This window comes from Thermococcus sp. (assembly GCF_015523185.1).
Taxonomy (GTDB): domain Archaea; phylum Methanobacteriota_B; class Thermococci; order Thermococcales; family Thermococcaceae; genus Thermococcus.
Genome location: NZ_WAKV01000065.1, coordinates 1 through 45,318, shown reverse-complemented (window position 1 = coordinate 45,318; position 45,318 = coordinate 1). Strand labels below are relative to the sequence as shown.

57 protein-coding genes, 3 pseudogenes and 1 riboswitch are annotated in these 45,318 nt (G+C 49.6%); of the genes and pseudogenes, 32 read left to right on the top strand and 28 right to left on the bottom strand.

Translation table 11 applies throughout. From position 1 onward, the window contains the following. Positions 1 to 644: pseudogene (locus F7B33_RS07675) on the bottom strand (S-methyl-5-thioribose-1-phosphate isomerase); the annotation flags it as partial. Between the two features lie 55 nt (positions 645 to 699). On the opposite strand from F7B33_RS07675, the gene F7B33_RS07670 reads away from it, so the two are divergent. Continuing rightward, positions 700 to 1,236: an NTPase gene (locus F7B33_RS07670; RefSeq protein ID WP_297074023.1), complete on the top strand. Its 537-nt coding sequence runs from the start codon at positions 700 to 702 to the stop codon at positions 1,234 to 1,236. On the opposite strand, the gene F7B33_RS07665 is transcribed toward F7B33_RS07670, so the two are convergent. From F7B33_RS07665 to albA, 3 genes are all read right to left on the bottom strand, one after another. Beyond that, entirely contained in the window at positions 1,226 to 1,750 is a 525-nt protein-coding gene (locus tag F7B33_RS07665) for a CBS domain-containing protein (RefSeq protein ID WP_297062300.1), read from the bottom strand. The two genes, F7B33_RS07670 and F7B33_RS07665, sit on opposite strands and share 11 nt — an antisense overlap. 37 nt (positions 1,751 to 1,787) lie before the next feature. After that, entirely contained in the window at positions 1,788 to 2,351 is a 564-nt protein-coding gene (locus F7B33_RS07660; protein WP_366927527.1) for a winged helix-turn-helix domain-containing protein, read from the bottom strand. A 69-nt stretch (positions 2,352 to 2,420) separates the two neighbouring features. Then, positions 2,421 to 2,696 carry a DNA-binding protein Alba gene (gene albA, locus F7B33_RS07655; RefSeq protein ID WP_013467275.1) on the bottom strand — a complete coding sequence of 92 codons (276 nt, stop codon included), beginning with the start codon at positions 2,694 to 2,696 and terminating at the stop codon, positions 2,421 to 2,423. Positions 2,697 to 2,891: 195 nt separating this feature from the next. On the opposite strand from albA, the gene purB reads away from it, so the two are divergent. Beyond that, on the top strand, positions 2,892 to 4,235 hold the full coding sequence (gene purB / locus F7B33_RS07650) for an adenylosuccinate lyase (protein WP_297074021.1): 1,344 nt from the start codon (positions 2,892 to 2,894) through the stop codon (positions 4,233 to 4,235). Positions 4,236 to 5,377: 1,142 nt separating this feature from the next. On the opposite strand, the gene F7B33_RS07645 is transcribed toward purB, so the two are convergent. Next, positions 5,378 to 5,728, bottom strand: coding sequence for a DUF134 domain-containing protein (locus F7B33_RS07645; RefSeq protein WP_297062214.1), 351 nt, complete (start codon positions 5,726 to 5,728; stop codon positions 5,378 to 5,380). Between the two features lie 75 nt (positions 5,729 to 5,803). Here F7B33_RS07645 and F7B33_RS07640 point away from each other — a divergent pair, with 75 nt between their 5' ends. Next, on the top strand, positions 5,804 to 6,259 hold the full coding sequence (locus F7B33_RS07640; protein ID WP_297074019.1) for a 6-carboxytetrahydropterin synthase: 456 nt from the start codon (positions 5,804 to 5,806) through the stop codon (positions 6,257 to 6,259). Between the two features lie 9 nt (positions 6,260 to 6,268). Here the strand turns inward: F7B33_RS07640 and F7B33_RS07635 are convergent, their stop codons facing one another. Next, complete coding sequence (locus tag F7B33_RS07635; RefSeq protein WP_297074018.1) at positions 6,269 to 6,781, bottom strand: hypothetical protein; 513 nt, start codon at positions 6,779 to 6,781, stop codon at positions 6,269 to 6,271. Between the two features lie 54 nt (positions 6,782 to 6,835). Here F7B33_RS07635 and F7B33_RS07630 point away from each other — a divergent pair, with 54 nt between their 5' ends. Next, positions 6,836 to 7,258: a PPC domain-containing DNA-binding protein gene (locus F7B33_RS07630; RefSeq protein WP_297074016.1), complete on the top strand. Its 423-nt coding sequence runs from the start codon at positions 6,836 to 6,838 to the stop codon at positions 7,256 to 7,258. A gap of 32 nt (positions 7,259 to 7,290) precedes the next feature. Then, entirely contained in the window at positions 7,291 to 7,488 is a 198-nt protein-coding gene (locus F7B33_RS07625; RefSeq protein ID WP_297074015.1) for a hypothetical protein, read from the top strand. Positions 7,489 to 7,519: 31 nt separating this feature from the next. Here the strand turns inward: F7B33_RS07625 and F7B33_RS10230 are convergent. Further along, positions 7,520 to 7,717: pseudogene (locus F7B33_RS10230) on the bottom strand (hypothetical protein); the annotation flags it as partial. A gap of 180 nt (positions 7,718 to 7,897) precedes the next feature. Continuing rightward, a complete protein-coding gene (locus F7B33_RS07620; protein WP_297074014.1) occupies positions 7,898 to 8,128 on the bottom strand; it encodes an antibiotic biosynthesis monooxygenase in 231 nt (76 codons plus the stop codon). Between the two features lie 417 nt (positions 8,129 to 8,545). On the opposite strand from F7B33_RS07620, the gene F7B33_RS07615 reads away from it, so the two are divergent. The 5 genes from F7B33_RS07615 (at position 8,546) to F7B33_RS07595 (ending at position 13,607) form a co-directional block, all read left to right on the top strand. Next, entirely contained in the window at positions 8,546 to 8,758 is a 213-nt protein-coding gene (locus F7B33_RS07615; protein ID WP_297074012.1) for a hypothetical protein, read from the top strand. A 97-nt stretch (positions 8,759 to 8,855) separates the two neighbouring features. Next, the gene (locus F7B33_RS07610; protein WP_297074011.1) at positions 8,856 to 9,005 is read left to right on the top strand and encodes a hypothetical protein; all 150 of its coding nucleotides are present in this window, start codon (positions 8,856 to 8,858) and stop codon (positions 9,003 to 9,005) included. A 292-nt stretch (positions 9,006 to 9,297) separates the two neighbouring features. After that, positions 9,298 to 11,067: a hypothetical protein gene (locus F7B33_RS07605; protein WP_297074009.1), complete on the top strand. Its 1,770-nt coding sequence runs from the start codon at positions 9,298 to 9,300 to the stop codon at positions 11,065 to 11,067. 28 nt (positions 11,068 to 11,095) lie between these two features. Beyond that, positions 11,096 to 12,247: a hypothetical protein gene (locus tag F7B33_RS07600; protein ID WP_297074008.1), complete on the top strand. Its 1,152-nt coding sequence runs from the start codon at positions 11,096 to 11,098 to the stop codon at positions 12,245 to 12,247. Continuing rightward, complete coding sequence (locus F7B33_RS07595) at positions 12,225 to 13,607, top strand: hypothetical protein (protein ID WP_297074007.1); 1,383 nt, start codon at positions 12,225 to 12,227, stop codon at positions 13,605 to 13,607. The genes F7B33_RS07600 and F7B33_RS07595 overlap by 23 nt, the downstream gene beginning before the upstream one ends. On the opposite strand, the gene F7B33_RS07590 is transcribed toward F7B33_RS07595, so the two are convergent. Beyond that, complete coding sequence (locus F7B33_RS07590; protein ID WP_297074020.1) at positions 13,591 to 14,382, bottom strand: SDR family oxidoreductase; 792 nt, start codon at positions 14,380 to 14,382, stop codon at positions 13,591 to 13,593. The two genes, F7B33_RS07595 and F7B33_RS07590, sit on opposite strands and share 17 nt — an antisense overlap. A 141-nt stretch (positions 14,383 to 14,523) precedes the next feature. Between F7B33_RS07590 and F7B33_RS07585 the strand changes: the two genes are divergently transcribed. Continuing rightward, positions 14,524 to 15,171 (top strand): phosphoribosyltransferase, encoded by a 648-nt coding sequence (locus tag F7B33_RS07585; RefSeq protein ID WP_297063837.1) that lies wholly within the window; start codon positions 14,524 to 14,526, stop codon positions 15,169 to 15,171. Between the two features lie 9 nt (positions 15,172 to 15,180). Continuing rightward, positions 15,181 to 15,495, top strand: a complete 315-nt coding sequence (locus F7B33_RS07580) for a hypothetical protein (RefSeq protein ID WP_297063839.1) — start codon at positions 15,181 to 15,183, stop codon at positions 15,493 to 15,495. Here F7B33_RS07580 and F7B33_RS07575 read toward each other — a convergent pair. The 4 genes from F7B33_RS07575 to F7B33_RS07560 form a co-directional block, all read right to left on the bottom strand. Then, the gene (locus F7B33_RS07575) at positions 15,477 to 15,647 is read right to left on the bottom strand and encodes a hypothetical protein (RefSeq protein WP_297063841.1); all 171 of its coding nucleotides are present in this window, start codon (positions 15,645 to 15,647) and stop codon (positions 15,477 to 15,479) included. The genes F7B33_RS07580 and F7B33_RS07575 overlap by 19 nt on opposite strands. 181 nt (positions 15,648 to 15,828) lie before the next feature. After that, on the bottom strand, positions 15,829 to 16,239 hold the full coding sequence (locus F7B33_RS07570) for a hypothetical protein (RefSeq protein WP_297074006.1): 411 nt from the start codon (positions 16,237 to 16,239) through the stop codon (positions 15,829 to 15,831). A gap of 66 nt (positions 16,240 to 16,305) precedes the next feature. Then, entirely contained in the window at positions 16,306 to 16,980 is a 675-nt protein-coding gene (locus tag F7B33_RS07565) for a hypothetical protein (protein ID WP_297074005.1), read from the bottom strand. Further along, positions 16,977 to 17,258: a hypothetical protein gene (locus tag F7B33_RS07560; RefSeq protein ID WP_297063845.1), complete on the bottom strand. Its 282-nt coding sequence runs from the start codon at positions 17,256 to 17,258 to the stop codon at positions 16,977 to 16,979. Before F7B33_RS07560 ends, F7B33_RS07565 begins: the two co-directional genes overlap by 4 nt. 109 nt (positions 17,259 to 17,367) lie before the next feature. Here F7B33_RS07560 and F7B33_RS07555 point away from each other — a divergent pair, with 109 nt between their 5' ends. Then, the gene (locus F7B33_RS07555; RefSeq protein ID WP_297074004.1) at positions 17,368 to 18,351 is read left to right on the top strand and encodes a zinc ABC transporter substrate-binding protein; all 984 of its coding nucleotides are present in this window, start codon (positions 17,368 to 17,370) and stop codon (positions 18,349 to 18,351) included. A 5-nt stretch (positions 18,352 to 18,356) separates the two neighbouring features. Here F7B33_RS07555 and F7B33_RS07550 read toward each other — a convergent pair whose 3' ends face one another. From F7B33_RS07550 to F7B33_RS07535, 4 genes are read right to left on the bottom strand one after another with little or no spacing between them, the layout of a single operon-like run. Then, complete coding sequence (locus tag F7B33_RS07550; protein WP_297063849.1) at positions 18,357 to 19,268, bottom strand: ABC transporter permease; 912 nt, start codon at positions 19,266 to 19,268, stop codon at positions 18,357 to 18,359. Continuing rightward, complete coding sequence (locus F7B33_RS07545) at positions 19,265 to 20,311, bottom strand: ABC transporter permease (RefSeq protein ID WP_297074002.1); 1,047 nt, start codon at positions 20,309 to 20,311, stop codon at positions 19,265 to 19,267. Before F7B33_RS07545 ends, F7B33_RS07550 begins: the two co-directional genes overlap by 4 nt. Next, complete coding sequence (locus tag F7B33_RS07540; protein ID WP_297074001.1) at positions 20,295 to 21,830, bottom strand: ABC transporter ATP-binding protein; 1,536 nt, start codon at positions 21,828 to 21,830, stop codon at positions 20,295 to 20,297. The genes F7B33_RS07545 and F7B33_RS07540 overlap by 17 nt, the downstream gene beginning before the upstream one ends. Before the next feature lie 48 nt (positions 21,831 to 21,878). Continuing rightward, positions 21,879 to 23,189, bottom strand: a complete 1,311-nt coding sequence (locus F7B33_RS07535) for a BMP family protein (protein WP_297063855.1) — start codon at positions 23,187 to 23,189, stop codon at positions 21,879 to 21,881. Between the two features lie 130 nt (positions 23,190 to 23,319). On the opposite strand from F7B33_RS07535, the gene F7B33_RS07530 reads away from it, so the two are divergent. Together F7B33_RS07530 and ftsY are read left to right on the top strand one after the other, a co-directional pair. Beyond that, entirely contained in the window at positions 23,320 to 23,799 is a 480-nt protein-coding gene (locus tag F7B33_RS07530; RefSeq protein ID WP_297074000.1) for a hypothetical protein, read from the top strand. 62 nt (positions 23,800 to 23,861) lie between these two features. Continuing rightward, on the top strand, positions 23,862 to 24,848 hold the full coding sequence (gene ftsY, locus F7B33_RS07525) for a signal recognition particle-docking protein FtsY (RefSeq protein ID WP_297073999.1): 987 nt from the start codon (positions 23,862 to 23,864) through the stop codon (positions 24,846 to 24,848). 75 nt (positions 24,849 to 24,923) lie between these two features. Here the strand turns inward: ftsY and surE are convergent, their stop codons facing one another. Then, entirely contained in the window at positions 24,924 to 25,700 is a 777-nt protein-coding gene (surE, locus tag F7B33_RS07520; RefSeq protein ID WP_297063859.1) for a 5'/3'-nucleotidase SurE, read from the bottom strand. Between the two features lie 224 nt (positions 25,701 to 25,924). Between surE and F7B33_RS07515 the strand changes: the two genes are divergently transcribed. From F7B33_RS07515 to F7B33_RS07480, 8 genes are all read left to right on the top strand, one after another. Next, positions 25,925 to 26,899 carry an archaeosine biosynthesis radical SAM protein RaSEA gene (locus tag F7B33_RS07515; RefSeq protein ID WP_297063861.1) on the top strand — a complete coding sequence of 325 codons (975 nt, stop codon included), beginning with the start codon at positions 25,925 to 25,927 and terminating at the stop codon, positions 26,897 to 26,899. 145 nt (positions 26,900 to 27,044) lie between these two features. Further along, a complete protein-coding gene (locus tag F7B33_RS07510; RefSeq protein WP_297063863.1) occupies positions 27,045 to 27,314 on the top strand; it encodes a 2-oxoglutarate ferredoxin oxidoreductase subunit delta in 270 nt (89 codons plus the stop codon). A gap of 3 nt (positions 27,315 to 27,317) precedes the next feature. Continuing rightward, positions 27,318 to 28,514: a 2-oxoacid:acceptor oxidoreductase subunit alpha gene (locus tag F7B33_RS07505; RefSeq protein ID WP_297073998.1), complete on the top strand. Its 1,197-nt coding sequence runs from the start codon at positions 27,318 to 27,320 to the stop codon at positions 28,512 to 28,514. Beyond that, positions 28,507 to 29,358: a 2-oxoacid:ferredoxin oxidoreductase subunit beta gene (locus F7B33_RS07500; protein ID WP_297063879.1), complete on the top strand. Its 852-nt coding sequence runs from the start codon at positions 28,507 to 28,509 to the stop codon at positions 29,356 to 29,358. Before F7B33_RS07505 ends, F7B33_RS07500 begins: the two co-directional genes overlap by 8 nt. A gap of 3 nt (positions 29,359 to 29,361) precedes the next feature. Continuing rightward, a complete protein-coding gene (locus F7B33_RS07495) occupies positions 29,362 to 29,874 on the top strand; it encodes a 2-oxoacid:ferredoxin oxidoreductase subunit gamma (protein ID WP_297073997.1) in 513 nt (170 codons plus the stop codon). Continuing rightward, positions 29,871 to 31,019 (top strand): 2-oxoacid:acceptor oxidoreductase subunit alpha, encoded by a 1,149-nt coding sequence (locus F7B33_RS07490; protein ID WP_297073996.1) that lies wholly within the window; start codon positions 29,871 to 29,873, stop codon positions 31,017 to 31,019. The genes F7B33_RS07495 and F7B33_RS07490 overlap by 4 nt, the downstream gene beginning before the upstream one ends. Further along, a complete protein-coding gene (locus tag F7B33_RS07485) occupies positions 31,019 to 31,864 on the top strand; it encodes a 2-oxoacid:ferredoxin oxidoreductase subunit beta (RefSeq protein WP_297063881.1) in 846 nt (281 codons plus the stop codon). The genes F7B33_RS07490 and F7B33_RS07485 overlap by 1 nt, the downstream gene beginning before the upstream one ends. Continuing rightward, a complete protein-coding gene (locus F7B33_RS07480) occupies positions 31,861 to 32,412 on the top strand; it encodes a 2-oxoacid:ferredoxin oxidoreductase subunit gamma (protein WP_297063870.1) in 552 nt (183 codons plus the stop codon). The genes F7B33_RS07485 and F7B33_RS07480 overlap by 4 nt, the downstream gene beginning before the upstream one ends. Here F7B33_RS07480 and F7B33_RS07475 read toward each other — a convergent pair. Beyond that, the gene (locus F7B33_RS07475) at positions 32,402 to 32,692 is read right to left on the bottom strand and encodes a prefoldin subunit (protein WP_297063872.1); all 291 of its coding nucleotides are present in this window, start codon (positions 32,690 to 32,692) and stop codon (positions 32,402 to 32,404) included. The two genes, F7B33_RS07480 and F7B33_RS07475, sit on opposite strands and share 11 nt — an antisense overlap. A gap of 43 nt (positions 32,693 to 32,735) precedes the next feature. After that, on the bottom strand, positions 32,736 to 33,170 hold the full coding sequence (pfdA, locus tag F7B33_RS07470; RefSeq protein WP_297063874.1) for a prefoldin subunit alpha: 435 nt from the start codon (positions 33,168 to 33,170) through the stop codon (positions 32,736 to 32,738). Positions 33,171 to 33,263: 93 nt separating this feature from the next. Between pfdA and F7B33_RS07465 the strand changes: the two genes are divergently transcribed. Beyond that, complete coding sequence (locus F7B33_RS07465; RefSeq protein WP_297064077.1) at positions 33,264 to 33,734, top strand: DUF192 domain-containing protein; 471 nt, start codon at positions 33,264 to 33,266, stop codon at positions 33,732 to 33,734. A 2-nt stretch (positions 33,735 to 33,736) separates the two neighbouring features. Here F7B33_RS07465 and F7B33_RS07460 read toward each other — a convergent pair whose 3' ends face one another. Beyond that, on the bottom strand, positions 33,737 to 34,084 hold the full coding sequence (locus F7B33_RS07460) for a 6-carboxytetrahydropterin synthase (protein ID WP_297064079.1): 348 nt from the start codon (positions 34,082 to 34,084) through the stop codon (positions 33,737 to 33,739). 110 nt (positions 34,085 to 34,194) lie between these two features. Between F7B33_RS07460 and F7B33_RS07455 the strand changes: the two genes are divergently transcribed. Then, on the top strand, positions 34,195 to 34,446 hold the full coding sequence (locus F7B33_RS07455; protein ID WP_297073995.1) for a CRISPR-associated endonuclease Cas2: 252 nt from the start codon (positions 34,195 to 34,197) through the stop codon (positions 34,444 to 34,446). On the opposite strand, the pseudogene F7B33_RS07450 reads toward F7B33_RS07455, so the two are convergent. From F7B33_RS07450 to F7B33_RS07430, 7 genes and pseudogenes are all read right to left on the bottom strand, one after another. Beyond that, positions 34,418 to 34,552: pseudogene (locus F7B33_RS07450) on the bottom strand (subtype I-B CRISPR-associated endonuclease Cas1); the annotation flags it as partial. The gene F7B33_RS07455 and the pseudogene F7B33_RS07450 overlap by 29 nt on opposite strands. A 219-nt stretch (positions 34,553 to 34,771) precedes the next feature. Then, positions 34,772 to 35,218 (bottom strand): CRISPR-associated endoribonuclease Cas6, encoded by a 447-nt coding sequence (locus F7B33_RS10225; RefSeq protein WP_366927526.1) that lies wholly within the window; start codon positions 35,216 to 35,218, stop codon positions 34,772 to 34,774. Then, positions 35,215 to 35,502, bottom strand: coding sequence for a hypothetical protein (locus F7B33_RS10220; RefSeq protein WP_366927525.1), 288 nt, complete (start codon positions 35,500 to 35,502; stop codon positions 35,215 to 35,217). The genes F7B33_RS10225 and F7B33_RS10220 overlap by 4 nt, the downstream gene beginning before the upstream one ends. 42 nt (positions 35,503 to 35,544) lie before the next feature. Then, the gene (locus tag F7B33_RS10215) at positions 35,545 to 35,700 is read right to left on the bottom strand and encodes a hypothetical protein (protein ID WP_366927524.1); all 156 of its coding nucleotides are present in this window, start codon (positions 35,698 to 35,700) and stop codon (positions 35,545 to 35,547) included. A 261-nt stretch (positions 35,701 to 35,961) separates the two neighbouring features. Further along, positions 35,962 to 36,408 carry a NifB/NifX family molybdenum-iron cluster-binding protein gene (locus F7B33_RS07440; RefSeq protein WP_297064082.1) on the bottom strand — a complete coding sequence of 149 codons (447 nt, stop codon included), beginning with the start codon at positions 36,406 to 36,408 and terminating at the stop codon, positions 35,962 to 35,964. A gap of 56 nt (positions 36,409 to 36,464) precedes the next feature. Then, positions 36,465 to 36,695 (bottom strand): hypothetical protein, encoded by a 231-nt coding sequence (locus tag F7B33_RS07435; RefSeq protein ID WP_297073994.1) that lies wholly within the window; start codon positions 36,693 to 36,695, stop codon positions 36,465 to 36,467. Between the two features lie 32 nt (positions 36,696 to 36,727). Beyond that, positions 36,728 to 37,321, bottom strand: coding sequence for a NifB/NifX family molybdenum-iron cluster-binding protein (locus tag F7B33_RS07430; protein WP_297073993.1), 594 nt, complete (start codon positions 37,319 to 37,321; stop codon positions 36,728 to 36,730). Between the two features lie 120 nt (positions 37,322 to 37,441). Between F7B33_RS07430 and F7B33_RS07425 the strand changes: the two genes are divergently transcribed. The 7 genes from F7B33_RS07425 to F7B33_RS07395 all read left to right on the top strand — a co-directional run bounded on the left by F7B33_RS07425 (position 37,442) and on the right by F7B33_RS07395 (position 45,169). Further along, positions 37,442 to 39,070, top strand: a complete 1,629-nt coding sequence (locus F7B33_RS07425) for a bifunctional aspartate transaminase/aspartate 4-decarboxylase (RefSeq protein ID WP_297073992.1) — start codon at positions 37,442 to 37,444, stop codon at positions 39,068 to 39,070. Continuing rightward, positions 39,057 to 39,686, top strand: coding sequence for a class I SAM-dependent methyltransferase (locus F7B33_RS07420; protein ID WP_297064093.1), 630 nt, complete (start codon positions 39,057 to 39,059; stop codon positions 39,684 to 39,686). Before F7B33_RS07425 ends, F7B33_RS07420 begins: the two co-directional genes overlap by 14 nt. A 117-nt stretch (positions 39,687 to 39,803) precedes the next feature. Next, positions 39,804 to 40,952 carry an MFS transporter gene (locus tag F7B33_RS07415; RefSeq protein ID WP_297073991.1) on the top strand — a complete coding sequence of 383 codons (1,149 nt, stop codon included), beginning with the start codon at positions 39,804 to 39,806 and terminating at the stop codon, positions 40,950 to 40,952. Positions 40,953 to 40,956: 4 nt separating this feature from the next. After that, entirely contained in the window at positions 40,957 to 43,623 is a 2,667-nt protein-coding gene (locus tag F7B33_RS07410) for a valine--tRNA ligase (protein ID WP_297073990.1), read from the top strand. Positions 43,624 to 43,671: 48 nt separating this feature from the next. Continuing rightward, on the top strand, positions 43,672 to 43,860 hold the full coding sequence (locus tag F7B33_RS07405) for a hypothetical protein (RefSeq protein ID WP_297073989.1): 189 nt from the start codon (positions 43,672 to 43,674) through the stop codon (positions 43,858 to 43,860). Continuing rightward, entirely contained in the window at positions 43,832 to 44,059 is a 228-nt protein-coding gene (locus F7B33_RS07400; RefSeq protein ID WP_297065125.1) for a hypothetical protein, read from the top strand. The genes F7B33_RS07405 and F7B33_RS07400 overlap by 29 nt, the downstream gene beginning before the upstream one ends. A gap of 64 nt (positions 44,060 to 44,123) precedes the next feature. Next, a riboswitch (Fluoride riboswitch) is annotated at positions 44,124 to 44,189 on the top strand. A gap of 20 nt (positions 44,190 to 44,209) precedes the next feature. Further along, complete coding sequence (locus F7B33_RS07395) at positions 44,210 to 45,169, top strand: NADH-quinone oxidoreductase subunit H (RefSeq protein WP_297065128.1); 960 nt, start codon at positions 44,210 to 44,212, stop codon at positions 45,167 to 45,169. Positions 45,170 to 45,318: the final 149 nt, after the last annotated feature.

The following is a 45,318-nucleotide window of genomic DNA, read 5'->3' as shown; positions in this document are numbered from 1 at the left end:
TACTCCCACGCGCTTAACCGGGCGCCCTGGAGAACGGGTCTCGTCTCGTCCACCCAGAGGAGCTTCAGCGTTTCGTCCTTGTGCATTACCCTCAGCACAGCGCCAACAGTCCCGAGCTGGACCGTTGCAAGGCTTCCGGCGTTGCAGTGGGTCAAAACGTTTCCCTCTGGCAAAACTTCGGCGCCGTAATGGCCCATCCTGAGGTTCGCCTCAACGTCCTCGTCGGCAATCTTTTGGGCCTCGCTCACGATGAGCCTCTTTATCTCCTCCAGAGGACTCTCAAGGTTCTCCTCTACAAGCTTCCTAATCCTGTTGAGCGCCCAGAAGAGATTCACCGCTGTGGGTCTCGTGTTCTTGAGCCTGTCGTAAGCGGAATAAAAGCCGTCCATGAATTCGTCCTTCGTTTTAGCCTTCGTCGTGTCTGCGTAGAGCACCAAACCAAAGGCGGCAGAGGCTCCAATCGCTGGTGCACCTCGGACCTTCATTGTAACGATGGCTTCGGCAACCTCCTCAACGGTTCTCAGCTCAATCGTCTTGAATTCCCTTGGCAAAAGAGTCTGGTCAATCATGATGACCTTTCCCCTCTCGTAGCGAACGCTTCTGGGGAGTTTCGTGAGTTCCTCCGGCTTATACCTTACCTCCACAGCGACCACCCCAAAGGGTTTAAGGCATCAACTTAAAGCTCCTTCGGTGATAAAAATGGTCAGGGTTTTCGTAACCGGCCCGGCAGGGGTTGGAAAGACAACGCTCGTCGAGAGGGTCGCAAGAGAAGTTGAGCGCTGGGGTTACATCGTCGGTGGCATGATAACGCGGGAAGTACGCAGGGGTGGAAAGCGCGTTGGGTTCAGAATCACCGCCCTCGACACCGGCGAAGAGGGAACCTTGGCGAGCCTCCGCGGAACATCCCATCTGCCCGGAGTTCCCTTTGGAAAATACATCATCCACCTTGATGAGCTTGAGCGGGTCGGTGTTTCGGCGATAAGGCGCGCGTTAGTTGAGGCCGACCTGATAATCATCGACGAAATTGGCCCGATGGAGTACAAGAGCGACGAGTTCATCAAGGCCGTTGGAGAGGTTTTGAAATCGGAAAAGCCCCTCTTAGCGGTTGTCCATAGGAAAATGACGGAGAAGTTTAGACCCCTTGGGAGACTCCACGTTCTGAGCTTCGAGAACAGAAACAGAGAGTTCGGAATAATCCTCGATGAAATTATGAGGGAACTAAAGGCTAGAGGTTAAGGCTGTCCTTACAACTTTCACAAATCCATCTTTCCTGTCCCTCGATGTAGACCTTGTATAGGGGTCCGTACTGACCGCAGAGCTCGCAGATTCCATAAACCTCTGTCTCTTCGACTTCTTCCTCCTCTTCCTCGCTGTTCATAGCGTTCAACGCCGCGAGAAGGTCTGCGGCTGTAACGAAGCCCAAGGGCTTTCCAAGCCTCGTGACGAGGAGCCTTCTTATTCCCTTCTCCATCATCTTGTCTATCGCATCGCTTATGTCGTAGTCGTCCTCTATGGTTATTGGGTTTCTGGTCATAACTTCGCGGACCTTGACGGTTTTAGGGTCGCGTCCCTTGGCGACGACCTTGTCGAGGATGTCCCTGTCGGTTATAACCCCAACGATTTCCTCGTTTTCCACAACAACGGCGCTTCCGACCTTATGCCTTGAGAGTATCTTTGCGACTCTCTCTATGGTGTCGTCCGGTTTAACAATCACTGCCTTTCTCTTGACCACCTGTCCCACGGTCATCATTGGTGCTCACCTCACAGCGGGGGTTGGTTTGAGTTTCTTAAAAACGTTTCTTAACGAACCACCCAAGGGAAACCACTAGGGCAAAGGTCACTATGGCCAAAATTATCGGGATGTGACTTCCAGAGGGATACGAGCGACTTGCGGTCTCATTTGAGAGTGAGAAAACTCTTATTGTTTCAGTTTGGGTCCTTGAGCCCGTGTAGTGTTCTCTGAAGAGCCAGTAAACGAGTAGCGAAAGTCCCGTTGCAATGGAGAGGGTTATTACCCTTAACCTATCAAAGGTTGAAGTTTTCTCCCGTTTGGTCGGTCTTGGTAGTAGAAGAATCGGTCGGCTTGATGCCCGGTAGAGCTTCACCTCCTGCAGTCTCTTCCCGTACTTCTTCCCGGAAACCTCCACAAGGCCAACACGGAGGAGCTTGTCAAGGTGATACGAAACCGTTGACATCGGCATTTTCAGTTCGTTTGAAATTTCACTTATCGAGAGCTCCCGCTCGTGGAGAAGCCTTAGAATCGTCATAGCTTTATCGTTTGCAAGAACCTGAGCCAGTTCCTTGACCCTTTCATCGGTAACGTCTAGCGTATCGTACTTCAAGGGAGCCACCAGAAGATTTAAGTATTAATGCTATTAAGCTTTGCCAATAAACCCGAAGGAAAAGGAAAGGAATCAAATTCACGGCTTCTCGAGGATAATCTCGATGGTCGAGGTGTTGGCAGTCCTACCGTCAGCGGTCGGAAGCTCCTCGGTGCCTATCTTGATTTCCTTGACCCTGACCTCGGGGAGGAACCTGTTTCTGACGATCTCGGCGACGTCAACGGCCCTGCTGATGGCCCTACCGCGAGCCTTGATGCTAACCTCCTTGGCACCCTCATTGAATTGGGTGATAACGGCCAGGACGTAGTTCATAACCGGCTTCTTTCCGATGTAGACGACGTGCTCCTCAGCCATTTCTGGCACCTCCGGAAGTTTTGTCGTTAGGCTATCGCCGGGATGGGGTTAAATACTTTTCGGTTCTTATTGCAATCTTCCTCCTTAATGGTCGAACCGGCCTCAAAATCGCCCATTCAAACTCCAAAAATTAACGTTAAAATGTTAAAAGAAAACGTTTTAACATCTAAAATAATCAGAAAAATGGTGATTAACGTGGCGGTTCATCCGATTGACTACCGGTACGGGAGCGAAGAGATGAGGCGCATCTGGGACGAGGAGAACAAGCTTCAGAAGCTCCTTGACGTTGAGGCGGCTCTGGCGAGGGCACACGCAAAACTCGGCAACATACCTGAGGAGAGCGCCCGCGTTATATCTGAGAGGGCCAACACGAAGTGGGTAAAGCTCGAGAGGGTGAAGGAGATAGAGGCCGAGATACAACACGATATAATGGCAGTTGTCAAAGCTTTAAGTGAGGTCTGCGGCGAGCATGGCAAGTACGTTCACATCGGAGCGACTTCTAACGACATAATAGACACCGCCAACGCGCTCCTTATAAAGGAGAGTCTTGGGTTGATTGAAGGATATTTGAAGGAGCTCCGCAACGTTTTGATGGGGCTCGCTGAAGAGCATAAATACACCGTCTGCATCGGTAGAACACACGGCCAGCACGCGGTTCCGACAACTTATGGCATGAAGTTCGCCCTCTGGCTCGATGAGGTTCAGAGGCACCTCGAAAGATTGGAGGAGATTAAAAAGCGGGTTCTCATAGGCAAGATGAGAGGGGCAGTTGGAACCGCCGCGTCCTTTGGAGAGAGAGCACTTGAGCTTGAGAGACTCGTCATGGAGGACCTTGGGTTAAAGCCAGCCCTGATTACGAACCAGCTCGTCTCGAGAGACCTCTACGCGGAGCTAGTGACGTTTCTGGCGTTGGTTGCGTCAACGCTCGACAAGATAGGCCTTGAGATTAGGAACCTCCAGAGGACGGAAATCCTCGAGGTGAGTGAACCCTTCGGCGAGAAGCAGGTTGGCTCGTCAACGATGCCCCACAAGAGGAATCCTGTAAGAACCGAGAAGGTGTGCGGTCTGGCAAGGGTTATCTACTCCAACGTTGTCCCCGCTTTGCTCAACAATCCTCTGTGGCACGAGAGGGATTTAACGAACTCTTCGGTTGAGAGGGTTATTCTCCCCGAGAGCTTTGTCCTGCTCGATGAGATGTTCAGGGTTACTATCGAGGTTCTTAAAGGGTTGGAGTTCTTCCCTGAGAATATAAAAAGGAATCTCTATCTTACGAGGAATCTCATAATGGCCGAACCGCTGATGCTCAAGCTTGCTGAGAAGGGTATGGGGAGACAGGAGGCACATGAGCTCGTTAGACAGCTTGCAATGAAGGCGTTTAGGGAAGGAAGGGACTTCCTTGAGGTCGTTAGAGAGAGTAAGGAAGTTAGAAGGTACTTAAGCGAGAAAGATTTGGCCTCCCTGAAGCCGGAGGATTATATTGGTGTCGCTCCTGAGATAGTGGACAACGTGCTTCGCTATGTCCGCGAGTGTTCTCTCTGATTTTTTCAGTTTTTATTACCAACTCTCTTGATTTTTGAGAGAGTATTTATTATTTATAGTATTAATTTATAAGCCTATTTTTCATAAAAATTATATTTCTAAATTTTAGTTTTTGTTAAACTAAGTCTAATTTTATATTTTATTTAATTTTTAAAACTAAACTAAAACTTTTTGTTATTTAAAATGTGCAATTATAAAAAATTTTATAAAACTCAAAAAATCTACTATCTTAAATAAGAATATTGGAGAGATTCGTGGAATGTTAGTAATATACCTCTGTGGGCCAAACTGACAAATATACCTAAATTAAGCCCATATAAATCTCGATTTTTTCTATTACAATTTATCGTAGTTAGTCGTGTGGAAAGTCACGTTTACAGGTAAATTTGTGGGGCATGCACTTAACGGCGCTAATATATATTGGCCGGACTTTTATTCCAAATCCCTAATAGCTTCAACTTAGTTTTAATAAGGCGCCTTATAATGAACAACTTTATACTTAAAAATTAGATATAATGTATCTTATATCTCAAATTAATGACTTAAAATGTGCATTAACAATTATGAGAAGTATGAGAACCTAATAAGAATAAAAACTTAACTTCCTGCTTGAGGTTTAGATTGGCCAGTTTTTAGTTGGTTTTTTCATTGATGCTAACTCTCCCTTGTGTTATCTGGGGACGTTTCATACGTGCATAGAGCGATAATTAGCCCCCGTTCGAATAATCATGAAAACAGTATTAACAGTGTGTTTCTATCCACAATAATCCCCTCAACTCACTTCATCACTGTTGCAACTCTCTAGGGGGTCTTAGTGGATGTTTGTACTCATTTTGACGAGGGTTTACTTTACAATCTAGTATATTTTTCAGAATTTTTACTTATTTATTTAGTATTTTTATTTTTATTTGTAATTTTGTTTTATTATTCATAAAAATTTATAAAACAAACTATATTTGAAGTTCAATTTTAACAATATCATATATTAAATTAACTATATCTTATACAAGTAAAAACTCACCCAAAAATCTGAGAGATAAATCCAGCACGGAATTAGGATAACCTAAAAATAAAACTTCAATTATATCCCTTTTAATCCCCAAGAAGACCCCCCTCTATTTAGAATTCCTGAATTCGAACAGTTATCTATCTTCTCCAGGTCCCCTTGGGACCTCATTTCCCTGAGGAAGGATTATCAGCTCCCTCCCCTCAACGAGCATCTGGGCAACCTTCTTTCGGGCCGAATTCAAAGCCCTCCAAACGGTGCCCCTAGAAACACCCATTCTTTTTCCTGCCTCCTCCTGGGTTAGGCCCTCGTAATCAACGAGCCTTAGGGCTTCAAACTCCTCATACGTCATAAATATCGGGGGTTTTGGCTGAGTAATCGGAGGGAGTGCAGGATAGAAGTGCCTGACCTGAGGAATGAAGCCAATCATTCTCATCTTTCGTCTCCTTCCCCTTCCGCGTCTCCATCCGGGTCCTCCCATAGGCATTTCCAGTCCTCCTTTTGCCCCAATTTGTCCAGTTAGGGTTATAACCTTAACGGGAAAACGGCAAAGGGTGAGAGTATGTTCAGGCTGGTGGAGAGGAAGATAGGCTGGCACAAAGACTTCGATAGTTCGCACTTTCTTGCCCTGCCATACGAGAGCAAATGCCTCAGGATACACGGCCACACCTACAACGTTGACGTGGAGATATGGGGTGAACTGAACGAGAACGGCATGATATTCGACTTCAACCACCTTAGCAACCTCGTGAAGCTCCTCGACCACCGGATTCTAGTCAGCGAGGGGTGGATTGTCCGGAAAAGCGGGGACAGGGTTATAGTCGAGAAGAACGGCAAGAAGATAGAGCTCCCCGAAGATGAAGTCGTAATCCTAGACAAGCCCAATGTGACAGCAGAATACATAGCAGAGTGGTTCGCGGAGAGGATAGTCGAGAAGGCAGGAGAAAACGTGAAAAAAATCCTGGTCAAAGTTTGGGAGGACCCGAGGAGCTACGCTGAGGTCATTCTTGAGCGTTAGTTTTTTCCATTATCTTTTTTTCAATTCGTTGACTCTCTCAAGGAGTTCGTAATAATAATCTTCATCAAACTTCTCTGAGGCTTCCCTTGTGAGGTTCTCCATAAGCTTTGTGTATGCGAGGGCTATGTCTTTGTCCTCGTGTTCGGCGATAAGGGGCAACATGCTAACGAGATAGCCAATGAAGGATCCCAAAACTCTGTTCCAGTCCTTTCCAAGGCCGTTCTCGATGAGCCAGCCCTTAAGTGTTAGGAAAACTTTTATCGTCGGCTTCACAACGCTGTAATCCTCAAAGCGGCGGTACCTGATTAGGAGATACTGAAGTAGTGAGAGGAGAACCCGTCCAACAGCATCTTTTCCCACGGTACTTTCGGCAAACCTTTCAAACTCAGGGAGACCTTTTTTCCCGCTCTCAAGGAATGCTTTCAGGAGGTTCGGATACGGTGGGGAGTATTGCTCGAAGTCAACCTCGCCGAGTTCCTCAAGCTCGGGAAGTATTGCCATAATCGCCCCTTTAACCTCCATCGAACCACCCAAAGCGTTAAATTGTTGCGCTCTTATTAGCTTTGGGGTGGAAACATGGAGTTTGAACCGGGTAGGGTCTTTCTTTTAAGAGCCCCTGAGGGGGTTGACCTGCTCGACTTTGTGAACGGTTTCGCCGAAAAGAACGGGATAAAAACCGCTATAGTTAAGGGCATTGGCTCACTCAGAAACCCGGTGGTTGGGTATTATTCCGAGGAGATTAAAGCCTACAAGAGAATCGAGCTCTTTGGGACGTTTGAACTGCTGACACTCCTAGGCAATGTCAGCATCAAGGATGGGAAACCCTTTGCACACCTGCACGTTACCCTTGGAAACGCGAACGGCAACGTCTTTGGCGGGCACCTCATGAAGGGGGAGGTCTTTGTTGCGGAGCTCTACGTCCAGGAGCTCGTTGGGGAGCCGCTGGTAAGGAAGGAGAGGGGGAACAACCTCAGTCTCTGGGACGAAGAACCTTTGTGAACCTTTTCCATATTAATGTGTAGTGCCATGCAATGATGCCGAAGACCCCTACGAACTCGGCGGGTGCAACCCCCTCAAAGTGGTTCCTTGCCCACGTTGCCATAATCCAGCCGGTGATGAAGAGCACGATGCTGAATACTGCCAAGTCTCTCTCCTCAGATAGACCCATTCCAATTCCGGCAATAAGAAATCCGACGCTTGAAACAACGAAGAAGCCCCAGCTGACGTAGTAGTGTGGTGAATTTCCTCCGGGAAGATGCCGATTAGCGCGAGGAAGCCAAGGCCAACGATGAAGATGACAACGCCTGCTCGCTCAACAGAATTCCGAATTTCTGCCAGAAGACCAATCGCGTAGTAAATCGCCAAAACCGTCGAGAGTGTAAGGCGGTATTGAGGACCCAGTTGGGATTGAGGCCAAGCCTTCTGAGGTCGCTTATCGCGTTTTCCGTGAGGTGCCATCAGGAGCGGTTCAGGAAAATCCCCGCTCCAATTTCCGCTAGCTGGCCCCTTTCTCATCGCTACCACTCGGGATAAAGCTGGAGGGATAGAAAAGAGTTGTGTCTATTCCTCGTAGAAGGTCTCGTAGTGCTGGACGTACTTCTCCTTTTCGAGGAGGAATTCATCGTCTTCGGGATAGTACTAGGCCAGCTCGGGGTTCTCGCCGGCGAACTTTTTGATGACCTCCCACGAGTCCCAGATGGTAACCAAGAGGAAGTGGATTTCGTTTTTCACGTCCCTTCTCGTGAAGTAGAGCTTTAAAAGTCCATCAACCGAGCTGTAGTCGGGAACGGCCTTCTCGATGAGAAATCTCTCATAGGCGTCGCCCTTCTCCCTCGGAACGCGACCGTGCCAGAGCCTCATAATCGGCATGATATCACCTCAGAGGGGTTTGTAACAGACTATAAAAGGTTGTCCTTTTAAGACCCTGACAATATTCCTCAGTGTTGAGGTGAACTCTGGAGCCTCAAGGCAAAGCTCGCCAGAAGGTTCGTCTACACGGTCTTTCTGGACGTGAGAAAAATTCGCAGACGTAAAGCCTGTTTTTGAGAACTCACCGGACTCTTCAGAGGGCCGGCTCGTGTCGGAGGTGGTCGCGTTATACGGGAAACACGGAGTTCACATCCTCAAGATGCTCATCGTCTTGACAGGGCCGTGCTCTTTGAAAACGCCATCGTGTTGATAGGCGAGATGAGGAAGAGCGAAATCTCAAAGCCCAGGCGTTAGGGCGGGTATAGAGGTGTGGAGAACCTATTATACCCTCACCAGAGGGGCCTACAAGATGGCGGGATGGCTGGGGGAGAGGGGTATAATGCTCAGCCGGACTTGGCAGTGGGAGAGAGCACGAATTTCCTCTTACTAGCCCAGAAAGCGGGTTTAGGACACATAGGAAAGCACGTACTTCTGATAACCCCCGAGCATGGACCGAGCGTGAGGATCACCGCGGTTTATACCGACCTTAAGTTCCCTTACACAGACGACGGGGCGAAAGAACACGGGTGAATCCCGGACTTCTCCGACCACTTCAACGTCTGTGTTAGGCCTGCCTGGCTCAGGCAATCTATCTAAAGCCTTAAAAATCCTTGAGAATTGGGCAGAGGTGCACGTGGACTACAAAAAGTGCGCCGTGACCTTCTCAAGAACCTTCGGCTGTTTGGTCTGTGTGAAGGAGTGCACGTTTACAAAAAGCGACTACGACAGAATAAAGCGGGCCTATGAAAAGATATTCCATACCCAAAAAAGAATTTAATGACAAGTTACCACAAGATTTATAACCACTTGGGTGAAATAGGGAAATGTTTAAGTTAGCCTGATAAATAAAAAGGAAAGTAAATTCCCATGGGGGATGATATATGGACGCTGTGATCTCGCTAATCTCTGTGCTCGTCTGGATCCCTATGGTAGTGTGGATCAACGATTGGATCCACGGCAAGATCAATAGTGGACTAGGTCGGAAAGAAGACATCAATCACGGCATGGTCATATTGAAATGATCCCAAGGAGGGACTTTTTTGGAATTTGTCATTATACTAGGTGGGTTAGTGTTGTTTATATTCATTGTTGTAGCTTATACAAAACTTGACATTCTTTTGCCAGTGATGTATGTATTTGTTGAGGTGGGGATTGGGTGGGCAAGTTTTATTAGCGTTTATTATTTGGAACATAACATAGTCTTCACAAATAATATATTCATAACTCTATATTCAATTGTCTGGGGTCTCTCTCTTTTTACAGTTTTTCTGATTAAATGGGTTAAGTACAAGCATCTCTTTGGTACTCCTATTTTAGAGCTACTCGAGATTTCTAAGGTTTATTTTCCCTACAATATATTGCTCTTTATCTTCTCTTCTCCGTTACTACTTATAGGTACTTTGCTCCTTTTTAAAATATCCTCTCGGGATCTTATAGTATCAACTTTCCTTTTTTCATTTGGCCTTTTGCTAGCTTTATTGGACAATACTCTAAAATCTATGGAGAGCTATCCTCTAGCCCATATAGAGAAGGTATTCCAGACGTTAATTCCTGAGATATTGACATTAAAAGATCACATTGTCATCGGAGGGTATGGAAATGTTGGTAAAAGTATTTCAGAGAGATTGCTCCATCTCTTGTATCTCTCAAAATCGGATGAGGAGATAAAAGAGGAACAAAAAAAGGTAAAATGGTTTTGGCTTTATGACGGGGAGAGGTTAAATCTTAGAAGATTTTTCCCTTACCTTATAATTGTTGACAAAGAGCATCATAAATGGGACTACAAGACCGAAAATCCCCAGTTAGGGACTGTCGGCCTTGAGGAAATCATCCCCATATGGGGTGAACGAATTTATGTGCCTATCCTGAGTTCGAACCTAAGAAGTGATAATGTTTGGAATCTACTGAATTTAGAAAAATCTAAGGCTATTATACAAACATTTGGGGATAAAGAAATTGAAAATTATCTACTTCAGAAACATTCATCTTCGTTTGTTGTTGTTCGAGCGTCAAATTCGACATCTTACTCTGAAGTTTCTCAAAGGGAACTTGAGGGAAAGGTTTTAAGATTTTATCCTCCATCAGAGCTTAGTAACCTTTTGATGAGGAGAATTTATGCAGCTATTGCCAATATTGCTCAAACGGAAAACAAATATGTTATCTTTTTTATAGGTAGTGGACCAGAATTATATTATTCATTGAAAGCATGGGACAAGCTACAACGAGAACCTTTGATTAGGTCTCTAATTGAGGATGACGATAATGAGTACTTACATAATGTTGTTGTTTTAACTCACGACCCATTTATTATTGAAAACTCTAATAAATTATCTTGTCTAAGAAAAAAACGAAGAAAACACCAAGATCCTGCATTAATAGTGCCTGATAACATACTATGCTCCCTAAGACAAGAAAGTGGTGATTCTTTTATCAGAGAAAGGTTGTATGAGTTCTATTTGCCAATTAGACATGAACAACACAATAGAGGAGAGTTTAAAAAGGTGCTTACAGTAAACGTCTCTCCTGAGCTTTTGTTTAGAACACTGACTCATCTTCTTAATAAACTAAAATCAGAAAATGAAGATATAGTTCCAATATTCGTAGTGATTGGCAAGGAGGGATCTACTGAAGCATCATGCATTGAGCTTTTTAAAGCATTGTCAGCATTGTATGGGAATTCAAATAATAAAAACTACTGGATTATTGCACCTTACTTCTTTCAGCACGAGTTTGAGAGATTGCTCGAAAGTGCAAAAGCCAATGATATTAACCTCATGAGGCTTCATCTTTTCCAGCCATATAAAACTATTAGAGAGGGGGTTTCAAACCTTGTCGGGTAAATATGTGAAGTTCCGCTTAGTTGCGTGCGTGAAAGACAAACCGGGAACTTTATACTCACTTCTTGATTATTTTGAGAATGGAATTAGTGTTGAAGATAACGAAAGAACTCGAAAATTAGGGGAGATATTAACAAAAGTTTTAAGTAATCATAAAGATAAAGAGGGCAGTCAGAAAATAAAATTTAAGTCCCAAGCAAATATAGATGATAAGTCACAGGTGTATCTAGATATAAAGTATATCACCGTTGAGACTTGTGAGCGGTTTGGATACTCAGAAGCTACAATATTTGATTCGCCAACAAATCGCTTAGTCTCTCTTCGTCCGAGGGCTAGATTCCACGCTATCATTGAGCTAAAAATAGAGAACAAAAAAGAAAAGAGTGTGGAAAGAACTAACGACCAAAAAACCGAAAGGACAGCAGATGAAAACTCCATAGAAAAAAAGAGTAAGGATGATGATAATATCCTCAGTGTCATGGAGATCACTGCATGCCTTGATAGGGAAAATACACTTAAAGCTATTATAGGGCTTATAAATCTTCTAAAAATCGAAAATGTGACAATACCATCTAATAAAAGGGGCTTTATAAATAGGTATCTGGCTGTGGCCTATGATGATGTAGAAAGGCCCGTCTCCTCAGCTCCGTATAAAATTGATAACTCTAGTGAAGTTAAGTGCCCTAAGATGGGAACATGCCCCTTATCACGATTGGAGAATTCACCTGAAATCAATCAAAGTAGCATAGATATGTTAACTGTTAAGGATATAATGTACATTAGAGATCACGGATGTTACACCACGGAAAATACCTTACTTGAACTGATTGGCATAGGAGAATATACAGGCACTCAAAATAAAAATGACTATGGTGACATTCCAATAAATGCGGTGGTAATTACTATTCATTATCATGATCTTAACAAAGCTGAGAAGTTTAAATTTAATCTCACTAGATATTTAAATAATATTATCGAGAATTGGAAACAAAAAAATAGGGAAAACGGCAGAACAGAAGCGCTTTATTATCTCTCCTCGGATCAAAATGGAGATAGTGTCAAAAGGCTATATTTATTAAAATGGACTCACACCTGCGAGTATTACCCATGTTACATCGTCCGCAGTTTCAAGCCAGTAGTAGAACTCTCAAGGGGCGGGGGTGCTCATAATGAAAATGAATAATAACTCATCATCTCAGTCATATGTAGAGAAAATGTTAGGGGGTATTACTAGGGACAGTGCTAAGATCCCACGCAATATTTTTTCAGTTTTAAATTTGTACGGGGCTATTGTGCCATATAGTTTCATTATTTTGCTTATATATCCAAAGTGTCAATCATTTATTAAGTCATTTGTTTCCAGTTTTTCCATTGCTCCATCTTTAATTTATCTGCCTTGTATTTTCTTGGGCTATTTTTTGTTCTCCAGATTATTTTTTATTCCAATAATTGGGCATACAAGGAAAATTGTTAAGTTTACCCTAGTGATAATGTTTGTAACCAGCATTCTTGCACTCTATAAAATTTTCTCGCTTTTTCTTCCACTGGTATTTATAACGATTATGAGCTATGCAATATTTCTTCTCGCATTTCTAATGTTCAAAGAAAGAGGAATTTTGGATTTTGGGAGTTTGATTATATTTTATAATGTCACACTGCCCATCTTTTCAAGAGAATTTCATAGATGGCTGCTATTTGAAGGGGGGATTATTTATCCTATAGTCAGTCTTTTGAAATACCTAGGCCTAATTAGGAATAACGACAAACCGATATCTAAATATTTATGGAGTATAATAGAATTTTTCGCAGTTACTATATTCTGGATAATTTCAATCTCGTACTTGTCAGAGACTACTTTAGTCGTTCTTGCAAATCTTGGAGAAAATATGTCGTTAATAGGATCAGTGGATATATCATATTCAGATATGATATCCTCGATAGCAGTAATAGTTGTTATGGAAATAGTTGTGTATTACCTTAGCATTAATAGGATTTTAAAGAAATCCCTAGAGATCATGAAAAACAATCTCTGGATTGATATATCTCTTGGGGAAAGCAAGTTACATAAGAAACTTAGTGAGTATTTAACGGGTGTCATTACTTCTCTGTATTCAATTGTACTACTGGGCAAGGGGAATGAAGAAAAAGACGATACCTCAGTGATTTTAGTATTTTTACACCTTCTTGGCACAACATATGAGGTAATATGTAGAAATGTCAAGTGTGTATGTGAAAATAAGAAGAATAAGGCAACAGAAGTAAGGGAAAGTAGAGTCTTTTTGTACGCATTTCATGAGTTTATAAAAATCCCTCTTATTATTGAGAAAGATAGTGACTGGAAAGATGAAATAAATATGATAGAAGGAATACTTAAAGACCAAAAAATGGAAAAAGCAGGTTATATCTCGTCTCTTAGAAAAGATATCTTGTATCCAGACTCAGTTAAATCGTGGATTGAAATAAAATATAAAATTTATTACAAGGAAGAACAAAATCCCGAAACAAAAGCAAAAGTTCGGCAAAACTTTAGAACACCGAGTTAAGCCTTCCACCGTCAACCGGAATCATGGCGCCGTTTATGTAGCTTCCCAGCTCGCTCGCGAGGAATGCCACGAGGTAGCCTATCTCCTCAGGCTCGCCAAGCCTCCCGAGGGGTATCGGCTTCGCGTAATCCTCAAGGGCTTTCTCAACGGTCTTCCCTTCCCTTTCGGCCCTGTCCTTGGCCAGCTGTATCATCCTGTCGGTTCTTATTATGCCCGGCATTATTCCGTTAACGGTTATCCCCTTTGGTCCGAGCTCCTTGGCGAGCGTTCTAACGAGGCCGGCCATCGAAATCCTGACGACGTTGCTGAGGGCTATGTTCGGAATAGGCTCCTTTATGGCCACGCTCGTGGAGTATATTATCCTGCCAAAGCCCTTTCTCTCCATGGCCGGAACGAGGGCCTTTGTCAGGTAGACCGCGGGGTAAAGGAGTAACTTAACAGCCCCTTCCCAGTCCTCCATGTCCATCTCCATGAAGTAACCGGGCTTTGGCCCGCCGGTGGAGAAGAAAAAGATATCCGGCTCACCTATGTTTTTGAGCTCTCTCACCGTTCTCTCAAGGTCTTTGCGCTTTGTAAGGTCGGCGACTATGTAGTGAACCTCAACGTCGCTCTCAGCCTTTATCTTCTCCCTCGCCTTTCTCAGGTTTTCCTCGTTCCTAGAGAGCAGAATTACGTCTGCACCAGCCTTTGCGAGAACCCTGGCTACGCCGAAGCCTATGCCCTTGCTTGATGCAGTTGTGAAGGCCAGCTTTCCAGAGAGGTCTATCCCAATCATCCGGGCCACCCTTAGTAATTCGGTCATGAAATAAAAAACCTTTGGGGCGGACGTTTGACATTGGGTTTAACAGGAGGAAGTCAAAATTCCCGCCAAAAACCTTAAATAAAAGGTCAGTTTTGCATATTCAAGGGAAATCCAATGAAGAAGTTTCCGGCGTATCTCGCTTCTTGGGTGGACATTGAAAGATGGGCTAAGGAAGGGGCCTGGAAGGTTCTGGAGGATGGATGGAGGCCGGACGTTATAGTCGGCCTCGCCCGCGGTGGATGGGTTCCGGCAAGGCTCTACTGCGACTATCTTGGCGTTAAGGACCTGGTGAGCCTCAAGGTCGAGCACTGGGGCGTTACTGCAACACCGGACGGCAAGGCCAGGCTTAAGTACGGTAGCAACTATAATCTGGAGGGCAAGAGGGTTCTCATTGTCGATGATATCAGCGACACCGGTGAAAGCCTAACCCTCGCGAAGAACTACGTGGAGAACCAAAAACCTGATGAGATAAGAACCGCGACGCTACTCACAATCAAGGGCTCGCGCTTTAAGCCGGACTACTTCGGTGAGGAGATAGACTGGGCTTGGATAGTCTTTCCCTGGAACTTCGTCGAGGACATGATTAACCTGGTAAACAACATCCTTGAGGAGAAGGAAGCGGTTTCTACCGACGAAATAGTCGAGCTCTTCAGGGAACTCCATGGTATGGACGTGCCAAAGGGAAAGCTCGAGGAGGCCCTCAGAATTGCGGAGAGGAGGAAAGTTTTTAAGTTCCGCGACGGGAAATGGCGCAAAGCCTGAGGTGTTTGAATGGACAGGAAAAAGAAAGTTCAGGAAATCAGGAACCACAGCGTCTATGCGCGGGAAATCTACGACATGCACAGCGAGAGTATAGACAACATCATCAACAACTACGAAAGTTTGAAAGAGGACTACCTCAATGACCACTCTCGGGCGAGAATCGTTCGAATAGTCTTCAACGAGGACAACGGCCTCCCTCTAGCGATAGAGTTCAACAGGAAGGACGACTCCTTCAAGGGCTTCACGATAGCCATCGGTAAGCCCCACATAAAGAGCGATAACCTCGGGGAAAGGAAAGGAAGAAGTCAGGAAGAAACCGGCTGAACGTAGAACCCCAGCTCTATCCCTTCTTTACTCCATATCTCGTAACTGCTGAGGTAGTAGGTCGGGTTCTCGAAGAGTGCCGTCAGGTTCCTGTTCTCGCCAGCAACCCAGACTAGGTAGTTGTCCTCGTTGTATGGATTCCTGATGGCCATTAAAACGCTCGTCCCGGAAACGTTCTTCAGGCTTCCAACGGCGACGGTAACGTTTCCGTAAGTTTTTTCAATGTGCTGTTCTCCCCAAGGAGGAGGAAGCTCGTGACGTTCCTAGCGTGGGTTAAAACCCACTCTCCATTGACCTTCTCAAATCGGAGAGGAAACTTTTCGTCGAGTTCATTTACAAGCCGGTTCGAGACCGGGCCACCGACGAGTACGATAACTCCCCGAGGTCGGACTCCGTAACGTTCACGTCCGGTTTCACAACGACATTTACCGGCGACGTCCACTGGGAGTAGAACTTCTCAAGGTTCTCCGCTATTCTTTTAGCAGTTTCTCTGTCCTTCTCTGTCCCGCTCGGGTCGGGATTGGCCGTTCCGTAGACGACCACAACCCTGCCGAGTTCAGCCCCCCTGTCGAAGGCCCTCAGGGGCGTAACCGGAACTTCCCTCGAATAAACCTCGCTGACGTTTTCTGGTGACGCAAATTTCCTCATCTCGTCGAGGATTTTCCAGACGTAGTCTGAGAAGGGCTTTCCAGTTTTCCTGCTCAGGCTTTGAATAGTAGGCCGTTCTGTTGAGGAGCCACTCAACCCAGAACTCACCCCAGGCCTTCTGCATGTTGATTGCCGGGAGGGTGTAGTTCTCGTTTACGTGACTTATCGCGTAGTTCTCCCAGGCGTCGGCAAGCCCTCGTAGAGCATTCCAGTTCTGCTCCAGAAGTGCATGTCATACCTGCTGAGGTAGGGCATGTCTTCCCTAATTGCGTCGACGAAGTAGGTAAGGCTGGTCAGGTTCGGGTACGAGTAGATTTCCGGGACAGTGACGTCATGTCCGAGCTCGTGGTAGACGAAGCCGAGGTAAAGGAGCTCGTTTAGGTTTTCGCCCACGACGTAGTCCCCGTTGAGGGGCAGGCCGAACATGGTGTCTCTCGCCGTTTTATAGCTCCAGAGGGTTCTCTGGGGAGTTCTCCTCACGAGGGGAAGCATCTCACCGGCACCCCAGATTTCCGTGCCGTTGATTTTAGGGCTGAAGCTGTGGCCGTGGACTGCGACGAGATATGGATGAAGGAGCTCGTAGGTAACGTCGTGAACCCCAGCGCTTCTGCCCATGAACTCATCGGGAGGAAGTGTTCTGAGGGCATTTTCATAAATCCTCAGGTCTCCAGCGTAGTAGTTCTCATGGGCCCTGTAAAAGGATGTGAAATTAGTTTCTCTCGCGAACTCCCTGAGGGCTGGGAGAAAAGTGTCCTCAAACCACGGGTAGTTGAGTTGCGTTAAGGGTTCAATCTCGGGGGGATTAGAGCAGAGCAAAAGGTAGTACTCAAGGTTCATAAGCAGTAGTCCCTTTCGGGAACGTTTCTCGCCTGAGACATGTATATCTTCAGGAGTAACACCGCCCTTGAGTCTCTGAACTTTTCGAAGTGCTCCTCGACATCGGCCAGATAGCTTTCCCTGTTTATGACGAAGGTGTCGTTTCCAAAGGCGAGGTAGTAGACTATTCCAAGCAGTTCGGCATTTGGGTTTATTTCAACGCTGACGTTGGGAGTTACCCTGAGTGCAGCCGTTCCGGGGGCTCCAAGTGACGTCGCAAAAATCGCCAGATTACCCATGCGAGGAATCTTTTTATGACTCTACCCAGTAGTAGTAAATGGAATGGGTTATAAGGGTTGCGGGGGAGGTTTAAAAGGCGAACATCGAGAAGAATTAGGGTGACCTAAGATGAGGAAGGTGTTGATAATAATTGCCCTGCTGATGCTTGGCCTCGTTCCAGCGAACGGCGTCTTGGCAGAAAAAAGCGTTACAGTTGTTACTACAATAGCCCCGATAGCCTCAATAGTTCAGGAGGCGTTCCCGGGCGTAAACGTCGAAGTTATAGTTCCTCCGGGTGTTGACCCCCATGACTATCAGCTGACCGCGAAGCAGGTCGAGTTGTTGTCCCGGGCAGAGGTTATAGTGACCACGGGCGGACACCTGCCGGTTGAGAAAAGGATTGCCGAGCTTGAAAAAGAAAGAACGATAACAGGGAAGGTCCTCTTCGTGGATGACTACATGAAATACGGCTTTCACTATGCAACGGAATACTGGTATCACAACAAGGACAACCCACACGGCGTCTGGCTCGACCCATACAACGCCATAGCCATAGCAGAAGCAACCGAAAAAGCGCTGATTGAAGTTGACCCGGCGAACGCGCAGACTTATCAAAGGGACTTCGAAAAGTTCAGGGAGAGGGTTCTGGCAATAGTTGAGGCCTACAAGTCCCTCGCACCAAAAAACGCCACCGCTGTAATTCAGATGCCTCCCGATGAGTACGCCCTTGATTGGCTCGGGATAAAGGCTATATCGTCCATAAAACCTGAGGAAGAGGTCCCGGCGATAGGAGTTGACCAGCTCGTCCCGACGGCAGAGAAGAGCTCGCTTATAGTCTACGGCTCCGACAGCCCGGAACAGCTTAAAAAAGCCTCTATTGAACTTGCCCAAAAGAGCGGAAAGCCCTTGGCGGAGATAACGGTCTTCTGGAACTCCGGAAACTACACTGAATGGCTGGTAAAGAACACCGCTTCGATACTCAGGGCAATATCGACCTCAAAGAATGTGGAAAAGCCGGAAAAAAGTGAAAATACTTCAGTTACCTACGCTCTTCTCGCCCTTGTTACGGGTGTTGTTCTGGGGACCGCCCTTGGGGTGATATTGAAAAAATGAAAGAATCACTCGCGCTTGTAGGGCCTTCCGTCCCACTTTGGTGGCCTGGCTCTCCCTATTATCCCCGCAACTACTATCAGCGTCACTACATATGGCAAGGTCGCTATGAACTGCCAGGGTATCGTTCCTGCAAGCCATGGGTTGTTCTGGATGTAGATGGCGAAGTTGTCGAAGAATCCAAAGAGGAACGCTCCTCCGAGGGCTATCAGTGGATTCCAGCCACTGAATACCATGTTAGCTAACGCTATGAAACCCCTTCCAGCGGCTATAGTCTTTGTCACAGTTCCCAGCCAGTCAACGCTGAGGTAAGCTCCTGCAACACCTGCCAACGCGCTTGCTATTAAAACTGCAGTGAAGCGGTAAAGCTCGACGTTTATTCCGAGGGCATCGGCCGCTTCGGGGTTCTCACCGACAGCCCTTATTCTCAGCCCGAATGGCGTCTTGAACAGTACCCACCAGGCTATTATCGCGACCACTATCGTTATTGGCACTAGGGGGCTCAGGGAGTTTCCGAAGGCGTCCATCCACAGCGGGCTAATCTGGGCGTTACTTGGAACTTGGTGCTGGCCGGCAGTTCCCCAGTAGGCCCTTATTCCAAAGGCCACCCCACCGTAGCCGAGGAGGTTAATACCTATACCGGGAATCACGTGGTCGCCCTTCAGGTAAACCGTCAAGACACCGTGGAGGACACCAAAGAGGAGCCCAATAAAGGCACCACCAAGAAGGCCAATCCAGCCGTTGCCGGCTAACTCTGCAAAGATTGCCCCGAAGAACGCTCCGAACATCAGAATTCCCTCGTAGCCTATGTTGACGACACCGGCCCTCTCGCTTATCACTGCCCCTATACTCGTCAGGGCTATCGGAACCATCGCCGCGAGTGACCCTAGGAGAAGGCTGATTACCATTGTCTCGTTCATGCCTTCCCCCTCCTGAAGAGCTTTGTGAATATGTCGAGCAGACCAGGAACAGCAACGGCTATGATTATGATACCCTCAATGACCTTGACCATCTCAAGGGGAACATGGGCGTACTGTTGCATTGCCGTCGCTCCCGCACTTAGCGCTCCGAAGAGTATCCCAGCAAAAATTATGCCGAGGGGATGATTCCTTCCGACGAGGGAAACACCTATTCCGTCGAAACCGTAGCCGTAGACGTTGGCCAGTCCCTGAGTTATGGCGTAGCTCGGGGGCGTGCCCATCACTATCCCCGCACCAGCTAATCCCGCAGTCATTCCTCCAATGACAAAGGACCAGATTGCTGAGCGCCTGGGATTTATTCCACCATATTCCGCCGCCCTTGGGTTCTGACCACTGGTTCTGAGTTCATAACCGAGTTTAGTGTGCCACATCACTATAAAGACAATCACCGCGGTTATTATCGCGATTATAAACGCCCACGAAAGGCTGGTGTTTTTTACGAGAAGCGGGAGTCTGGCTGAGGAAGGAACTGGAAGTGTACTGTTGGGGTCCTTTGGGTTGTAGTAAACGCTGACGGCCAGCCAGCTGACGAGGAAGAATGCAATCCAGTTGAACATTATCGTTGATATAACTTCGTGAACCCCACGGTAGACCTTAAGAACCGCCGCTGGAAGGGCCCACAGAGCCCCAATGAGAAGGCCCGCGAGGAGGCCCGCTATCGGGTTCTGAAGGTGCTGGGTAACGATTATCGCCGCTATCGCACCGAAGTAAACGGTTCCCTCGGCACCGATGTTGAAGAGTCCGGTTCTAGCCCCTATCGCGAAAGTTATCGCCGTTAGGATTAGCGGGGCCGATTTGCTCAGCGTTTCCGCAATGCCATCTATTGAGCCCAGTGAACCTTTTATAAGCCAGTAATAAGCGGAACCTGCACTATAGCCACTGAACCAGAGGACGAGGGCTCCAGCAAACGCGCCGATGAGTATGGCTAGAACGCTTTCAGCGACGGGCTTTGCGTATCCTCTGAGCTCATTTTTGAAGCTCAACTTTAACACCTCCCATCATGAGTCCAATCTGTTCTTCAGTAACTTCATTGGGTTTCACTATGCCCATGAACTGGCCTTCGTACATTATGGCCATTCTGTCACTGAGCTGGAGAACCTCATCGAGGTCCGCAGAGACAAGAAGAACTGCTTTGTCCTCGTTTCTCAGCTTAACTAAGTAGTTTCTTATGTACTCCGTCGAGGCAACGTCAACACCACGCGTTGGCTGTGCCGCTATTATGAACTCCGGCCTTTTGCTGACTTCCCTAGCGACGATGAGCTTCTGCTGGTTTCCGCCGCTCAGGCTTTTAACGGGTGCCTTGGTTCCCGGAGCGCTGACTTCAAACTCCTCAATTAGTCTTTTCGCGTGTTCTTCTGCCCTATTCCAGTCGAGTAGAAAACCTTTCGAGAACTCCTTCCTCCAGTGCATTCCAAGGATGGAGTTCTCAGTTACTGTCATTTCTAGAATTAATCCCATGTGGGTTCTATCCTCTGGAATGTGGGCCATTCCCATGTCGTAGAGCTCTCTGGGTTTTTTGCCGGTGATGTCAACGTCCTTGAGGTAAACCTTGCCTTTTTCTATCTTTCTCAATCCTGCTATGGCTTCTATCAGCTCGCTCTGACCGTTGCCCTCAACACCGGCTATACCAAAAATCTCTCCAGCGTGAACCTCAAAGGTAAGTCCCCTAACGGCTTCCTCGCCCCTGTCCCCTTTCACCCAGAGATTCTCAACTCTAAACACAACATCCCCCGGCTCTTTTGGGGGCTTTTCAATTCTAAGAACGACGTCCCTTCCCACCATCATCCTCGCGAGGAGTTGGGGTGTTGCCTCGCTAGTCTTGACGGTTCCGACGACTTCTCCTTTCCTTATGACCGTAACTCTGTCCGTTATCTCCATAACTTCGTTGAGCTTGTGACTGATGAAGATTATCGTCTTTCCCTGTTCTTTGAGCTTTTTCAAGACTGCAAAGAGTTCCCTGACCTCTATTGGGGTAAGAACCGCCGTAGGTTCGTCGAGAATCAGAATATTAACATCACGATATAGCATCTTTAAAATTTCAATTCTCTGCTGGATTCCGACGGGAAGGTTTTCAACTGGAACGTCCAGCGGAACCTGAAAGTTCAGCTCGCCCATGAGCTTCTGGAGCTTCTTTCTCGCACTTTCAACGTCAATCTTCGAGAGCAAGCCATGACCTTCCATTCCGAGAATGATGTTCTCAAGGGCGTTGAAGACCTCAACGAGGGTGAAATGCTGGTGTACCATTCCAATGCCATTCGCTATAGCATCGGCTGGACTCTTAAAGCGAACTTCCTTTCCCCTAAGAAAGATTTTGCCCTTTGTCGGTTTGAGCATTCCGAAGAGGATTTTCATGAGGGTTGTTTTTCCGGCACCGTTCTCGCCGAGAAGGCCGAGTATTTCGCCCTCGTAAACTTTGATGGTGACCCCTTTGAGGGCCTTTGTGCCGTCAGGATAAACCTTAACAATGTCTCTCATCTCGAGCACTGGAGTTTGCTCCTCCATTTTCAATCACCTCCAAAACTCAAAAGGAAAACAAAAGGAGAAGAAAAATCACTGCTTGTGGTTCTTGTAGTAGTCGAGGGCCCAGTAGGCACCGAAGCGATAGCCACCCTCAAACTTATAGAGAACCGGAATCTCCATACCGAGGACGATGCCTATTGTGTCCTTGTGGTCGTTGAGTGCTATAAGGGCCGCGAGAGCGCCTGCAAGGGCTGAACCCTCGTTCTCCTTGAAGAGGACCATCTGGACGTTGTGTGGCATGTTGGGGTCGTAACCGTCAATGAGGACGAACCTCTGCTTTGGATACTCCTTGGCGACCTGCTTGACAGCGTTGGTCATCATAAATCCGACGGCAATTATTATATCGTACTCCCCGGTCTTGGCGAGGCTCCTGAGGTTCGGGAGGTAGTCGTTCTCGCTGTTGCTCTGAATCTCGGTGAGCTGAAGGCCGAACTCCTTAACGGCCCTCTCGGCGCCCATGTAGGCCATGTCGTTGAAGCTCAGGTCACCCCTGCCGCCGACGTCGTAGACGATGGCTATCTTCTTGGTGTTCTTCCTCTCGTTGAGGGTCTTGTTGAAGTAGGTTTCTGGCTTTGGCTCCTTGGCGGCCCACTCCTTGGCGTACTGCTCCATAACAGTCCAGTTCTGGGCTTTCCTGAGGAGCTCAATCTGGTCCTTGGAGGTCGCCTTCGGGACGATTATCTGGCCGTTGATTATCTGCTTCTGGAGCTGGTCAACCGCCTGCCAAATCCAGTCCGGAACCTCCTTCCTGGTCTGCTCGAGGAACTGGATGAGCTGGTCCTCGTTCTCAAATCCGAGGTCTTTGAGCTTCTTCTCCCTTACATCGGGCGGGAGGGAGTCGAACATTGCTTTAACGTCCTCTATCGTTGAGAGCTTAACGCCGCCCTCCTTAAGGCCGAGCTCGACAACACCGCCTCTGAACTGATTCTCCTCAGCCTGCTTGACGGCGTTGTAAACACCGACGTCAACGCGCTTCATCATGCTCGCTATTATAACACCGGGCTTAATCCAGTCCTGGGCAGAGTCAACGCCTATTGCAAACGGTGGGCCCATCTTCTTGTTGTGAGCCTTCAAGTAGTCGCCGACAGCCTCGAAGACACCGAGACCAGTTCCGCCTGCGACCTGGTAGATGACCCAGGCACCCTGCTGAAGCTGGGCCTGCGCGGCCTGCTTACCCTTAGCGGGGTCACCGAAGGAACCGGTGTAGGTGTAGAGGATGTTTATCTTTGTGGGCACGTTGGTTGCAGTTCCTGTCGAAGTTCCACCACCGCTGATACAGCCGCTGGCCACGACGCTAAGGGCCATAAGGCCCACCAACAACAAACCGAATAGCTTTCGCATAGCCTAACACACCTCATGTTATTTTGTAAAGGTTTATTCATCAGGGCTCCGATAAATACTTTGCGGTGTCCACCTGTATCCAAACGGACGAAAATAATTTAACCCGGACACAAAAGTTAAAAGGAAGCGTATGCTGAGGGAGATACTCAACCTTGACTCAGGCATTGTGATGGTCTCAGGTGGGAGTAAGAAGATAGCTAGGATTTACCTCCAGTCGTGGGTAAAGCGGAAGGGGAAGGCCCTAGCTGAAGGGCTTCCTTTCTCAGTTGGGGGTGAAGTCTACGTTGGAAATCCCTTCCGGGCGGACTTTCCGGTTTATCTCATCGTAAATCCACTGGCCAGAAGAGGTGTCGAGCGGGAGAAGCTTCTCCACTGGCTTGGACTCAAACGCGAAGAGGGAAAGCTTGTCCTGCTCTACGAGGAGCGCTACGTTGGAGATTCGATAGTCAGGTACAGACTCAGGAACTACCTTGACTATCTCATAGCCTACAGGAGAGAAACTGTAGGGGTAGAGATTTTGAACGTTTATAAGCTCGAAAACGGTCGGGTTGTTGAGAGGAAGACCTACATAAGGCACCCGATGACGAGTGGCTTCGGGTCTGAGTGGTGATGACACCAGCTATCGCCGAGGGCTTTTTATATGCCTTCTCCCTCTCTTCTCCGGGTGAGAGCATGTTCGGAAAGCTCAGGGAAAAGCTCAGGAAGTTCACCAGACAGGTCGAAGAGAAGATTGAGAAAGAGGAGAAAGAGGTCGAGAAGAAAGTTGAAACTGAGAAAAAGCCGGGTATCATTGAGAGGCTTCTCCAAGTTGAGATTAAGGAGAAAGACGTTGAAGATGCCCTGGATGAGCTTGAGCTTGAACTCCTTGAGGCAGATGTTGCCCTTGAGACCGTTGAAGTACTCAGGGAGAAAATCAAAGAAAAGCTTGTTGGAAAGAAGGTTCGCATCGGCACTAACAAGGCCGAGCTTATAGAAAACGCCCTCAGGGAAGTGATACTTGAAATTCTAACTCCCGAGAAAAAGCTCGACCTCTTGGAGATGATTCGCTCTAAAGAGGAGAAGCCCTTTGTTATAGTCTTTGTCGGTTTCAACGGCTCGGGGAAGACAACGACAATAGCAAAGCTCGCCCACTGGCTGAAGAAGAACGGGTTAAGCGTTGTCGTAGCGGCAAGCGACACCTTCAGGGCTGGAGCCATAGAACAGCTGGAAGAGCACGCGAAGCGCGTCGGTGTTAAGGTCATCAAGCACGACTACGGGGCCGACCCGGCGGCGGTAGCCTACGATGCCATACAGCACGCGAAGGCGAGGGGCGTTGATGTGGTCCTCGTTGATACCGCCGGGAGGAACGAGCTCAACAGGAACCTCATGGACGAGATGAAGAAGATAGTCCGCGTCACGAAGCCTGACCTAGTTATCTTTGTTGGTGACAGTCTGAGCGGAAACGCGGTTGTTGAGCAGGCCAAGCAGTTCAATGAAGCTGTTAAGATAGACGGAGTGATTTTGACGAAGCTCGATGCAGACGCCAGAGGTGGGGCTGCCCTGAGCATAAGCCACGCCATCGGTGCGCCGATACTCTTCGTTGGCGTCGGACAGGGCTACGATGATTTGAAGCTCTTCGACGAGAAGTGGTTCGTGGAGAGGATTTTCGGGGAAGAGTGAGTTGTGTTCTTATTCTTCCTTCAGCTTTATCCGGGCCCAACGCTCGTTTTTAGCTCTTGTTTTTAGATTAGGCAATCACTGCCCTCCTAAGGTTTCCCTAACCAAGTCAAAATCCACCCTCGCCGTCATGTCTATGTTTATCGGTGTTACACTGACCTTTCTCTCCACTTTCAGGGCGTAGGCATCGGTTCCCGGCTCGAATTCAGTCTTTCTTCTCCCCACAATCCAGTAGTAAGGATGTCCCCTCGGGTCAATCCTCTCCTCTATGGTCGGGCAGTATCGCTTTCTTGCGAGCCTCGTTATGGCTATCTCGGTCCTCTCCGTTGCATCGCTCGGAACGTTAACGTTGAGCATGTCCACCCCGGAGGGAAGACCCCTCTCAAGTATCGCTTGGGCTATCCTCTTGAGAAAATGGGCCGAAACCGAGAAGTCTATTCCCTCCCCCTCGCTGAGGGTCTTCTTCCATTCAACTTCAAGGCTTATTGCTATACTCGGGATTCCGTGGGTAGAGGCTTCTATGGCGGCTGAAGCAGTCCCTGAGACCGTTATTTCTGTGCTCAGGTTTTCTCCGAGGTTTATCCCGCTGACAGCCAAGTTAAACTTCCCAAAGCGCGCTATAGCAAAGATAACGCAGTCTGTTGGAGTCCCGTCTATGCCGTAAGCTACCTTTGCCCCCGGAACGTTCACACGCTTTGCCCGTATCGGCCGGTGAAGGGTCATAGCCCTTCCGCTTGCACTCCTCTGGAAGAGTGGCGCAACGACATAAACCTCGCCGAGCTCGCTCAGGGCCTTTACAGCTGCGCGCAGGCCGTTGGAGTAGATGCCGTCGTCATTCGTTAGGAGGATTCTCATATTTACTTCTTCACCCTCTTTACTTTTAGGTATCTCCAAAACACTATATACTAACTTCACTCCGGATTGTAACTCCCCGCTCAACCCCCACCGCTCTTTCAGTTCTTTAAACGTCCGTTCTCTCACCATCTCCCACCATTTAGCTTTTGGTCACCAGATATAAATAGCTTCTCTAAGCACACATCTTTAAAAACCCTGTCCACAAGCGACCCTCAGGTGAGAAGATGACGTACTGGACAAGCGAGGACAACGTGGCCGGAAAGCCGGGAACGGCGCTCTTCATAATCCTGCCGACGATAGGATGCTACCGCTTTCGAATAGGGAAGGCCTGCTACATGTGTGCCTATCCGACCTCTGCACCTAAGACAAAATGGAGTCAAGATGCGATAGTGGACTACGTCCGCAAGGCCCTCAAAAAAATCGAGGGCAAGAAGGGGCCCTTCGCGGTCAGGATGTTCACCTCAGGTTCCTTCCTCGACAACGGCGAGCTTAAGCCAGAAACCCGAAGGAAAATATTTGAGATTCTCTCAAAGATGGAAAACGTCGAGGAAATCGTCATTGAGAGCAGGAGCGAACTCGTTAGGTACGATGCCGTTAAAGAGCTGGCCGAGATAGTTCCAGACAAGCACTTCGAGGTCGCTATCGGCCTTGAAACGGCGAACGACGATATCGCTGAGATTTCAATCAACAAGGGCAACACCTTTGAGGACTTCGTCAGGGCATCGGAGATAACTCGAAAGGCGGGGGCAAAGGTGAAAACCTACCTCCTGCTCAAGCCAATCTTCCTGAGCGAGAGAGATGGGATAAGGGACGCGAAGGAGAGTATACTCAAAGCTGAGCCCTATACGGATACTTTCTCAATAAACATCACCGACATCCAGAAGGGAACGCTCTACGAGAGACTCTGGGAGAAGAAGGAGTACCGTCCGCCGTGGCTCTGGAGTGCGGTTGAAGTTCTCATATGGGCCAAGAAGCGTTTTCCAGACAAGAGAATCCTCAGCGACCCCGTCGGAGCTGGCTCACCAAGGGGGCCCCATAACTGCCTGACCGACTATGACAGAACTATTGGCAGGGCTATAAAGAAGTTCTCGGCAACGCAGGACCTCAGTTACCTTAAAAACCTCGAACCGGAGTGCAGGGAGGAGTGGAGCTACATCGTCGAGAACGGCCTCCTCGACTGGCAACTTTTGACTTGGTAATCGTTTCGAATTTTTATTAGTTTTTTCTAAATTTCTATTCTGATGCACGGTCCTGTTCGAATGCATGTTTTCTGGACATCAATGTCCATCCGCGAAAGCTTTAAATGTTGACAAACGTAAACGGCCCTGTCGAGGGGTGATATTGATGGCGGAAAATGCGAACACCGTTGTCGAAAAGAACGGCTATCTTGTCGTCGGAAAGGCGGAAGGAATCGTTGAGATTGACATTGATACATTTCTATGTAAGGGTTGTGGAATTTGCGTCGAGATGTGCCCGAGAAAGGTCTTTGAGTGGAGCAAGGAGCTCAGTGAAAAGGGCGTTCACTATCCGATACCTGTTCACGCCGAGAAGTGCGTCAAGTGTAAGCTCTGTGAACTTCTCTGCCCGGACTTCGCCATCGCGGTAAGGTGGTGACTCATGATAATCCGCGGCGACGAGCCGGAGCAGATTAGGCTCATTAAAAAGCTCTACAAACCTGACAACTACTTCATGCAGGGGAATGAAGCGGTGGCTTACGGCGCAATCTTCGCGGGCTGTCGCTTCTACGCTGGTTATCCCATAACACCGTCGAGCGAAATAGCCGAGACGATGGCCAGGGAGCTTCCAAAGCTTGGAGGTTATTACCTCCAGATGGAGGATGAGATTGGAAGCATAGCGGCCATGGTAGGCGCCTCGTGGACTGGCCTCAAGGTGATGACCGCAACCTCTGGTCCGGGCTTTTCGCTCATGCAGGAGAACCTTGGTTATGCGGTAATGACTGAAACGCCACTTGTTCTTGTCGATGTGCAGAGGAGCGGGCCAAGCACTGGGCAGGCAACGAAAGGAGCGCAGGGAGACTTCTTCCAGGCCAGATGGGGAACACACGGTGACCATCCGATTATAGCGGTCTCACCGACCAGCGGGCAGGATGCGTTCTGGGAAACAATAAGGGCCTTTAATATAGCGGAGAGACTCAGGACACCTGTGGTTATGCTCTTCGACGGTGTTCTTGCTCACACGCGCGAACTCGTCAGGATTCCAGACGTTGAGGAAGTGGAAATTACCTATCGTAAGCTTCCTGCCAACGAGGAGGAAGCTAAACTCCCCTTCGGTGACCCTCACGGAGATGGAGTCCCACCTATGCCGCTCTTCGGTCACGGCTACTTCACCCACGTTACGGGCTCGACCCACAAGGAGAACGGTTTGAGGGACGTTTACACCCCAGAAGTCCACGACAGGCTAGTTAGGAGAATACACAGGAAGATAGAGAAGAACCGGGACGTTTATGAGAAATATGAGGAACACTTCATTGATGACGCTGAAATCCTCGTCGTCAGCTGGGGCGTAACCGCTCGTCCGGCTCTCGGAGCCGTTCTCAAGGCCAGAGAGGAAGGCATCAAAGTGGGTCTCTTCGTGCCGAAGACAGTCCACCCGTTCCCGGGTGAGAGAATGAGGGAACTAGGAAAGCGCGTTAGGGCTATACTAGTCCCCGAGATGAACCTCGGCCAGATGATTCTTGAAGTTCAGCGCTTCATCAACGACGACGTTCTTCTAAGGGGAATCAACAAGATAGGTGGGGTTCCTTTAACCGTTGGGGAAATCCTTCGCGAGATAAGGGGTGTTGCCCATGCCTGAAATCTACTCAAAATATCCGCTCATCAAGTACCTTAGGAAAGAAGCCCTCCCAACTGCCCTCTGCCCTGGGTGTGGGGGTGGAACGGTTCTCAACGCCTTTGCCAACGCGGTTGACCAGCTCAAGCTCGACCCTAAGAACTTGGTCGTTGTCAGCGGAATAGGTTGCTCTGCGTGGATAGCCTCACCCTACTTTTTGGCAGACACACTACACACAACCCATGGCAGGGCGATAGCCTTTGCCACCGGAGTTAAGGTCGGCCTTCCGGACAAGAAGGTCGTCGTCATAAGCGGAGACGGTGATTTGGCCAGTATAGGAGGAAACCACCTCCTGCATGCGGCAAGGAGGAACATAGACATAACGGTCATACTCGTCAACAACTTCATCTACGGAATGACCGGCGGTCAGGTGGCCCCTACAACGCCCTTCGGCGCCAAAACCACCACGACCCCCTACAGGAACATAGAGCATCCATTGAAGATTTCCGAAACCGTTGCCGCTGCCGGAGCGAGCTACGTGGCGAGATGGACCACCGCTCATGTCTACCAGCTCATCGAGAGCATCAAGAAAGCTTTGACCGTTAAGGGCTTCTCCCTCGTCGAGGTCATCTCCCAGTGCCCGGTGCAGTTCGGAAGGAGGAACAGTATGAAAGAGCCCGCTGAAATGCTCCGCTGGTTCCTGAAGAACAGCGTGCCGATAAGCAAGGCCAGAAAGATGAACGAGGAGGAGCTTGAGGGCAAGTTCGTAATCGGCGAGTTCGTCGACAGGCAGAGGCCCGAGTTCGTTACAGAACTCAACAAGCTCATCGACGATGTCCAGGAGCACTTCGGGCTTAAGGAGGTGTGAGGTATGCAGATTAGGTTCGCAGGTATCGGCGGTCAGGGCGTTGTCCTGGCCGGGGTCATACTCGGTGAGGCTGCCGCGATTGAAGGCCTCAACGTTCTTCAGACCCAAGACTACAGTTCAGCGAGTAGGGGCGGCCACTCCATAGCGGACGTTATAATCTCCAAAGAGCCGATTTACGACGTAATAGTCACGAAGGCCGACGTTCTCGTTGCCCTCCACCAGCTCGGCTACGACACTGTTAAGGACTCACTCAAGGAGGACGGCCTCCTAATCATTGAGACTGACCTCGTTAGGCCGGATAGGGACTACGTAGGTGCTCCCTTCACGAGGATAGCCGAGGAAACTACGGGGCTTGCCCTAACGGTTAACATGGTGGCTTTGGGTTATCTGGTCGCCAAGACTGGGGTCGTTAAGAAGGAGAGCGTTGAGGAAGCTATTAAGAGGCGCGTCCCAAAGGGGACTGAGGATATAAATATCAAGGCTTTTAGGGCCGGATTTGAGGAGGGATCCAAATGAGATATCCGTTTCCCGTTGGGAAGTCCGATTTCATACAGGGTGATGAGGCAATAGCGAGGGCGGCAATCTTGGCCGGCTGTCGCTTCTACGCTGGCTATCCAATAACGCCGGCCAGCGAGATATTCGAGGCAATGGCCCTCTACATGCCCCTCGTTGATGGAGTGAGCATACAGATGGAGGACGAGATAGGCAGCATAGCCGCGATAATCGGTGCTTCTTGGGCTGGGGCGAAGGCTATGACCGCAACCTCTGGTCCGGGTTTCAGCCTGATGCAGGAGAACCTTGGTTATGCGGTAATGACGGAGACGCCTATTGTTGTCGTTGACGTCCAGCGTGGTGGGCCCTCAACCGGCCAGCCAACTCTACCCGCCCAAGGAGACATAATGCAGTCAATCTGGGGAACACACGGCGATCACATGCTTATCGTTTTGAGCCCCTCAACGGTTCAGGAGGCATTCGACCTTACGATTAAGGCCTTCAACCTCGCGGAAAAATACAGAACTCCCGTTGTCCTGCTCACGGACGCGGAGATAGCCCACATGCGTGAGAGGGTTTACATTCCGAACCCCGATGAGATTGAAATCGTTAACAGGAAGCTTCCTGCCAACGAGGAGGAAGCTAAACTCCCCTTCGGTGACCCTCACGGAGATGGAGTCCCACCTATGCCGATATTCGGTAAGGGTTACCGCACCTACGTGACCGGTCTGACGCACGACGAGCGCGGAAGGCCAAAGACTGTCGACGCGGAAATTCATGAGATGCTCATACGGAGGATTTTCAGGAAGATACTAGACCACAAAGACGAAATCATAAGCTATGAAAAGTTCATGCTTGAGGACGCCGAGATAGCAATAATAAGCACTGGAATAGTCTCCCGCTCCGCGATAAGAGCCGTGAAGGTTCTCCGTGAGAGGGGTGTTAAAGCCGGTTTGCTCAAGCTCAACACGATATGGCCCTTCGACTTCGAGATGATTGAAGAGCTCGCCGAGCAGGTGAGAAAAATCTACGTTCCCGAGATGAACATGGGGCAGCTCTACCACCTCGTCAAGGAAGGTGCCAACGGAAAGGCCGAGGTGGAGCTAATAGCCAAGATAGGCGGTGAGGTTCACACTCCAATAGAGATAGTTGAGAAGGTGGTGGGATGATGTATTTGAAGTCCGCTTACGAGATTCGCGACAAATACCTCCGAAAGGACATGCTTCCGACGATATTCTGCCCTGGGTGTGGAATCGGGAGCGTTCTCCAGTTCACACTGAGGGCCATAGACGACCTCGGCCTCAACCAGGATGAGATAGTCTGGGTAAGCGGAATAGGCTGTTCATCCCGCGTTCCGGGGTTTGTTAACTTCGACGGCCTACATACCACTCATGGGAGAGCTTTGGCCTTCGCTACCGGGATAAAACTCACCAATCCAGACCTCAAGATAATCGCCTTCATGGGAGACGGCGACTCAGCTGCCATTGGAGGAAACCACCTAATCCACGCCATAAGGAGGAACCTCGATGTTACGGTTATTCTCATCAACAACTTCACCTACGGAATGACAGGTGGCCAAGTGGCTCCAACTACACTCAAGGGCCTGAAGGGAACCACAGCTCCCTACGGCCAGTTCGAGAACCCCTTCGACATCGCCCAGCTGGCGGTCTCGGCTGGGGCAAACTACGTCGCTAGATGGACGGTCTTCAACTACTTGCAAGGCATCAACAGCATAAAGAAGGCCCTGAGCAAGGAGGGCTTTACCCTAGTTGAGTTTCTCTCGCCATGTCCGATAAGCTTCGGAAGGAGGAACAGGATGAAGACCGCCCCGGAGCTAATCCGCTGGTACCAGAAGATAACAGTTCCCCTCGCCAAGGCGAAGAAGATGAGCGAGGAGGAGCTTGAGGGCAAGATTATCATTGGGGAGTTCGTTGACAGGGACAGGCCGGGCCTCGTTAGGGAGTATAGAGAGTACATAAAGCGCGCCAAGAGGATGATGGGGTGGGAGCAATGAGGAAGGAAGTTCTCTTCAGCGGTTTCGGCGGACAGGGCGTTATCCTGGCGAGCGTTATCCTTGGAAGGGCAGCAGCTGTTTACGAGAACCTCTACGCGGTGCAGACCCAGAGCTACGGGCCAGAGTCGAGGGGAGGAGCGAGCAGGGCGGAGGTTGTCATAAGCGATGAACCGATAGACTACCCGAAGACACTCCACCCGGATTACGCCGTGTTCTTCTCCCAGGAAGCCTACACCAAGTACCTTCACACTGTCAAGGAAGGGGCAACCATTATCGTCGAGAAGGACCTCGTTCCGCATAGGGACTTTGAGTTCGAGAAGAAGCTCAACGTCATAGCGCTCCCCCTTACGGAGATAGCAGAGGAAACAACGGGACTGAGCCTGACCATGAACATCTTAACCCTCGGAATACTGGTGGGCGTTACCGGAATAGTAAGCAGGGAAGCAATAGAAAAGGCAGTGAGAGACGCCGTCCCCCACGGGACGGAAGAGATAAACGTTAGAGCACTCAAGAAGGGGTTTGAGATAGCTGAAGGCCTCAAGAAGTGAGCCTTGAAAGCTCCTCCATTATCTTCTTCTCTTTCTCCTTGAGTTTTTCAAGTTCCCTCTTGTAGACAAGGCGCATTCTTTCGATGTGCTCGATAGCCTCGTCCTTGGTTATCTCAACTAGTAGGTCTGAGAACGCCCTGTAAAGTTTCCTCTCGGACTTGGAAGCGGTTATTATTCCTTCCGCGTACTCAAGCTCCTTCATCTTGAGCTCGATGGCATTTCTGAGTTCCCTAATCTGCCTGAGTTCGAGCTGGAGCTCGTAGGCCTTCACTGCCTCCATAAAACCACCCCCAAGGAATTAAAAAGGAATGGCCGAGGAAGAATCACTTCTTCTCCTCGGGGTTCATCTCCTGGAGCTCTTTAAGGAGCTCGTTGACCTTTCTCGTGTCTTCCTCAATCTTCCTCAGCAGGGCTAGGCGGAGGTTCATGAGGGCATTTATCCTCTTTTCGATGTTCTCTCTGGCCTCGTCAATTGTCGCTCCCACGAGAATTCCTGCTCCGACGTCCATTATAACATCCTCGGGGTCCTCAATCTTGCCCTTTATCGCGATTCCGCCACCGAGTGGAATGTATATTGCCTTTCCTTTGCCCTTGTCCTTTATGTAGGCCAGGGTTGCGTCAACGGTTCTGAGGTCGGTGATTGTTGCGTCTATCGCACCAACTTGGCTCCTGAGGTACTCAATTTCACCGAGGTAGCTCCTAATCTCGTCCTGAATCTGCTCAAGGGTTTTGACCTTCTTCTCCTCGGCCATTCCCATCACCTCCTTCCCGTTCTCATTTTTTAGTAACCTTTTGTTATTTAAAAGTTTTTCGCCGGCAGGCTTATTAATCTGAACCTCCAACCCGGAAGTATGATAATCAACGAGACAAAGAACAGGGTCTGGCATGGAGCGGTTAAGTTGGCTGATAACTTTCTCCGACGGTTTAGAGGATTAATGCTCGTTAGCAACGTTAACTATTCTCTCGTTTTCGTTCTGCCAGTTGAAAGCAGGCTTAACGCCTCGATTCACATGTTTTTCATGCTGAGTGACATTGATGTCATCTGGTTGGATTCGACGAAGAGGGTCGTTGATTTTAAAAGGGCAAAGAGGTGGAAGGTCTATTCACCAAAAAAACCTGCCAAGTATATAATCGAAGGGCCAGCCGGATTGATAAAAGCCCTCCAGATTGAGGAGGGGGACCTAATAAGCTGGGAGATAACGGAAGATAAGAAAAAGAGCATTCCCGTGGGTGTTCCCATCTCGGGGAAAGTCTCGTTTGAGAAGACAAACAGTATCGTCATGGCGGAGAACGTCACAGAAGCCCTCGCAGAGGACGTTTGAACTTAGAACTCTAACTCAACTCCGTTTTCCTCACCCTCCCAGAGTGTCAAACGGCGAAGCCTGACCCTATCAGGGAGCCTTTTCTTAATCTCACTGGCAATCCATAAGGCTATATTCTCAGTTGTCGGGTTCTCGAAGAGGGTGTTGAGGTTCCTGTGGTCAAGTTTTTTAATGACATCTTCCACGATAGCTCTCAACTGCAGGAAGTCCATGATATAACCTTTTTTCAGTTCTCCTTCGACGGCCACCTCGAGTCTAAAGGTGTGTCCGTGAATTTCCTCTGTCTGGCCGTCTATGAGAACTGCGTGGGCGGACTCGAACTTGAAGCGCTCGATGACGCGGGCCTTCATGCAACCACCGAAGTAAAACTCGGAGAGGAATTGATAAACGTTGTCCCTTCGTTTTAATTCTCCTGAAGTCTTATTGCAACTTGATTTCACTTCCCTAAGCTCAATAAAGGGTGCTATGTTTCGTAAATAAGTTTCTTAGGCAACACCTTCACTGGGTTCAGAACAGCGTCTTTGAGGGCGAGATAACCCGGGCAGAGTTCGAGCGAATAAAGGTCGGGCTTGAAGAACCCATAAACGAGGACGAGGACTCCGTTGTCATCTGCAAACTCCGCTCAATGCCCCAGAGGGAAACAATGGGAGTGGAAAAGAACTCGCTGAGGATATTATCTAAAATCACGCCACAAGAGGCTCGTACTCCCTAACACCAACGAGGTGCTTTATCATCTTGTACGCTTCCAGCCTTATCAACCTCTGCTTCGTGGCGTTCTTCTTCAGTTCCGGATGTTTAACGCTCTTGGCCAGTTCGTCGAGAGTTTTGTAGTCAATTTCTCCCAAGGATTTTACGAATCTCACAATGTCTTCAGCGAGTTGTTCGTCGAATTTTTCTTGGATTTTCGTATTCAATTCATGAAGTGTCTAGATTGGCCAGGATTGGAAGGAATCCCCTTTATTCTTTTTGACGACTTTTTGATTGCACTACTTATCGGTGCGGTTGTTCCGGGATTGGCCAATATTTTATTGGGATTATCATTGCGTGAATATAGCCCGTGCTCCATTCGTTCTTTGCGTACAACTCCGATGCAAATTTAATCGCATTCTCAACGTCCTTTTCCGTGAGTCCCTCTGGCTTTTCCTTACTGCTGGGCAGGAGTATGGCAACCAGCCCGGCATCGACGAAGGGATGCCCTTCCAGTGGAAAAGTGAAGTACTCTCATCTTTAGATGTTTCACCGGATGATGAGTTCTTCTGATGCTGTTCCTTTAGGAGCTCCTCAAGCGTCTTTACTTTTCTGCTTTCCGTTACCTTCCCCCATATTCTCTCCACCCTTGGTCTTCTCCCATTCACCTTTGACATTCCAAAGCCTATCGAGTTCTTCTCCCCGAAGCCGGTCAGATAGCCTGTCCGGAGCAAACCCTCGTCGCCTCTGGCTCTGAAAACGAGGTGCCACGCCCTCTGGTAGATGCTGGGCTTCACCTGAAAGTGCTTGGGCTTGACCAGAATGACTTTGAACTCGAGTTCTCCGCTCCCGGGAGGTTTGCCGGTGAGGGAGTGTACTTCTCGATGAGGTTCTCCCTGATGTGCCCGTAAAACTCAGGTCTGTGGGGGACAAATCGTAGGTTTTCGGCTTTTTGAAAATCTGCCTGGTCGTTGAGACGGCTATCTGCGGGAGGGTTATGAACTTCCTTCCCACTCGGCCTCTCAGGCTTATAAAGGGCCTTAACCTTTTCAACCGTGAAGCGCTCTTCCCAGAGCTCCACCTTGGGTTCTCAAGAAGACCCCCTATGAAAGCCTCGGCTATCTCAGGAACCGCTGTTGAGAAATAAAAGTGGCCATTTCCCTACCAAGAACATAGGATTTTCCCTTCTCAATATTCTCTCCCCTGCCGTGAAAAGTGAGTAAGTGAAGAACTTTGGAACACGGGGGTTGTGGAGTCTCAGGCTCAGGTCTGGATTCACCTGCTGGATTCTCCTGTAGATGAGTCCCTAAAGGTAGTGCTGATGGTTGTATGGAACACTTAAACTCATCGCGCTCCGGAATCAACTTGATTAGGAAGCGCATAGTCGTCCTCTTGTGTATAACTGGATATTCTGGCCAGGATAGTTATTTAACCTTTTCGAAATGAGTAAAATCCATTAAAAATTACATGATGCACACCAGAACCCAAGTAACCCAGCAAAGTGAAAAGAACAAACAGAACAGAAAGGGAAAATTAACCCTCACCAGCCGCCGCGTCCTCTCCCCATACCGCGACCCATGCCCCGTCCTCTGCCAATTCCTCCGCCCATGCCCCTACCGGGGCCCATTCCTGCTCCTCCCTGAATTCCGGGCTGTAGCTCCCCGCGCAGAAGGGCCTCTACTGCCTCCCTAACCCTCATGGTCGCCGGAGCCGAGAACATCCTTATTCCCGCAGTCTGGAGGACTCCGTATGAATTTGGCCCGAACTGGCCCGCTATGACGGCATCGGCTCCCTGGTCTATCACGAACTGAGCCGCGGTAACGCCCGCCCCTCTCGGCTGGGAGTAGCCGGGGTTTGGAACAACCTGAACGTTCACTATCCTGCCGTTTTCGTCAACGTCAACTATTGTGAAAGTTGGGGTTCTCCCAAAGGCCTGATTGACGCGGTCGTCAAGGCCACCGCTCACTGTGGACACGATAATCCTCATTTTCCACCACCTCCGGCTGGATTAGATAACCCGAACTTAAAAAATTTTGCATAGGCTCAAAAAGGCCCGCAAAAACCGAAAATCCTGTTCCTGAGGAGTGACCTGATGAGGAGGAGAACCACCAGACCTAGGGCATACGGCAGGGCAACGAGGAACAGCTTGAACAGGAAGTATAGTATTCCGAGCAGGATTAACAGGTCAAGAACTCCGTAAAAGCCCCCGAAGGGATAAGCTCTCCTGCCGTAATAACCCCCTCTCCCATAACCTCTACCCATTCCGCGTGGCATATCAAGGCCTCCAGAAATTAAAGGGAAAGGCCTCACCACCAGCCGTAGAACCAGCGGAGGGCCCTTCTGCTCGGTCTACCTGTCCATGGGCAGTAACCGAGCTTAGCTCCCCAGCCTCTTCCTCTGCCCCATCCTCTACCGCGTCCCCATCCGCGGCCCCAGCCTCTACCCCAACCGGGGCCGAAGCCGTAGGCCGGATACGCTGGATAGGCCGGAGCCGGATATGGACCGTAGGCTGGCGTTGGCGTCGCTGGGGCTGGAGTGGGTGCCTGTGCTGGAGCGATGAACTGTCCAGCGCTTCCACTAACAGCGGCCTTTATAGCCTCCTCAACAGGCGTTCCTGGAGCAATCTGGTAGAGCCTTATCCCCGCTGCCTGTATAACTCCAAGGGCGTTAGGACCAACCTGTGGTGCGATTATGGCATCAACTCCCTCATTGATAAGGGTCTGAACGGCCATTGGTCCTGCTCCCCCTCCCACTGCTGAAGCAGGGTTCTGAATGACCTTCTCGCTAACTATGTTCCCTTTTTCGTCAATATCTGCTATATAAAAGGCTGGTGCCCTTGCAAAGACAGGGGCGACAGTATCTTCTCTACCTCCTCCGTTGGTCGGTATCGCAATCTTCATTCACATCACCTCCGATATTTTGTGCATATGCACATATTTATAAACTTTTCGGTTACCCTAATCGTATTGCTTGGGCATCTTTTATATACTTCAGCGGGAAGAAAGAAGGGGGTGTCTGTAATGGAGGAGATTTTTGAGAACCTCAAAAAGCTCGACGAGCTCAGCCCCTTCGAGTTCAAGGAACTTCTCATAAAACTCGCCAGCAGGAACTCCGAAAGGATGATGCTCAACGCCGGTAGGGGTAATCCGAACTTTCTGGCGTTGGAACCGAGGTATGCTTACCTACAGCTCGGGAAGTTCGCGCTAAGCGAAGCAGAAAGGCACTTCGGCTACATGGGGGACCTCATAGGAGGGCACTGCGAGAAGGACGGCATAGAGGCGCGCTTTGAAATATTCATCAGAAACCATTGGAACGAGAGAGGAACGAGGTTCCTTAATTCAGCCGTAAGCTACGTGAGGGACTACCTTGGCTTTTCGGCCGATGATTTCCTTCACGAGATGGTTCAGGGCTATCTCGGCTGTGAATATCCGACCCCGCCGAGAATGCTCCCCCTCGCGGAAAAGATAGTCGCGAGATATCTCCTAAAAGAGATGGGGGCCGGCTACGACCTCGGTTATGCAATAGTCGAGGAAACCCAGCTCTTCGCAGTGGAAGGTGGAACCGGAGCTATGGCCTATCTCTTCGAGTCCCTCAAAGCAAACCACCTCCTGAACCCAGGGGACAAGATAGCGATAGCGGTTCCAATATTCAGTCCTTACCTTGAGATACCAAAACTCGACCAGTACAGGCTTGAGATAGTTGAAGTTAATGCATCGCCCGAACTCGGCTACCAGATACCGGACGAAGAACTTGAGAAGCTTAGGAACCCAGAGATAAAGGCGTTCTTCCTTGTAAACCCTGGCAACCCAACGGCGGTGAAGCTTGAGGAGGGAGTTCTCGAAAAGCTCAGGGAGATAGTCGAGAACGAGAGGGAAGACTTAATCATCATCACCGACGATGTCTACGCGACCTTTGCAGAGGACTTCAAGTCAGTCTATTCCGTCTTGCCCCACAACACTATACTGGTCTATTCCTTCTCCAAGTATTTTGGGGCCACAGGCTGGAGGCTCGGCGTTATAGCTCTCCACAAGGACAACGTCGTTGATAGACTGATTGCCAAACTTCCAGAGGAAATTCAGGAGGAGCTGGACAAGAGGTATGCCCTCATAACCCCCAATCCTAGGGGGCTGAAGTTCATAGACAGGCTCGTTGCCGACAGCAGGAACGTGGCTTTGAGACATACCGCCGGACTCTCGACGCCCCAGCAGGTTCAGATGGTGCTCTTTGCACTTTACGGCCTGATGGATGAGGAAGAAACCTACAAGAAAGCCGTCAAGAGAATCCTCAGGCGCCGTTACAGGGCGCTGTACAGGGGAATAGGCCTTGAACCGGTTGAAAACCCGAACTACACCTACTACTACACCCTCCTCGACATGGAGGAGCTGAGCGAGAGGCTCTACGGAAAGGAGTTCTCCCGCTGGTTCATGGAGAACTTCCCGCCGGAGGAGTTCATAATACGGCTTGCCAAAGAGGCAGGGGTTGTCCTTTTACCCGGTAAAGGTTTTGAGGTTCCTCACCCTTCAGCAAGGGTTTCGTTGGCGAACCTTAGGGAGATAGACTATCTCACCATAGGCAGAACCATAAGGAAAATCTTGGATGAATACTACGAGGAGTTCCAGAGGCAGGGTGACCTGAATGCCCAAGGTTGAACCCTTCGAGAAGCACCGCGACCGCTACGAGAACTGGTTCGAGAGGCACCGCTATGCTTACCTCTCAGAGCTTGAGGCGGTGAGGAGGCTTTTACCGAAGGAAGGAAGAGGAGCAGAGATAGGCGTGGGAACCGGTCGCTTTGCGGCACCGCTCGGGATAAAGCTCGGCGTCGAGCCTTCCAAAGCGATGGCAGAGGTAGCCAGAAAAAGGGGCATAGAGGTCATAGAAGGTGTTGCGGAAAACCTCCCTTTCCCCGATGAGAGCCTCGACTATCTTTTGATGGTCACCACTATCTGCTTCGTTAACGACCCTGAGAGGGCTTTAAGAGAAGCCTACCGCGTTCTCAAACCGGGTGGGGCTCTAATAATAGGCTTCGTTGACAGGGACAGTCCAATCGGGAGGTACTACGAGGAACACAAAGAGGAGAGCGTTTTTTACAGGGAAGCGAGGTTCTTCTCAACGGAAGAACTCCTGGAGCTTCTCAAAAAGGCCGGCTTCAGAAAGTTCGAGGTCCTTCAAACACTGTTCCACAGGCTGGATGAGATAAAGGGGATTGAACCCGTTAAGCCCGGCTACGGCGAGGGGAGCTTTGTGGTTATAAAGGCCGTGAAGTGACCGGTTGCCTCTGACCCACTATCTTTTTAAACTATGTCTCCTTCTGTGCACGGGTGATGCCTATCGTCCATCGGAAACGAGGAGCGTGGTCTGAAATGGGGCTTCATAACGACTGCGTTGGTAAGCTCCCTCAACCCGGGAGTTCTAGGGCCCTACCTGAGCCTCTGGCTTAAAAACATCGGGCTCGGCTTTTCTGAGATTGGCTTGGTTCAGAGCGTTTCGGAACTTGCACAGCTCCTTACGGACTTTCCGACCGGTGGAGTTGCCGACAGATACGGTAGGATAAAGACGTACGCCCTCGGGAGTTCCCTCTTCGGTCTTGGACTGCTCATGGTGGCCCTTTCTGGAGGCCTGATTGGGGCCCTCTTGGGAGCGTCCCTTTCCGGCCTCGGGAGCGCACTCGTCAGCGGAACGATGGTTCCGTGGCTCTACGATTCGTTGAAGGACAGGAAAGCCGTGAAGGCAATCCTCGGAAGGGTCAAAGAAATCTCGGGCCCGGTCAGATTTGCTGGAGGCTTCCTCGGGGGAGTGTTGGCAAACATTGCCCCCAACCTCCCGGTGCTCGTTGCAGGAGCTCTTTCAATCCTGTCCGGAGCTATGGCCTTGATACTCCTGTCGGACAACAGGGGGAAAGCCGAGCTCAACTATTCAGGAATACTACGCAGGGGCCTAGCCGAGGTCATCGGAAACAGAGGCCTTCACCTGCTCCTGATTTCGTCGTTCCTACTCAGCTTTCCGGCCAGGGCCTTCTTCACCTTCTGGATGCTCCTGATGAAGGCACGGGGACTTCCGGCCAAATACCTCGGGCCCATTTTCGCCCTGATGCTCCTCACAACATCAATGGGAGCGAGGCTATCGAGAAGACTCGACTCAACACCAAAGACCTTAGCGTTGCTGACAGTAGTTCTTAGCCTTGAAATCCTGCTACTCGGTTTAGCCCCCAACGTATGGACGAGCCTTGCACTGCTCTTCGCGGTAGAGGGCACGCTGGGGGCAAGGGGTCCACTAATGGCGGTGCTCAGAAACGACTTCATTCCGAACGAGGTTCGCTCCACCGTGAACTCGACGCTGAGCACCGTTGGAAGTGCCTTCATGGCAATTGCAAACACCGCCATAGGTGCCTTGGCCGGAAACCTTGGCCTTGAGTTGGCCTACGTCTTGGCCGGCTCCCTCGGCCTGTTGTCTGCCCTCCCTATCTGGAGATTAACCTTTTTAAGCGTCCCCGCTGAAGGGGGTAACATCACTGAAAAACCCGACGGAGGATGATAAGATGCTCCCCAAGAACTACGACCCGAACGAGATTGAGCCCAAGTGGCAGAAGTTCTGGCTCGATGAGAAGATTTACAAATACGAGCTTGACGAAAAGAGGCCGAGCTACGCTATAGACACTCCCCCGCCGTTCACGAGCGGAACGCTCCATCTCGGCCACGTCTTAAGTCACACCTGGATTGACATAATCGCGCGCTACAAGAGGATGACCGGCTACAACGTTCTCTTTCCTCAGGGCTTTGACAACCATGGTTTGCCAACTGAACTGAAGGTCGAGAAGGAGTTTGGCATAAGCAAGGACCAGCCGGAGAAGTTTCTCCAGAAGTGTATCGAATGGACGTGGCAGGCCATCGAAGCGATGAGGAACCAGTTCATCAGGATAGGCTATTCAGCCGACTGGGATTTGGAGTATCACACGATGGACGACTGGTATAAAGCGACTGTGCAAAAGTCCCTAATAGAGTTCTACAAGAAAGGCCTCCTCTACCAGGCCGAACACCCGGTCTACTGGTGCCCGAGGTGTAGGACGAGCCTTGCCAAGGCCGAGGTCGGCTATGTCGAGGAAGAGGGTTACCTATACTACATCAAGCTCCCCCTGGCTGATGGAAGTGGTCACGTGCCAATAGCGACCACGAGGCCAGAGCTCATGCCGGCATGTGTCGCTGTATTTGTTCATCCAGATGACGAGAGGTATAAAGACGTCGTGGGGAAAAAGGTGAAGCTCCCGATATTCGAGCGCGAAGTCCCTGTTTTAGCTGATGAAGACGTTGACCCGAGCTTTGGAACTGGAGCAGTTTACAACTGTACCTACGGTGACGAGCAGGACGTTGTCTGGCAGAAGCGCTACAACCTGCCGGTAATTATTGCAATCAACGAGGACGGAACGATGAACGAGAGGGCTGGTCCCTACAAGGGCCTGAAGACTGAGGAGGCGAGAAAGAAGATAGCTGAAGACCTTGAGAAGATGGGTCTCCTATACAAGAAGGAGAAGATAAAGCACCGCGTTCTGAGGCACACCGAGAGGAGCTCCTGTATGGCGCCTATTGAACTCCTTCCAAAGAAGCAGTGGTTCATAAAGGTGAAGGACTTCACCGACGAGATAGTCAAGGTGGCAAAGGAAATCAATTGGTATCCTGAGGATATGTTCCTTCGCCTGAAGGACTGGGCCGAGTCAATGGACTGGGACTGGGTCATAAGCAGGCAGAGGGTTTTCGGAACGCCGATTCCCTTCTGGGTCTGCGACAACGGTGAGATAATCCTGCCCGATGAGAAAGACCTGCCTGTGGACCCGCGCTTCGATAAACCGCCGAGAAAATGCTCCGATGGAAGCGAGCCGAAGCCAGTAACCGATGTCCTCGACTGCTGGGTTGATTCCAGCATAACCCCGCTGATAATAAGCAGGTGGCACGACGCTATAAAGGGAGATGAAGAAGGGAAGCGCTGGTTTGAGCACAACTTCCCGACCGCTCTGAGGCCACAGGGAACGGACATCATAAGGACGTGGGCCTTCTACACTATATTCAGAACTTGGGTTTTAACAGGAGAAAAGCCCTGGAAGGACGTCCTCATCAACGGTATGGTTGCAGGACCGGACGGAAGGAAGATGAGCAAGAGCTATGGCAACGTCGTTGCTCCAGACGAGGTGATTCCAAAGTACGGTGCCGACGCTTTAAGGCTCTGGACCGCCTTAGCTCCCCCAGGAGAGGACCACCCGTTCAAGTGGGAGACGGTTGACTACAACTTCCGCTTCCTACAAAAGGTCTGGAACATCTACCGCTTCGCAGAGAGGCATTTAGAGGACTTTAACCCCGCTAAAGCCCCAGCCGAGCTCGAGCCCCTCGACCGCTGGATTCTCTCAAGGCTTCACAAACTCATAAAGTTCGCCACCGAGGAGATGGAAAAGTACCGCTTCAACCTTCTTACCAGAGAGCTGATAACCTTCGTCTGGCACGAGGTTGCCGATGACTACATCGAGATGATTAAGTACCGCCTCTACGGCGACGACGAGGAGAGCAAGCTCAAGGCCAAAGCATCGCTCTACGAGTTGCTCTACAACACCATGCTCCTGCTGGCTCCCTTCGTGCCCCACATAACCGAGGAGCTCTACCAGAACCTCTTCCGCGAGAGGGTTAAGGCAAAGAGTGTCCACCTTCTTGAGTGGCCGAAGTTCAGGGAGGAGAGGATTGACGAGGAAGCAGAGAAACTCGGCGAGCTCGCCCGCGAGATAGTCGGAGCCATTAGACGCTACAAGAACAGCCACGGTCTCGCTCTGAACGCGAAGCTCAAGCACGTTGCCATATACGCCACCGACTCCTACGAGAAGCTCAAGACCATAGAGAAGGACATCGCCGGAACCATGAACATCGAGAGGCTTGAGATTATCAAAGGGGGGCCGGAACTCGAAGAGCGCATCATCGAGATAAAGCCGAACTTCAGAACCGTTGGCCCGCGCTATGGAAAGCTCGTGCCTAAGATTACCGCCTACCTCAAGGAGAACGCGGAAGAAGTGGCGAAAGCCCTTAAGGAGACCGGAAAAGTTGAATTCGAGGTTGAAGGGGAAAAGGTAGAGCTTACCAAGGACGACGTTGTCATAAGGAAGGCGGTGTTCAGCGAGGGCGAGGAGGTTGAGACCGCAGTCGTTGGGGACGCTGTTGTTCTTTTCTATTGACCCACCAACCTTTTTATTGATTTTAACCAACCCCTCGAGGGTGAGACCTTGGAGGAAAAAGAACTTAGGAAGAGGGTTGAGGAACTTGAGACCCTTCTCGAGCTGATGGAGGCCAAGTACGAGGAAATGAAACGGGACAATGAGGTTCTGAGAAGGGCTCTTGAGGAACTCAGGAGGGAAAACGAGCTTTTAAGGAGGGGGGAAAATGGTGGAGGAGCTGAGGAGAAAACTCCTTGAACTGTCGAAAAAAGAAGCCACTCTGAATTTCAAAATATACGAGCTCTATCATGAGAACCAGACCCTGGCTATAAAACTGGCGGGTTATATAGCTGAAAACCGGCTCTATGGGGGCAGGTGGAAGAACGAAGAGGCTATGAAAATCATGAACAAATACCTCGTCAAGAAAAAGAACCCAAATGAGCAGTCTTCAGAATAATTTCAGTAAGGAACATCCCCGTTCACAAAAAGTTTAAAAAGGCTTGACGTTACCCATTCCGGGTAAAATTCCGGGCGAAGGCGTCCGCCCTAAGTGCCCCGAAAGAGGGGCTGATGACGCCTGTTCTCTCCACGTCTGGAGGTGACGCCATTGACCCCGGAAGACAGAATACTTATCGGTGTAGTCCAGGTTATAGTCGTGCTCCTGCTTTCACCGCTGATAGTTGGTATACTCAAGAAGGCCGAGGCAAGGATAGAGTCGCGGAAGGGAATAAGCATCTTTCAGCCCTACTACGACCTGGCGAAGTTCTTCAGGAAGGAAACCCTGGTTCCTGGGGGGGCGAGTTCGTTCTTTGTCTTCGCCCCGTTCATAGCGTTCGGAGCTATGCTTACATTGCCCTGGGTGTTGCCAATTATCGGCAACTTTCCGAGCTGGTTCGCTCCGACGGTTGATTTCTTCGGGGGAACGTTCATCTTCGGCTTAGCGGCGATGGTCTCAATACTGGCAACGGAAAGAACGGGAAGCTACTACACGGGCATAGGAGCCACGAGAGCGGTTAACTTCAGCGCCTTTGCCGAGCCGGTCCTCATAATGGTCTTCTTTGGCGTTGCTATACTGACGGGAACGAACAACCCGTTCCTAATGAACCACAAGATAACTTCCGAGGGCTGGTACCTGAGCCCGACGCACATACTCATAACCGCGGCCTTCTTCATGCTACTGCTCTTTGACACCGGAAAACTGCCGATAGAGTCCCACGGAAGTAACGAGCTCGGTATGCTCGACCAAGGGAAAGGGCTTGAATACACCGGCCCGCTCTACGCACTCAACACGTGGGCTAGCTATATGAAATCCTTCATCCTCATGTCGGTCTTCCTCAACGTCTTCGCCGTCCCCTGGGGACTGGCAACGAGCGCTTCGCTATACGAAATCCTCAAGGGGACTTTCTGGCTCTTCGTCAAGATGCTTGGTCTCATCGGTGTCTTCGTAGTCGTTGAAGAAACCCTCGCGAAGATAAGGCTGTTCAGGATAATTGACTACCTCTCAGCCAGCTTCCTGCTAGCTATAATGGGCGTTATAAGCTTCCTCCTTGGGGGTGTCGTGCCATGATGAGCGTTACAACCGAGGTCATAAACATCCTTGGAGTTACAGCGTTGCTGATAGCGTTCCTCCTGCTGACGGAGTCATACATGCACTCACTCATAAACCTCATAGCCCTTCAGTCCCTCCTCATAGCAGGAATCCTGGGAATCATCGGC

What these genes read in the sequence shown, in the direction of transcription:
- F7B33_RS07670 (WP_297074023.1), top strand. Translation starts at nt 700, where the DNA reads ATGGTCAGGGTTTTCGTAACCGGCCCGGCAGGGGTTGGAAAGACAACG.
- F7B33_RS07665 (WP_297062300.1), bottom strand. Translation starts at nt 1,750, where the DNA reads ATGATGACCGTGGGACAGGTGGTCAAGAGAAAGGCAGTGATTGTTAAA.
- albA (WP_013467275.1), bottom strand. Translation starts at nt 2,696, where the DNA reads ATGGCTGAGGAGCACGTCGTCTACATCGGAAAGAAGCCGGTTATGAAC.
- F7B33_RS07645 (WP_297062214.1), bottom strand. Translation starts at nt 5,728, where the DNA reads ATGCCTATGGGAGGACCCGGATGGAGACGCGGAAGGGGAAGGAGACGA.
- F7B33_RS07640 (WP_297074019.1), top strand. Translation starts at nt 5,804, where the DNA reads ATGTTCAGGCTGGTGGAGAGGAAGATAGGCTGGCACAAAGACTTCGAT.
- F7B33_RS07635 (WP_297074018.1), bottom strand. Translation starts at nt 6,781, where the DNA reads ATGGAGGTTAAAGGGGCGATTATGGCAATACTTCCCGAGCTTGAGGAA.
- F7B33_RS07630 (WP_297074016.1), top strand. Translation starts at nt 6,836, where the DNA reads ATGGAGTTTGAACCGGGTAGGGTCTTTCTTTTAAGAGCCCCTGAGGGG.
- F7B33_RS07625 (WP_297074015.1), top strand. Translation starts at nt 7,291, where the DNA reads ATGATGCCGAAGACCCCTACGAACTCGGCGGGTGCAACCCCCTCAAAG.
- F7B33_RS07620 (WP_297074014.1), bottom strand. Translation starts at nt 8,128, where the DNA reads ATGCCGATTATGAGGCTCTGGCACGGTCGCGTTCCGAGGGAGAAGGGC.
- F7B33_RS07615 (WP_297074012.1), top strand. Translation starts at nt 8,546, where the DNA reads ATGGCTGGGGGAGAGGGGTATAATGCTCAGCCGGACTTGGCAGTGGGA.
- F7B33_RS07590 (WP_297074020.1), bottom strand. Translation starts at nt 14,382, where the DNA reads ATGATTGGGATAGACCTCTCTGGAAAGCTGGCCTTCACAACTGCATCA.
- F7B33_RS07585 (WP_297063837.1), top strand. Translation starts at nt 14,524, where the DNA reads ATGAAGAAGTTTCCGGCGTATCTCGCTTCTTGGGTGGACATTGAAAGA.
- F7B33_RS07580 (WP_297063839.1), top strand. Translation starts at nt 15,181, where the DNA reads ATGGACAGGAAAAAGAAAGTTCAGGAAATCAGGAACCACAGCGTCTAT.
- F7B33_RS07575 (WP_297063841.1), bottom strand. Translation starts at nt 15,647, where the DNA reads ATGGCCATCAGGAATCCATACAACGAGGACAACTACCTAGTCTGGGTT.
- F7B33_RS07565 (WP_297074005.1), bottom strand. Translation starts at nt 16,980, where the DNA reads ATGAACCTTGAGTACTACCTTTTGCTCTGCTCTAATCCCCCCGAGATT.
- F7B33_RS07560 (WP_297063845.1), bottom strand. Translation starts at nt 17,258, where the DNA reads ATGGGTAATCTGGCGATTTTTGCGACGTCACTTGGAGCCCCCGGAACG.
- F7B33_RS07555 (WP_297074004.1), top strand. Translation starts at nt 17,368, where the DNA reads ATGAGGAAGGTGTTGATAATAATTGCCCTGCTGATGCTTGGCCTCGTT.
- F7B33_RS07550 (WP_297063849.1), bottom strand. Translation starts at nt 19,268, where the DNA reads ATGAACGAGACAATGGTAATCAGCCTTCTCCTAGGGTCACTCGCGGCG.
- F7B33_RS07540 (WP_297074001.1), bottom strand. Translation starts at nt 21,830, where the DNA reads ATGGAGGAGCAAACTCCAGTGCTCGAGATGAGAGACATTGTTAAGGTT.
- F7B33_RS07535 (WP_297063855.1), bottom strand. Translation starts at nt 23,189, where the DNA reads ATGCGAAAGCTATTCGGTTTGTTGTTGGTGGGCCTTATGGCCCTTAGC.
- F7B33_RS07530 (WP_297074000.1), top strand. Translation starts at nt 23,320, where the DNA reads ATGCTGAGGGAGATACTCAACCTTGACTCAGGCATTGTGATGGTCTCA.
- ftsY (WP_297073999.1), top strand. Translation starts at nt 23,862, where the DNA reads ATGTTCGGAAAGCTCAGGGAAAAGCTCAGGAAGTTCACCAGACAGGTC.
- surE (WP_297063859.1), bottom strand. Translation starts at nt 25,700, where the DNA reads ATGAGAATCCTCCTAACGAATGACGACGGCATCTACTCCAACGGCCTG.
- F7B33_RS07515 (WP_297063861.1), top strand. Translation starts at nt 25,925, where the DNA reads ATGACGTACTGGACAAGCGAGGACAACGTGGCCGGAAAGCCGGGAACG.
- F7B33_RS07510 (WP_297063863.1), top strand. Translation starts at nt 27,045, where the DNA reads ATGGCGGAAAATGCGAACACCGTTGTCGAAAAGAACGGCTATCTTGTC.
- F7B33_RS07505 (WP_297073998.1), top strand. Translation starts at nt 27,318, where the DNA reads ATGATAATCCGCGGCGACGAGCCGGAGCAGATTAGGCTCATTAAAAAG.
- F7B33_RS07500 (WP_297063879.1), top strand. Translation starts at nt 28,507, where the DNA reads ATGCCTGAAATCTACTCAAAATATCCGCTCATCAAGTACCTTAGGAAA.
- F7B33_RS07495 (WP_297073997.1), top strand. Translation starts at nt 29,362, where the DNA reads ATGCAGATTAGGTTCGCAGGTATCGGCGGTCAGGGCGTTGTCCTGGCC.
- F7B33_RS07490 (WP_297073996.1), top strand. Translation starts at nt 29,871, where the DNA reads ATGAGATATCCGTTTCCCGTTGGGAAGTCCGATTTCATACAGGGTGAT.
- F7B33_RS07485 (WP_297063881.1), top strand. Translation starts at nt 31,019, where the DNA reads ATGTATTTGAAGTCCGCTTACGAGATTCGCGACAAATACCTCCGAAAG.
- F7B33_RS07480 (WP_297063870.1), top strand. Translation starts at nt 31,861, where the DNA reads ATGAGGAAGGAAGTTCTCTTCAGCGGTTTCGGCGGACAGGGCGTTATC.
- F7B33_RS07475 (WP_297063872.1), bottom strand. Translation starts at nt 32,692, where the DNA reads ATGGAGGCAGTGAAGGCCTACGAGCTCCAGCTCGAACTCAGGCAGATT.
- pfdA (WP_297063874.1), bottom strand. Translation starts at nt 33,170, where the DNA reads ATGGGAATGGCCGAGGAGAAGAAGGTCAAAACCCTTGAGCAGATTCAG.
- F7B33_RS07465 (WP_297064077.1), top strand. Translation starts at nt 33,264, where the DNA reads ATGATAATCAACGAGACAAAGAACAGGGTCTGGCATGGAGCGGTTAAG.
- F7B33_RS07460 (WP_297064079.1), bottom strand. Translation starts at nt 34,084, where the DNA reads ATGAAGGCCCGCGTCATCGAGCGCTTCAAGTTCGAGTCCGCCCACGCA.
- F7B33_RS07440 (WP_297064082.1), bottom strand. Translation starts at nt 36,408, where the DNA reads ATGAGGATTATCGTGTCCACAGTGAGCGGTGGCCTTGACGACCGCGTC.
- F7B33_RS07435 (WP_297073994.1), bottom strand. Translation starts at nt 36,695, where the DNA reads ATGCCACGCGGAATGGGTAGAGGTTATGGGAGAGGGGGTTATTACGGC.
- F7B33_RS07430 (WP_297073993.1), bottom strand. Translation starts at nt 37,321, where the DNA reads ATGAAGATTGCGATACCGACCAACGGAGGAGGTAGAGAAGATACTGTC.
- F7B33_RS07425 (WP_297073992.1), top strand. Translation starts at nt 37,442, where the DNA reads ATGGAGGAGATTTTTGAGAACCTCAAAAAGCTCGACGAGCTCAGCCCC.
- F7B33_RS07420 (WP_297064093.1), top strand. Translation starts at nt 39,057, where the DNA reads ATGCCCAAGGTTGAACCCTTCGAGAAGCACCGCGACCGCTACGAGAAC.
- F7B33_RS07410 (WP_297073990.1), top strand. Translation starts at nt 40,957, where the DNA reads ATGCTCCCCAAGAACTACGACCCGAACGAGATTGAGCCCAAGTGGCAG.